45 protein-coding genes, 1 other RNA gene and 1 riboswitch are annotated in these 54,104 nt (G+C 33.7%); of the genes, 18 read left to right on the top strand and 28 right to left on the bottom strand.

The window, feature by feature from the left end; all coding sequences use genetic code 11:
• Nucleotides 1-907: 907 nt before the first annotated feature.
• A complete protein-coding gene (locus BZARG_RS11600; RefSeq protein WP_008638542.1) occupies nt 908-3,319 on the top strand; it encodes an alpha-ketoacid dehydrogenase subunit alpha/beta in 2,412 nt (803 codons plus the stop codon).
• A 212-nt stretch (nt 3,320-3,531) separates the two neighbouring features.
• Entirely contained in the window at nt 3,532-4,008 is a 477-nt protein-coding gene (locus tag BZARG_RS11595) for a hypothetical protein (protein WP_008638571.1), read from the top strand.
• Between the two features lie 147 nt (nt 4,009-4,155).
• Here the strand turns inward: BZARG_RS11595 and BZARG_RS11590 are convergent, their stop codons facing one another.
• Together BZARG_RS11590 and holA are read right to left on the bottom strand one after the other, a co-directional pair.
• Nucleotides 4,156-4,716: a type 1 glutamine amidotransferase domain-containing protein gene (locus BZARG_RS11590; RefSeq protein WP_008638584.1), complete on the bottom strand. Its 561-nt coding sequence runs from the start codon at nt 4,714-4,716 to the stop codon at nt 4,156-4,158.
• 132 nt (nt 4,717-4,848) lie between these two features.
• On the bottom strand, nt 4,849-5,853 hold the full coding sequence (holA, locus tag BZARG_RS11585; RefSeq protein ID WP_008638577.1) for a DNA polymerase III subunit delta: 1,005 nt from the start codon (nt 5,851-5,853) through the stop codon (nt 4,849-4,851).
• Nucleotides 5,854-5,956: 103 nt separating this feature from the next.
• Here holA and BZARG_RS11580 point away from each other — a divergent pair, with 103 nt between their 5' ends.
• The 3 genes from BZARG_RS11580 to BZARG_RS11570 all read left to right on the top strand — a co-directional run bounded on the left by BZARG_RS11580 (nt 5,957) and on the right by BZARG_RS11570 (nt 8,412).
• Nucleotides 5,957-6,403, top strand: coding sequence for a type I restriction enzyme HsdR N-terminal domain-containing protein (locus BZARG_RS11580; protein WP_008638564.1), 447 nt, complete (start codon nt 5,957-5,959; stop codon nt 6,401-6,403).
• Complete coding sequence (locus tag BZARG_RS11575) at nt 6,400-7,380, top strand: glycosyltransferase family 2 protein (protein ID WP_008638572.1); 981 nt, start codon at nt 6,400-6,402, stop codon at nt 7,378-7,380. The genes BZARG_RS11580 and BZARG_RS11575 overlap by 4 nt, the downstream gene beginning before the upstream one ends.
• Before the next feature lie 192 nt (nt 7,381-7,572).
• Nucleotides 7,573-8,412 (top strand): OmpA/MotB family protein, encoded by an 840-nt coding sequence (locus tag BZARG_RS11570; protein WP_040288596.1) that lies wholly within the window; start codon nt 7,573-7,575, stop codon nt 8,410-8,412.
• A 92-nt stretch (nt 8,413-8,504) separates the two neighbouring features.
• On the opposite strand, the gene BZARG_RS11565 is transcribed toward BZARG_RS11570, so the two are convergent.
• The 3 genes from BZARG_RS11565 to BZARG_RS11555 form a co-directional block, all read right to left on the bottom strand.
• On the bottom strand, nt 8,505-9,125 hold the full coding sequence (locus BZARG_RS11565) for an L-threonylcarbamoyladenylate synthase (protein WP_008638580.1): 621 nt from the start codon (nt 9,123-9,125) through the stop codon (nt 8,505-8,507).
• Nucleotides 9,126-9,278: 153 nt separating this feature from the next.
• Complete coding sequence (locus tag BZARG_RS11560; protein ID WP_008638540.1) at nt 9,279-11,612, bottom strand: ATP-dependent helicase; 2,334 nt, start codon at nt 11,610-11,612, stop codon at nt 9,279-9,281.
• Nucleotides 11,613-11,713: 101 nt separating this feature from the next.
• Complete coding sequence (locus BZARG_RS11555; protein WP_008638544.1) at nt 11,714-13,273, bottom strand: AsmA family protein; 1,560 nt, start codon at nt 13,271-13,273, stop codon at nt 11,714-11,716.
• A 61-nt stretch (nt 13,274-13,334) separates the two neighbouring features.
• On the opposite strand from BZARG_RS11555, the gene BZARG_RS11550 reads away from it, so the two are divergent.
• A complete protein-coding gene (locus BZARG_RS11550) occupies nt 13,335-14,897 on the top strand; it encodes an FMN-binding glutamate synthase family protein (protein WP_008638612.1) in 1,563 nt (520 codons plus the stop codon).
• Here BZARG_RS11550 and BZARG_RS11545 read toward each other — a convergent pair.
• The 10 genes from BZARG_RS11545 to BZARG_RS11500 all read right to left on the bottom strand — a co-directional run bounded on the left by BZARG_RS11545 (nt 14,890) and on the right by BZARG_RS11500 (nt 24,666).
• Nucleotides 14,890-15,630, bottom strand: coding sequence for a LytR/AlgR family response regulator transcription factor (locus BZARG_RS11545; protein ID WP_008638601.1), 741 nt, complete (start codon nt 15,628-15,630; stop codon nt 14,890-14,892). The genes BZARG_RS11550 and BZARG_RS11545 overlap by 8 nt on opposite strands.
• Entirely contained in the window at nt 15,627-18,473 is a 2,847-nt protein-coding gene (locus BZARG_RS15325) for a sensor histidine kinase (RefSeq protein WP_123766936.1), read from the bottom strand. The genes BZARG_RS11545 and BZARG_RS15325 overlap by 4 nt, the downstream gene beginning before the upstream one ends.
• Nucleotides 18,474-18,660: 187 nt before the next feature.
• Nucleotides 18,661-18,978 (bottom strand): hypothetical protein, encoded by a 318-nt coding sequence (locus BZARG_RS11535; RefSeq protein WP_008638575.1) that lies wholly within the window; start codon nt 18,976-18,978, stop codon nt 18,661-18,663.
• A 10-nt stretch (nt 18,979-18,988) separates the two neighbouring features.
• Complete coding sequence (locus BZARG_RS11530) at nt 18,989-19,435, bottom strand: hypothetical protein (RefSeq protein ID WP_008638592.1); 447 nt, start codon at nt 19,433-19,435, stop codon at nt 18,989-18,991.
• Nucleotide 19,436: 1 nt separating this feature from the next.
• Nucleotides 19,437-20,882: an LVIVD repeat family protein gene (locus BZARG_RS11525; RefSeq protein WP_008638560.1), complete on the bottom strand. Its 1,446-nt coding sequence runs from the start codon at nt 20,880-20,882 to the stop codon at nt 19,437-19,439.
• A gap of 13 nt (nt 20,883-20,895) precedes the next feature.
• On the bottom strand, nt 20,896-21,585 hold the full coding sequence (locus BZARG_RS11520) for a hypothetical protein (RefSeq protein WP_008638587.1): 690 nt from the start codon (nt 21,583-21,585) through the stop codon (nt 20,896-20,898).
• Between the two features lie 9 nt (nt 21,586-21,594).
• Complete coding sequence (locus BZARG_RS11515) at nt 21,595-22,035, bottom strand: hypothetical protein (protein WP_083823849.1); 441 nt, start codon at nt 22,033-22,035, stop codon at nt 21,595-21,597.
• 47 nt (nt 22,036-22,082) lie between these two features.
• Nucleotides 22,083-23,132, bottom strand: coding sequence for an LVIVD repeat-containing protein (locus BZARG_RS11510; protein ID WP_008638583.1), 1,050 nt, complete (start codon nt 23,130-23,132; stop codon nt 22,083-22,085).
• Between the two features lie 111 nt (nt 23,133-23,243).
• Nucleotides 23,244-23,918, bottom strand: coding sequence for a putative metal-binding motif-containing protein (locus BZARG_RS11505; RefSeq protein ID WP_008638538.1), 675 nt, complete (start codon nt 23,916-23,918; stop codon nt 23,244-23,246).
• 4 nt (nt 23,919-23,922) lie between these two features.
• Nucleotides 23,923-24,666 (bottom strand): prolipoprotein diacylglyceryl transferase, encoded by a 744-nt coding sequence (locus tag BZARG_RS11500; RefSeq protein WP_050807309.1) that lies wholly within the window; start codon nt 24,664-24,666, stop codon nt 23,923-23,925.
• Between the two features lie 312 nt (nt 24,667-24,978).
• On the opposite strand from BZARG_RS11500, the gene BZARG_RS11495 reads away from it, so the two are divergent.
• On the top strand, nt 24,979-25,497 hold the full coding sequence (locus BZARG_RS11495; protein WP_040288598.1) for a DUF7935 family protein: 519 nt from the start codon (nt 24,979-24,981) through the stop codon (nt 25,495-25,497).
• Between the two features lie 22 nt (nt 25,498-25,519).
• On the opposite strand, the gene BZARG_RS11490 is transcribed toward BZARG_RS11495, so the two are convergent.
• Genes BZARG_RS11490 through BZARG_RS11480 form a run of 3 tightly spaced genes read right to left on the bottom strand, consistent with a single transcriptional unit; the run spans nt 25,520 to nt 29,345 of the window.
• The gene (locus tag BZARG_RS11490; protein ID WP_008638532.1) at nt 25,520-26,404 is read right to left on the bottom strand and encodes a patatin-like phospholipase family protein; all 885 of its coding nucleotides are present in this window, start codon (nt 26,402-26,404) and stop codon (nt 25,520-25,522) included.
• Nucleotides 26,401-27,339, bottom strand: coding sequence for a patatin-like phospholipase family protein (locus BZARG_RS11485; protein WP_008638602.1), 939 nt, complete (start codon nt 27,337-27,339; stop codon nt 26,401-26,403). The genes BZARG_RS11490 and BZARG_RS11485 overlap by 4 nt, the downstream gene beginning before the upstream one ends.
• A 2-nt stretch (nt 27,340-27,341) precedes the next feature.
• Nucleotides 27,342-29,345: a M1 family metallopeptidase gene (locus BZARG_RS11480; RefSeq protein WP_008638608.1), complete on the bottom strand. Its 2,004-nt coding sequence runs from the start codon at nt 29,343-29,345 to the stop codon at nt 27,342-27,344.
• A gap of 81 nt (nt 29,346-29,426) precedes the next feature.
• Between BZARG_RS11480 and recG the strand changes: the two genes are divergently transcribed.
• The 3 genes from recG (at nt 29,427) to pheT (ending at nt 34,822) form a co-directional block, all read left to right on the top strand.
• Nucleotides 29,427-31,574 carry an ATP-dependent DNA helicase RecG gene (gene recG, locus BZARG_RS11475; protein WP_008638567.1) on the top strand — a complete coding sequence of 716 codons (2,148 nt, stop codon included), beginning with the start codon at nt 29,427-29,429 and terminating at the stop codon, nt 31,572-31,574.
• A 76-nt stretch (nt 31,575-31,650) separates the two neighbouring features.
• On the top strand, nt 31,651-32,103 hold the full coding sequence (locus BZARG_RS11470) for a tRNA (cytidine(34)-2'-O)-methyltransferase (protein WP_008638536.1): 453 nt from the start codon (nt 31,651-31,653) through the stop codon (nt 32,101-32,103).
• A gap of 292 nt (nt 32,104-32,395) precedes the next feature.
• Complete coding sequence (gene pheT / locus BZARG_RS11465) at nt 32,396-34,822, top strand: phenylalanine--tRNA ligase subunit beta (RefSeq protein ID WP_008638615.1); 2,427 nt, start codon at nt 32,396-32,398, stop codon at nt 34,820-34,822.
• Between the two features lie 78 nt (nt 34,823-34,900).
• Here pheT and BZARG_RS11460 read toward each other — a convergent pair whose 3' ends face one another.
• On the bottom strand, nt 34,901-35,092 hold the full coding sequence (locus tag BZARG_RS11460) for a cold-shock protein (protein WP_008638599.1): 192 nt from the start codon (nt 35,090-35,092) through the stop codon (nt 34,901-34,903).
• 200 nt (nt 35,093-35,292) lie between these two features.
• Here BZARG_RS11460 and BZARG_RS11455 point away from each other — a divergent pair, with 200 nt between their 5' ends.
• Nucleotides 35,293-35,529, top strand: a complete 237-nt coding sequence (locus BZARG_RS11455) for a DUF2007 domain-containing protein (protein WP_008638594.1) — start codon at nt 35,293-35,295, stop codon at nt 35,527-35,529.
• A gap of 75 nt (nt 35,530-35,604) precedes the next feature.
• On the opposite strand, the gene BZARG_RS11450 is transcribed toward BZARG_RS11455, so the two are convergent.
• A complete protein-coding gene (locus BZARG_RS11450; RefSeq protein WP_008638545.1) occupies nt 35,605-37,230 on the bottom strand; it encodes an ABC-F family ATP-binding cassette domain-containing protein in 1,626 nt (541 codons plus the stop codon).
• 153 nt (nt 37,231-37,383) lie between these two features.
• On the opposite strand from BZARG_RS11450, the gene BZARG_RS11445 reads away from it, so the two are divergent.
• Entirely contained in the window at nt 37,384-38,820 is a 1,437-nt protein-coding gene (locus BZARG_RS11445; RefSeq protein WP_008638551.1) for a TlpA family protein disulfide reductase, read from the top strand.
• A gap of 77 nt (nt 38,821-38,897) precedes the next feature.
• On the opposite strand, the gene fsa is transcribed toward BZARG_RS11445, so the two are convergent.
• The 3 genes from fsa to ffs all read right to left on the bottom strand — a co-directional run bounded on the left by fsa (nt 38,898) and on the right by ffs (nt 40,688).
• Entirely contained in the window at nt 38,898-39,551 is a 654-nt protein-coding gene (gene fsa / locus BZARG_RS11440) for a fructose-6-phosphate aldolase (protein ID WP_008638579.1), read from the bottom strand.
• A gap of 86 nt (nt 39,552-39,637) precedes the next feature.
• Nucleotides 39,638-40,441, bottom strand: coding sequence for an SDR family oxidoreductase (locus tag BZARG_RS11435; protein WP_008638566.1), 804 nt, complete (start codon nt 40,439-40,441; stop codon nt 39,638-39,640).
• 148 nt (nt 40,442-40,589) lie between these two features.
• Nucleotides 40,590-40,688: signal recognition particle sRNA small type (ffs, locus tag BZARG_RS15520), an RNA gene on the bottom strand.
• An 88-nt stretch (nt 40,689-40,776) separates the two neighbouring features.
• On the opposite strand from ffs, the gene BZARG_RS11430 reads away from it, so the two are divergent.
• From BZARG_RS11430 to BZARG_RS11420, 3 genes are all read left to right on the top strand, one after another.
• Nucleotides 40,777-41,811 carry a glutaminyl-peptide cyclotransferase gene (locus BZARG_RS11430; protein WP_008638589.1) on the top strand — a complete coding sequence of 345 codons (1,035 nt, stop codon included), beginning with the start codon at nt 40,777-40,779 and terminating at the stop codon, nt 41,809-41,811.
• A gap of 72 nt (nt 41,812-41,883) precedes the next feature.
• The gene (locus tag BZARG_RS11425; protein ID WP_008638606.1) at nt 41,884-42,267 is read left to right on the top strand and encodes an acyl-CoA thioesterase; all 384 of its coding nucleotides are present in this window, start codon (nt 41,884-41,886) and stop codon (nt 42,265-42,267) included.
• 192 nt (nt 42,268-42,459) lie between these two features.
• Nucleotides 42,460-44,007 carry a hypothetical protein gene (locus BZARG_RS11420; protein ID WP_008638534.1) on the top strand — a complete coding sequence of 516 codons (1,548 nt, stop codon included), beginning with the start codon at nt 42,460-42,462 and terminating at the stop codon, nt 44,005-44,007.
• Between the two features lie 78 nt (nt 44,008-44,085).
• Here BZARG_RS11420 and glyA read toward each other — a convergent pair whose 3' ends face one another.
• Nucleotides 44,086-45,357, bottom strand: a complete 1,272-nt coding sequence (gene glyA / locus BZARG_RS11415; protein WP_008638556.1) for a serine hydroxymethyltransferase — start codon at nt 45,355-45,357, stop codon at nt 44,086-44,088.
• A gap of 200 nt (nt 45,358-45,557) precedes the next feature.
• Between glyA and fahA the strand changes: the two genes are divergently transcribed.
• Nucleotides 45,558-46,847, top strand: coding sequence for a fumarylacetoacetase (gene fahA / locus BZARG_RS11410; protein ID WP_008638569.1), 1,290 nt, complete (start codon nt 45,558-45,560; stop codon nt 46,845-46,847).
• Between the two features lie 73 nt (nt 46,848-46,920).
• On the opposite strand, the gene BZARG_RS11405 is transcribed toward fahA, so the two are convergent.
• From BZARG_RS11405 to ytxJ, 4 genes are all read right to left on the bottom strand, one after another.
• Nucleotides 46,921-47,895, bottom strand: a complete 975-nt coding sequence (locus BZARG_RS11405) for a bile acid:sodium symporter family protein (protein ID WP_008638604.1) — start codon at nt 47,893-47,895, stop codon at nt 46,921-46,923.
• Nucleotides 47,896-48,197: 302 nt separating this feature from the next.
• A complete protein-coding gene (locus BZARG_RS11400) occupies nt 48,198-48,539 on the bottom strand; it encodes a DUF190 domain-containing protein (protein ID WP_008638555.1) in 342 nt (113 codons plus the stop codon).
• Nucleotides 48,536-49,840 carry a voltage-gated chloride channel family protein gene (locus tag BZARG_RS11395; protein WP_040288593.1) on the bottom strand — a complete coding sequence of 435 codons (1,305 nt, stop codon included), beginning with the start codon at nt 49,838-49,840 and terminating at the stop codon, nt 48,536-48,538. The genes BZARG_RS11400 and BZARG_RS11395 overlap by 4 nt, the downstream gene beginning before the upstream one ends.
• Before the next feature lie 37 nt (nt 49,841-49,877).
• Nucleotides 49,878-49,942, bottom strand: a riboswitch (Fluoride riboswitch).
• 83 nt (nt 49,943-50,025) lie between these two features.
• A complete protein-coding gene (gene ytxJ, locus BZARG_RS11390; protein ID WP_008638586.1) occupies nt 50,026-50,412 on the bottom strand; it encodes a bacillithiol system redox-active protein YtxJ in 387 nt (128 codons plus the stop codon).
• A 212-nt stretch (nt 50,413-50,624) separates the two neighbouring features.
• Between ytxJ and clpB the strand changes: the two genes are divergently transcribed.
• Together clpB and BZARG_RS11380 are read left to right on the top strand one after the other, a co-directional pair.
• Nucleotides 50,625-53,228 (top strand): ATP-dependent chaperone ClpB, encoded by a 2,604-nt coding sequence (gene clpB / locus BZARG_RS11385; RefSeq protein WP_008638558.1) that lies wholly within the window; start codon nt 50,625-50,627, stop codon nt 53,226-53,228.
• 425 nt (nt 53,229-53,653) lie between these two features.
• The gene (locus tag BZARG_RS11380) at nt 53,654-54,037 is read left to right on the top strand and encodes a hypothetical protein (protein ID WP_008638597.1); all 384 of its coding nucleotides are present in this window, start codon (nt 53,654-53,656) and stop codon (nt 54,035-54,037) included.
• Nucleotides 54,038-54,104: the final 67 nt, after the last annotated feature.

The following is a 54,104-nucleotide window of genomic DNA, read 5'->3' as shown; positions in this document are numbered from 1 at the left end:
GGGATTAACTCTTGGAGTTCTTTCATTTTTGCGTCATTGACTAATTCCATTAGCAATAAAATATCTAAATTATTAAGTATAACATCATGAGATACTTATGTTCTTTGCAGTTTTACAGTTGTATTGCTATAATATAATTGTTCGTTTAAGACACTCTTAATTGCTGAAATAATAATTTCATTATTTAAATCACTTTTTACTAGAATACCTAAAGGATTCAGTCTTTATAAAATATTAATTAACCTAATTCCGTCGGTTAATCCTATAATGATTAAAATTTTAACATCAGATATTTTAGACTCTATGTAAAAACCCAAATCTTCCCCAGAATGCAGATTATTTCTAGTACTTCTCGGCAACCTTATATCCAAAAGAAGTAAATCCAAGTTATAATGAAAGAATTTAATATCAATCAAATCAACCGCCTCATCAATTTCAGTGGCTTGATATATACAAAAAGAAAATTCGGGATTACTTTTTGTAATTGATTCTAAAGCTAGCGTGTAAGCACCGATAATTAAAGGGTGATCATCAAGAATAAAACATTATAAATTTTATTCATTAGACTGTCTATTAGAGTAAAAAATCTATATGTTAACAACACGATAAAAAAAATAATTATTCGACAAATAGCAAGTTGCTATACAGCTAATAACAATAATTCTGTTAGGAGAATATAGGCAATAAAATTTTTACTTACTTAACGGCTCTTTGGTATTAAGATCATTTTATTCGAATCATTTTATTTTCGCTACACTATCTGTAACAGATCTCGTATATATGTCATTTTTTTATCTTATTAATAACAAATTGAGCATTTTACCTATAATTTATCAATTTTATAACAGTTCCACTCATTGCAAACATTACTTATAATACCTACCTTTGCAAAAATAATTAGTTACGTATGAAAGCAAATCCTGAAGTAAATAAAGACCTTTCTTTTGAAGATTTTAAAACCGAAGTTTTATCCGATTATAACCTTGCCGTAACCTCACGCGAATGTAGCTTGCTAGGTCGTCGTGAAGTGCTTACTGGTAAAGCAAAATTTGGAATTTTTGGCGATGGTAAAGAAGTACCACAATTAGCCATGGCAAAAGCCTTTAAAAATGGCGATTTTCGTTCAGGATACTACCGTGATCAAACGTTTATGATGGCCATTGGCGCTTTAAATATCGAGCAGTTTTTTGCTGGATTATATGCCAATACTGATATTAAAGAAGAGCCTATGTCTGGAGGACGCCAAATGGGAGGTCATTTTGCTACTCAAAGTTTAGACGAAAACGGGAACTGGAATAACCTTTTAGAACAAAAGAATTCTAGTGCCGATATTTCACCAACAGCTGGGCAAATGCCCCGCTTATTAGGTTTGGCACAAGCATCAAAAATATACAGACATGTAAAAGGTATTGATACAACCAATTTTTCCAACGAAGGTAACGAAATCGCTTGGGGAACTATTGGAAATGCCAGTACCAGTGAAGGTTTGTTTTTTGAAACTATTAATGCTGCTGGTGTTTTACAAGTACCAATGGTTATGAGTGTTTGGGATGACGAATATGGTATTTCAGTTCATGCTAAACATCAAACGACTAAAGAAAATATATCTGAAATATTAAAAGGGTTCCAACGTGAAAAAGACGTAAAAGGTTACGAAATTTTACGTGTTATAGGTTGGGATTATCCGGCTTTAATTGAAACATATCAACAAGCTGCAAAGGTAGCCCGTGAGGAACATGTTCCGGTTTTAATTCACGTTCAAGAATTAACACAACCACAAGGACATTCTACTTCTGGTTCACATGAGCGTTATAAAGATGAAGACCGTTTAGCTTGGGAAGCAGAACGCGATTGCAACGTAAAACTACGTGAATGGATTATTGCAAATGGTATTGCAACAGATGACGATTTATCTGCTGTAGAAAAAACCATTAAAAAACAAGTACGCGATGGTAAAAAAGCGGCTTGGACAGCATTTACTCAACCTTTAAAACAAGAGCAAAACGAATTGGTTGCTTTATTAGAAGAGGTCGCTAATGCTAGCCCAAACAAAGTATTTATTGAAAAACTTAAAAACGATTTAGCTGATATTTCAGAGCCAATTCGTAAAGATATTATTTCGACAGCACGAAAAGTACTGCGATTTGTAGTGAGTGAATCATCTGAAACTAAAAATAAATTAGCGACCTGGATTAACGATTATATAGACGTTGTACAACCAAAGTATAGTTCTCACTTATATTCTCATTCAAGTAAATCGGCTTTAAAGATTCAAGAAGTTAAGCCTACTTATAATGATGATAGCGAAGAAGTAGATGCGCGTTTAGTGATTCGTGATAACTTTGATGCAATTTTCAGCAAATACCCAGAAGCATTAGTTTTTGGTGAAGATGCTGGACATATTGGTGATGTAAACCAAGGTCTGGAAGGTATGCAAGAAAAGTATGGTGAATTACGTGTTTCCGATGTTGGAATTCGTGAAGCTACCATTCTAGGTCAAGGAATTGGTATGGCTATGCGTGGTTTACGCCCGATTGCTGAAATCCAATATTTGGATTATATTCTGTACGCTTTACAAATAATGAGTGACGATTTAGCAACCTTACAGTACAGAACTAAAGGTCGACAAAAAGCACCATTAATTATCAGAACGCGTGGTCATAGACTAGAAGGTATTTGGCATTCAGGTTCTCAAATGGGAGGAATCATGCATTTAATCCGTGGAATTCACGTATTAGTACCAAGAAACATGACTAAAGCTGCAGGGTTTTATAATACTCTTTTAGAAAGTGATGATCCTGCATTGATTGTGGAATGTTTAAACGGTTACCGCTTAAAAGAAATGATGCCAACTAACATTGGTGAATTCAAAACGCCGCTAGGTGTTGTGGAAACTATTCGTGACGGTAGCGATATTACATTAGTATCTTACGGATCAACACTTCGTATAATTGAGCAAGCAGCTAAAGAATTACAAGAAGTAGGTATTAGTGCTGAAATTATTGATATCCAGTCGTTATTACCTTTCGATATAAACCACGACATTGTAAAGAGTGTTGCGAAAACAAATCGTTTAATGGTAATTGATGAAGATGTTCCTGGAGGTGCTTCAGCATTTATTCTAAACGAAGTTTTAAACAATCAAAATGCGTACAAGCATTTAGACAGCAAGCCAGAAACCTTAACTGCTAAAGCACACAGACCTGCTTACGGAACGGATGGCGATTATTTCTCTAAACCATCTGTAGAAGATGTTTTTGAAGCTGTTTACAACGTAATTCATGAATCTAATCCAACGGATTTTCCGAAATTGAGATAAATTTTAAAGTGTTATTTATTTAAAAAGGCCTGTTTGTTATTTTAACATCAGGTCTTTTACTTTTAGTATATTTAACATCTGAACAAAAGTGGTCAATTATCTAAAAAGACTTCATTTAGAGTCAATAATACTTTTAGGATAATCGATAATGAAATAATAATTAAAAGATCCCCGTTCCTGCTTGTCGGCAGACAGGTTCACGGGAACAAAAGATGAAAGCAGTATCCGTAGTTACCATAAAAAAAGAATTATACCATAAATCTGATCAGGAATTAATGGAGCTGGTGTTACGTTTGTCCAAATTCAAAAAAGAAAATAAAGAGCTTCTCACTTATTTATTATTTGAATTACATGATGAAACCGGTTATATTGATTCAGTTAAAAGCGAGATCGATTTGCAGTTTTCAACCATAAATACCAACAGTTATTTTTATATAAAAAAGAGTGTTCGCAAAATACTGCGACTTATTAAAAAATATGCGCGCTATTCATTAAAGAAAGAAACGGAAGTAGAACTCCTACTCTATTTTTGTGAATGTTTGAAAGATATGTCGCCTTCTATAAAAAGAAATGTCACGTTATCAAACATATACGATCGACAGATATTAGCGATTGAAAAGATTGTAAAAACCTTGCATGAGGATTTACAATATGATTACAATTTGGTTTTGGAAGAATTGAAAGAATAGGTAAGTAAAAAGACCTCACAGTCCCGACATTTCGGGATTTGAAACCTGTGAGGTCCGAAATTAAAGTCTTGTAAAAGCGCAGTTAAAAACATAAAAAAACGCAAACCGTAAAGTTTGCGTTTTTCATTAATCAGATCACCGTTTAAATTATGCCATCTGTTTTTTATGCTTACCTTCATAAACCTCTTCTACTAATTTAGCGTTAAAGGCTGGTAAATCTTTTGGTGAACGACTCGTTACTAAACCTTGATCAACTACAACTTCTTCATCCACCCAATTAGCACCGGCGTTTATAATGTCTGTTTTAATAGAGTCGTAAGATGTTACTTTTCTACCTTTTAAAACATCTGCTTCTGCTAATAACCATGGTGCATGACAGATTGCTCCCACAGGTTTATGATTTTCGAAAAATGATTTCACAAAACTTACCGCTTTTTTATTCTTTCGAAGTAAATCTGGATTTATCACACCACCTGGTAACATTAAGGCGTTATAATCACTTTGGGAAACATCATCCAAAGTTTTATCAACTTTATAAGCTTCTCCCCAGTTTCCATCTGTCCAAGATTTAATTGTTCCTGATTCTAATGAAACTATATCAACGTGTGCTCCCGCTTTCTCTAATGCTTTCTTTGGTTCTCTTAATTCACTTTCCTCAAAACCATTTGTAGCTAATATTGCTACTCTCTTATTATCTAAATTTTCCATTATAAGTACTTTTAAGATTATTAATTCGTCTACCTTAATATACTAGATATAAAGGCTTTAAACGAATTAGCCAATATGTTTAACGGAATTTTAATAGAAAGTGTTAATAAATCTGGGTAAGATGTTAAAACATTAATACATAATCCGCACTAACAGCTCTTTAAGCAAGTCACCTTGAGGAACCGCATTGGCACCAACACCTTTTCCTTTCACATCAAAAATGCGCAAATCGGCAATAATACCACTCACCTTTTTCATTGGGTAATTTTTAGCGGCAACAATATACTCTTCCGTAAAATAGGGTGATATTTTTAAAGCAGCGGCTACACTTCTTGACGACTTATCACTTAAACCATGCAAATGTAAAACTTTGGTAAAGTAAGTGTGTAAAAAGCCAACCGTTAAAACCATCGGGTTGTCTTTTGGGTTTTCACCAAAATATTTAATAATCTTATTTGCTTTTAGTACATCACGGTACCCAATAGCTTTATGTAATTCAAAATTATTATAATCTTTACTGATTCCAATATTCTCTTCAATCAGTTCTGGTGTTATTTGAGTGCCTGCTGGTAATACAATTTTCAGCTTATCAAGTTCATTGCTGATTTTACTTAAATCCGTACCCAAAAACTCGGTTAACATTTGTGCGCCTTTTGGTGTAATACTATAATTCTGACCTGCTAAAACACGATTAATCCAAGTTGGTATTTGGTTATCGTACATTTTTTTACTCTCATGAATAATAGCCGTTTTCTTTAACTCTTTATAAAGTGCTTTACGTTTATCCAGTGATTTATACTTATAATTGAAAACTAAAATGGTAGACGGTTGCGGATTTTTAGCATAGGCTAAAAAGTTTTCTATAGTTCGAGATAAATCTTGAGCTTCCTTAACAATGATCACCTGATACTCGGCCATCATTGGAAAACGTTTGGCGTGTCCAACAACATCATCAACTGTAACATCACGACCATAAAGCACCATTTGATTGAATCCGCGTTCTTCTTCTGTAAGAACGTTTTCTTGTATATAATCGGATATCTTATCTATATAATAAGGTTCCTCACCCATTAAAAAATAAATAGGTTTAAACTTTCGGTTTTTTATATCGCTAACTAATTGTTTGACTTCCTCCAAAATGGTTGACTTTCGAATTTTAAAATACCCAAACTAAAAAAGCTTTAGGCATTTGGTTTTTGATTATTGTACGTTAACTTTGGCAAAACCGTTAGTGGCAACTATGCAAGCACTCAATTTTCCCAAGTTTTCGTTCCGTTTCAAAAATAGCGAAAATAAAGTATCTATATTCGATCCTATTCGGAAAAAATTTGTGATTTTACAACCTGAAGAATGGGTGCGTCAGCATTGTCTGCAGGTTTTAATGACAGATAAAAAATACCCGAAATCGCTAATAAATGTCGAAAAAGAATTACGCGTCAATGATTTAAAAAAACGCTATGATATTGTGGTTTTCAATCCCGACGGTAGCATACATATTATAGTAGAATGTAAAGCACCTAGTATTCCTGTAAATCAGAAAACATTCGACCAAATTGCACAGTATAATTTAACGTTGAAAGCCACCTATTTAATGGTGACCAATGGTTTGGATCATTACTATTGTCAAATGGATTTTGAAGCGGAACGTTACAATTTTTTAAAAGATATCCCCGATTATAACTTATGAAAATAGCCGTTGTTATATTAAACTGGAATGGAAAACCGCTTCTAGAACAATTTTTACCGTCTGTTGTTGCTTTTTCGGAAGAAGCGACTATTTATGTTGCTGATAATGCATCTACCGATGATTCTATTACTTTTATTAAACAAAATTTCCCTTCAATAAAAACAATCCGAAATTCTGAAAATGGTGGTTATGCCAAGGGATACAATGATGCTTTAAGGCATGTTGAGGAAGACATTTACTGTTTATTAAATAGTGATGTAGAAGTAACGGAAAATTGGCTAAAACCGATTCTTTCGGAGTTTGACTTACATCCTGATACGGCCATTATTCAGCCTAAGATTTTAGATTACAAAAACAAAGATTATTTTGAATATGCTGGAGCAGCTGGTGGTTTTATCGATAAATATGGCTATCCATTTTGTCGGGGTCGTGTATTTGATTCTATAGAAAAAGACGAACAACAATATCAAGAAAAAGCAGACATATTTTGGGCTTCTGGTGCCTGTTTTTTCATCAGGAAATCTGTTTTTGAAACATTAAATGGTTTTGATGAATCGTTTTTTGCTCACATGGAAGAAATTGACATGTGCTGGCGTGCATTTAATTTGGATTATAAATGTGTGTATCTAGGAACTTCGACTGTTTATCATGTTGGTGGCGCCACATTACAAAACACCAATCCAAAAAAAACGTATTTGAATTTTAGGAACAGTCTATTCACATTAACAAAAAATGCGCCTGAAAATCTCTTTTCACTCGTTTTAACACGCTTAATTCTAGATGGAATTGCATGCATTAAATTCCTGGTAGGCTTTAAGTTCTCACATATTCTATCGGTTTTAAAAGCACATTTTAGTTATTATAAAAACATAGCTCACTTATTACAAAAACGGCGAAAATTGACTCAAAAATCAAATTATTTCCAAACAAAATCTATTATTTGGGATTACTTTATTTTAGGTAAAAAGAGCTTGTGAAAAATAACCATTATTAATAAAGCACATTTGTTTATTAATACAGTTAAAAATAGTTGAATTTAAACGTTACTTTTCTGAAAACGAATTGTTTATAAATTTGTTAAAATTTTTGTTAATCATTACCGAATGAACTAATCTTTTCTATAATTTTGGTATGTTAATAAATAACATCTTAAAATCACATTTAATATTATGAAAAAACTAATTTTATTAAGTATTTCCGCCATGTTTATCTTGGGATCTTGCGTTTCTAAAAAAGAATATGCAGCTCTTGAATCTAAGCAAAAGGAAACACAAGACTTATTAAATACCGCAACGATAAAGTTAAACTCCTGCTTATCTAAAGCACAAGGTTTAGAAGATCGAGTTGCTGATTTAAGAAGAACTAACGACAACCTTATATCAAGTAATGAATCATTAACAATGTTAACTTCTAAAGGAGCTAGCAATGTTGAAAAAACATTAGAAAGCTTAAAGGAAAAAGATTTAAGAATTACACGTTTGCAAGATGCTGTTAGTAAAAAAGACAGTGTTATGTTAGCACTTGTTACCAGTTTGAAGAAAGAAGTAGGCATGAACGATCCTGACATTGAAGTAAATGTTGAAAAAGGTGTTGTATTCATCTCTATTGCTGATAAACTATTATTCCAAAGTGGTAGCTACAATGTTACAACTAGAGCTAAAGAAGTTTTAGGTAAAGTTGCTATTGTTGTTAATAGTAAGCCAACATTTGAATGTATGGTGGAAGCTCATACAGATCCTGTACCTTATAACAAGCCACCATTAATTGACAACTGGGATTTAAGTGTTAAGCGTGCAACTTCTGTTGTTCGTGTATTAGAAGATTTAGGCGTATCGTCTAAACAACTTATCGCTGCTGGTCGTGGTGAATACCAACCTTTAGTTGATAATGATACTGCAGATAACAGATCAAAAAACAGACGTACAAGAATTGTTATTTTACCAAAAATTGACGAATTCTACGATATGATTGACAAGGAAATGAAAAACCTTGAAGCTGACGGTAAATAATCGTTTAAGCATATTAAATTAAAAAGCTCAATCTTAACGATTGAGCTTTTTTATGTCTTAAAATTAATAGAAATAATTGTTTATTTTTAGCCTTAAAAAATTTCTAAACTACCTTTTCCTTCACGGACGATAATAGGCGTTTCTTCAGATAGATCAATAACCGTTGATGCTACATTATCACCATAACCAGCATCGATAACTAAATCGACTAGGTTATTCCACTTCTCAAGGATTAATTCAGGATCTGTGGTATATTCTAATACCGAGTCATCATCACGAATAGATGTGGAGATTATTGGATTCCCTAATTGTTTTACAATTTCTAATGCAATATTGTTGCTCGGCACACGGATTCCGACTGTTTTTTTCTTTTTGAAAACTGAAGGTAATGATTTCGCTCCCGGTAAAATAAACGTATAAGGTCCGGGTAAAGCTCGTTTTAATATCTTAAATGTCGCAGAATCAATTTGTTTTACATAGTCACTTAAATTACTTAAATCGTGACAAATAAATGAAAAGTTGGATTTTTCCAGCTTCACACCTTTAATCCGAGCTATCTTCTCTAAAGCTTTAACATTGGTAATATCGCAACCTAAACCATAAACTGTATCGGTTGGATAAATAATTAACCCGCCTCTTTTTAAAACATCAACAACCCGTTTAATCTCTTTCGGATTAGGGTTTTCCTCATAAATCCTTATAAACTCTGCCATACTATTATTTAAAAATATCGTTAACTTAAGCAAAAATACACAATTCTAACTTTATAATACAGTATCACAATTGAGTCTCGGTAAAACCAAATAAATTACTAGAGCAGCAAAACTTTCAGAAAAATCGTCAGAAAATTATTCGAATTAAAAAAACTACCCAATAATCTCTAATTTCGCAAAGCGCAATAAAAGTTTTTTAACACCACCATTGTGAAATTTAATTTCCGCTTTCACATCGGCTCCAGCACCTTCAATTGTTAAAACTTCACCTTTACCAAAACGTAAATGCTCTACCATATTTCCAACAACTAATTTACCATCAAACAAGTTTGTATTTCCACCAGTTTTACTAACAGGTTTTAAGTTTTTTGAAGTCGGTAATTGCTTTTTCTCCACTTTTGAAACAGGTGGACCTTTTTTCTTAAATGTCGGTTGTACTGGTTTTTTAAATCGAACTTTATTGGGTTCAGGATCGCCAAAAATATCAGAATCTAACATTGGATTAAAACGACGCTCTTCAGCCGGGGTTAAAATATCCAAATACTTCTCGTCAATTTCTTCAATAAAACGACTTGGATCAGAATCTATCAGTTTTCCCCAACGGTATCGCGACAAGGCATAGGTTAAATACGCTTGTTTTTCTGCACGTGTTAATGCCACATAAAATAAACGACGCTCCTCCTCTAGTTCGCTCCGGGTTCCCATACTCATTGCCGACGGAAATAAATCCTCTTCCAAACCTACAATATACACATACGGAAACTCCAACCCTTTAGCTAAGTGAATGGTCATTAAAGCTACGTGATCGGCATCACCTTTATCGGCATCTAAATCTGTAGCTAAAGCCACATCTTCTAAAAACTCGGCTAAGGATGCAGTAGCATCTACAATTTCCTTCTGACCTTCAACGAAATCTTTTATACCGTTTAAAAGCTCTTCAATATTCTCTAATTTAGCAACACCTTCTGGCGTACTGTCTTTATTCAACTCGCGAATCATTCCACTAGCTTTGGCCACATGATCTGCCAATTCGAAAGCATTAGCATTTTGGTTCATGACTTGGAAACTTTCAATTAGCGTGGTGAAATCTCGTAATTTATTACGTGCTCCAGAATTAACATTAATATCTACTTTATCGATGTTTTGAAGAACTTCAAAAATAGTTTTACCGTAACCATTGGCTGAAACTACCAGCCTATCCATAGTTGTTTGACCAATACCACGAGCGGGGTAATTAATTACACGCTTTAAAGCTTCCTCGTCAGCGGGATTAATTATTAAGCGTAAATAAGATAAAACATCTTTAATTTCTTTACGCTGATAAAACGATAGTCCACCATAAATCTGGTAGGGAATTCCACGTTTTCTCAAAGCATCTTCAATAGAACGCGATTGTGCATTGGTGCGGTATAAAACGGCAAAATCACTATTTAGTAATTGATTTTGCATTTTATTATCCAAAATAGAACTGGCAACAAAACGACCTTCATCACTATCAGTTAAAGAACGATTAACTTTTATTTTAGGACCTTCGTCATTAGCTGTCCAAACAATTTTATCTAATTTAGTTTCGTTTTTTTCGATTATGGAGTTGGCAGCATTAACTATATTCTTTGTAGAACGGTAATTCTGCTCTAATCGAAATAGCTTTACATCGTCATAGTCCTTCTGGAAGTTTAGAATATTATTAATATTTGCACCACGGAAGGCATAAATACTTTGAGCATCATCCCCTACCACGCAGATATTTTGAAATCTATCCGATAAAGCACGAACAATTAAATACTGTGAATGGTTGGTATCCTGATACTCATCCACCAAAATATAGCGGAATTTATCTTGATATTTGGCGAGCACCTCTGGGAAACGCGTTAAAAGTTCGTTGGTTTTCAATAATAAATCATCAAAATCCATAACACCAGCTTTAAAACAGCGATCTACATAATTTTTATAAATATCACCCAATCGCGGGCGTCTTGCCATTTTATCAGCTTCCATTAATTCTGGATTCTGAAAATAAGCTTTAACCGTAATCAAGCTGTTTTTGTAAGAGGAAATTCGAGAACGAACCTGTTTGGTTTTATAAATCTCCTTATCTAAATTCATTTCCTTGATAATCGAAGCGATTAATCGATCGGAATCTTGAGTGTCATATATAGTAAAGTTACTGGGGTATCCCAATTTATCAGCTTCAAAACGCAAAATCTTGGCAAAAACCGAGTGAAAGGTTCCCATCCATAAGTTTTTCGCTTCACTATCTCCAACAATTGTAGCAATACGCTCTTTCATTTCGCGTGCTGCTTTGTTGGTAAATGTTAATGATAAAATATTAAAAGCATCAACACCTTGATTCATTAAATACGCAATACGATACGTTAGCACACGTGTTTTTCCAGAACCAGCGCCTGCAATAACAATCATCGGCCCATCTTTCTGTAACGTTGGCGCGAGTTGCGCTTCATTTAACTGACTTAAATACTTCTCCAAACTATAACGATTTTAAAAGTGTAAAATTAGCCATTGTTAGCCGCTTATGCAGCCAGAATTGCGAATAATTATAAACAATTTAAAGTGGTAGTTAAACCATCCTATTCAAAAGTCATTGCTTTTAATAAGCCAGCACGCGTATTGATCCAGATATAATTAAAAACTGATTGATTTTTGCTTCTTTCAATACCCTCTTTGGAGACTTCTATAAACTGAGAATTGTTTTTATTACTATCTTTAGAAACAAAAATATTGGCAATACTAGAAAGGAACTTATTATCCTCTTTACCATCCTCTCTCAAGATAATCACATCAAAAGCCTGATATTTAATTTTAAAATCAATTCGAGATAAATCATCAGTACCACCTATAGTTAAGTACGTTTTATCTAATTCTCCCTCTAAACGAACATTTAAATTGGGAACCAGAAATTTATTTAAATAAGATGCTTCTAATAAGTCTATTTCTGCTTTAAATAAAAACAAATCGGTTACGTCATTCACATCAAACTCCCAACTAGCATGTAGTGGCGCATGATTCATAAACTGCGTATTAATATCCAACGTTGTTTTGGTTGGTGACATATAAGTATTACTTACATTCTTTATCGTGGCTTGAAAATCATTAAAGTTAACCGTGCCAGCTTGACGATCGGCTTTTACTTTTTCAGAATAGCTAATGTTGGCATCTGCAATTATTAATTCATCTATGGATAAATCAAAATTTAATTCACGCAGCATTTTACTATACAAAGGTTTAATACTTTCATCATCTGTTACCAATTTATCGCGGTATATTTTCGCATTAGGTTCGGCAAACGTCACCTTCGGAGTTTTAAATTGAAAAATAGAATCTTGTCGAAAACCGTATTCAAAATCTTCTAATTTCACTGATTTTATTTTAACATTATAATGATCGCGCTCTACAGAAATAATGCGCGATAATTCTTGTTTTGAATACTTCGTTTTTAAAGTCAATTCTTGGAAATTAATTTGCTGATTCTTTATTTCTGATTTGCCTAAAGTAAGGTCTTCATAATCGCCCATTCTAAAAAAAAGCGTATCAAAAATTAAGTTTAAATCGGTATAGGATATCGGAATTTTCTGTTCGCTTGTATTTTTATCAAAACGAATATCTTTCAAAGAAAAATTTGTATTTTCAACCTGCAACATTAATGAGTCAGCTTCCACATCCATAATTTTGATATTTCCATTATTTATTTTGAAACCATCAACTTTAATAATTTTATCAAACGATTTATTGGAATCAGGTTTATAAGCCGCTTTTTGAATTTTAGCATTATGATTATATAAAACATCAGGATTGTCCAATTGAATATTTGAAACACGAATAGTATTATTGACTAAATAATTCCAATAGCCCACATTTTTAACCCGTAATTGATCGAGTTTCAAAGTTGCTAGCGTTTCTTTCGTAGTTTCGCCAATTTTTGACAATTCTATTTTATTTACCTCTAAACTACCAGAAAAAATATTCAAGCTTAAATCGGAATACGTAACAATTAACGTGTCTGGAAGCTCATTTTCAATATAATCTTCTAGCTTACTTTTCATAATCCACTGAAAAGCAAACAGCAGTACAACAAAACTAACAATAATTCCCGCAGCAATTTTTAGCCAAAACTTTTTAGATTTCCCCATTTAATAAAGATATCCAAAATTTCAAGTAATTTTTAAATATCTTTACATAAAAATAAATTATATGAATACTTTTCTCGAATTTTTAGGTGAAATATCTTGGTGGATGTGGATACTTATTGCTCTTGTTTTGGTTGCTATTCGTGATGTTTTTTTTCAAAGACGCCATACTATTAGTCATAACTTTCCTATCGTTGGTCACTTTAGGTATATGTTAGAAAAAATTGGCCCAGAATTGCGGCAGTATTTAGTGGCCAATAACCGCGAAGAATTACCTTTTAACCGTATTGAGCGCAGTTGGATTTACGCATCGGCAAAGTCGCAAAACAACTATGAAGGTTTCGGTACCGATCGTGATATTTACGCACATCAGCATATTTTTATTAATAATGCTATGATGCCTTACAAAATTGCAGAAAATCATCCGAACACTATAGATCCAACATTTTTGCCTTGTGCTAAAGTTATGGGACTATATAATAACAGAAGAAAACCATATAGACCAGCTTCTGTAATTAATGTCAGTGCCATGAGTTTTGGTTCCTTATCAGCACGAGCGGTAGAGTCCTTAAATAAAGGTGTTAAAATGGCGGATGCTTATCACAATACTGGTGAAGGAGGTTTATCACCATATCATTCACATGGTGGCGACGTTATTTTTCATTTTGGAACTGGCTATTTTGGTATTCGAGGAGAAGACGGCACGTTTTCGATGGAAAAACTTATAGATTTAGTTAATAAAAATCCATTTGTTCGTGCTATTGAAATTAAATTATCTCAAGGTGCAAAACCAGGAAAAGGTGGTGTGTTACCAGCAGCAAAAATTACCCAAGAAATATCCGATATTAGACACGTACCTTTAGGTAAAGACGTATTGTCTCCTCCAAATCATTCGGCATTTTCAAATGTACCTGAATTAATGATACTTATTGAACAGATAGCAGAAAAAACCGGCTTACCTGTTGGTATTAAAGCAGCCATTGGAAAAATGGAGCAGTGGGAAGAATTAGCCGATATTATGGTTAAAACTGGAAAAGGCCCGGATTTTATTACTGTGGATGGTGGTGAAGGCGGTACAGGTGCTGCACCCCCGAGTTTTGCTGATCACGTTTCATTGCCTTGGGTATTTGGATTTAGCGATTTGTACAAAGTGTTTAAAAATAGAAACCTAACAGAGCGCATCGTTTTTATTGGAAGTGGAAAATTAGGCTTTCCTGCTAAAGCTGCGATGGCTTTTGCTATGGGTGCCGATTGTTTAAATGTTGCTCGTGAAGCTATGATGAGTATTGGTTGTATACAAGCACAAATTTGCCATACTAATCGCTGTCCTAGTGGCGTGGCAACACAAAGTAAATGGTTACAAAGCGGTTTAGATCCAACTTTAAAATCAGTTAGATTAGCGCAATATTTTAAAACTTTTAGAAAAGAGTTTATTGAAATTACGCATGCTTCAGGTTACGAGCATCCGTGTCAGTTTAAAATGAACGATGTTGCGGTAAATGTTGATGATCAAAATTTAACAAAAGAATTGGATCGCACCTATATGTATAATAAAACTGTTGTTCCATTTACAAGTGTTCAAGATTTAAAAGATTGTAAATATTTAGGTGGGTTTAAACCTAATTAAATAAGTTAAGAAAGGCTTTTTTGTTTGTTTTAGATATGGGTACACGGTAGTCATTATCTAAAACAACATAGCCTTCATTTTCAAAATGTCTTACTTTTTCTAGATTAATAATATGCGATTTATGGCATTTAAAAAATTTAGAACTCAATAGCTTTTCAAACTTCCCTAAATTGTAGGAGCTTATTATGGTCTCACCAGTAATTACATGTATTTTGGTATAACCTTCATACCCCTCCAAATGAAAAACCTCATCTTGAGGTATAAAAGAAATCCCCTTTTGCGTTGGGATAATAATTTTATTGTTTTTTGAAATACTCGCTTCTAAAAGATTTACTAACTTTAAATTACTAGCACTTTCATGTTTTAACTTAACAACATCCAATGCTTTATTTACTGCAATAACTAAATCGTTATTATCTATTGGTTTTAAAACATAATCGATGGCCGATTTTTTAAAAGCTTCAATTGCATATTCACTGTAAGCAGTTACAAAAATGACTTGGAAATTAATGCATTTTAGTTTTGAAAGTAATTCGAAACCATTTATTCTGGGCATTTGAATATCTAGAAACAATATGTTTACAGCTTCTTTTTCCAATGCAGAAATAGCGTCTTCCGGTTTCTGATAAGCACCTAAAATCTGAATTTCCGGAAATAAACTTTGAATCTTTTTCTGTAAACCTTTTAAGTTTGAATCCTCATCGTCTACCAAAATGGCGGTTATATTTTTCATTTTAGATTTTTCTTAATTAAAAATACAGATTTATTGCCTTTGTCTGGTTTCTCTGGATGTAATTCTTGATTCTTATAACCTATTTCCCACTTATTGGATTGATTTAAAAAATGCAATCTATCTTTTAAAACATTTGATGACTTCACTTTTCCTGTTACTCGCTTTTTAGTATTTACAAAGCCCACACCATCATCAATTACTTCAACCATAAAAGTCTGTTCATCTATATATTTGAAGTTTATTGTTATCAATCCATTTTCCATTTTATTAAAAACACCATGATTTACGGCATTTTCAACTATAGGTTGCAACAACATAGTGGGGATTTCAGTAGTTTTTAAATCCATGTCTGGTTCTACTTGAATTACAAAGTTTAGTTTTTCTTTAAATCGCAATTTTTCAATTTCTAAATAGTTTTTAAGTAGCTCCACTTCTCTCTCCAATGATATTTCGTTTTCTTTTGAAAGCTCGAAAAATTGGCGGATCAGTTTAGAAAATTTTACGAGATACAATTCAGAGGTTGCAAAGTTATTTTCACCAATATAATATTGAATAGCCGACAAGGAATTGAAAACAAAATGCGGATTCATTTGAGACCGTAACGCTTTTAGCTGAAGTTCCGATAAACGTTGGTCTTCAAATATTTTCTGATTTTTTTTAAGTTGTGAGCGTTTAACGAAATAACGAGATATTAAAGCCACAATATAAATAGCTAATAGTATAGCTAAGCCTTTAAACCATAATTTTTGCCACCATAGTGGCTCTATTACAAACACTAATTGTTTTTTAATACCGTTAGCCTCTATGAGTAAGTTATAGGTTTCTGGTTGAAGATTATTGAAATTTAAATTAATAGTAGTAGAACTGATCCATTCTTTCTGAATCGGTTCCAGTTTATAATTATAAGAAACATCCTTTCTATTTTCAGAAAAGTCAATACTCGAAATTTTTATGTTTATATTATTGTTACTTTCATATTTAAATGCCGAATTACTACTAACAATAGGTTCACTATTGTAAAAAGCGTCTTCTATGTAAATATCCAATAACTGCGTAGAAACATTCTGATTTTTAGGTAAAATGGCTATTCCATTATTTGTGCCCGCTATGAGCTTATTTCCCTGAATAAAAACATCTGTAATGTTGTTAGAGGGCAAACCATTATTAATGGTAATATACATTTGCAAGGTATATTTTTCATCGAGCTTTGTATATTTTACAATACCAGACTCGGTTGCCAGCCAGATGGTATTTCCTTCAATGAAAGCTTTGTTTACTATTAAAAAATCCGAGTCTGGCAGTAACTCAATGGTCTCTAAATTTGAGACATAGGCTCCGAAACCATCGGTATTTATTAAAATTTCAGAATTAGAAAGTTTTGCTATACTTAAAACAGGTTTATTAAAAGGTTGCTTATTAAAAGCAATAGTATTAAATTTTTCATCTTTAAAATACATTAATCCATTGGTTGTTGCGACAAGAAAGTGATTATTAAAAATGAATAATTGGTTGATAGCACTTTGCTGATAATGCGCTTCAATTTCAAAGTTGGATGCGTTTATTTTATTAATACCTAATGAATAAGCCCCGTACAAATCATTATTAAAGAACACTAATTGACGTGCTTTATCGTTGACAGAAAATTTTCGATCTAAAAAACTAAAATACTTTGCTTTATTATTTTTAAAAGCCGTAATATTTGAAACAGATAGGTAGTATTCTGTTTGCAGTGCTTCAATATAAGTTGAACCGTAAACATATTCATCCTCATTTATAAAGGGCGAAAATGTGCTGGTAGAATCATTATACTTATAGAATCCTTTATTAAAAACATTAGCAATAATTTTATTATTAACGTTGCTGATACTGGTTATTTTCTGGGAAGGGAGGCAATAGGTGACATTTTGCTTTTCTATTGGCAAATAATATATGCCATTTGTAAAAGTAGTTAACCAAATAGCGCCAGAACTATCAATAAAACCAAAATGCGCCTCAAAATACTCTGGAATGTAGAAGGTTTTAGAAATATTAAAGTCTGAATCCAAGACACCAATAAATCCTTCTCCAGAAATCTGCAACTCATTATTCACTAAATTAATCCGCGCATGCTTAACTTCAGCTAGTCCTATTTCATCACTAAAATTTCGTTTATGTAGTTGCAGCGTATTTAGGTTTAAAATTGCATATTTTTTAGTGTCTACCCAAAAAAATAAGCTGTCGGTAATTTGGCCCCTTTTGTGAATTTTATCTAATCTATCAGTAAAATCAAAAGTTTTAACGGGCTTATTATTAATATCAAGCACCGTTATGGAGTCGTATTTTGCTGTTGTTTTAAAGTTTGATACAGAATGGTGCTGGATGTAGCTATGCGGAACCGTACCTTTAATTGGATAGTTTTCAAGAGTCTTCCAAATATTATCTTTAAAAACATGAAATCTTAAAGAGCTGGTTAATAAAATGTCATTCCCTATCTGGCTGGTAAAAATTGGATTAAAAACCTCCCCTTTCTGTTCACTTTCAAAAGCAAAAACACTGTCATTTTCAATATAACCTAGTTTAGAAGCTTTGGATAGATACCACAATTTACCATCTGGTGTTGGGTACATGTCCCAGACATCATTAACAGCTAAACCATCTTTGGTAGTAAAGGTTTTCATGGTATTACCATTGTACTTTACCAAACCTTTGTCCGTAGCAAACCATAAAAAGCCTTTCACATCTTGCGCTATTTTATACACATGGTTACTAGGCAAACCGTCTTTTGTGGAGTAATTGATATATTGTTGCGAGAAAGCAACAGAGCATATAAAAATAACAAAAAATAGCGGTGACTTATGTTTCACTGTTATTTCTGGTTTTACAGTTAAACCCAAAAAAAAACGCCAGATCAAATTAGTTAAGAATATGATATAGCGTTTTATATTTTGCAATAGATTGATTTTAAAGATTCATTACAAAAGTAATAGTTTTGATATTCTATTTAAATTAAGTTTTTAACAATTGCCATTCTTGTCCTCTAAAGTAGAATTTTTATTTTTTATTAGCATTATAAAAATTTAATGCTTTAGAAAATTTAAAACTAAAAAAAGCGTCTTTTCCTTCATAGTGAATGACTTTTACAGAATCTGAAATATCATTTAAAAAAATGATCTCATGAAAATCTTTTTCGCGTAATTGTCTTCCGTTAATAAGATAATATGAAACGATTTTAGTTTTTTCGACTTCACTTAGGTGTTCGATCTCTTCAAGCTCGATATTGCTATTTACACCTTGTTTATTGCTTTCGTTTTTACAATTGAAAACAAGTAAACTAATAAAAATAACGAAATATCTTAATTTTATTTTCATATTAAATTATTTATAAAACCTCGTCTATAATTACGCAAAACTCAACTTCCACACCGCCATAAGTAACATCTAATCTTACCTCATCTCCAACAGCTGTTCCTGCGCGTTGACACATGACATTTACTATAATTTCGTCTCCTCCGTCCAATGTAAGTCTTCCTGTTCCCGTTTCATTTAATTCTATAACGTTCGTTGTAAAAAACAAGGATGGCGAACTTGTGTATGATGCAATTTCTATTCCTGGTTCACCATACGGCCCGTTACTTGCATTTGGAAAATACTGCGTATTCAGTTCGCTTTCCGGAATTACCGTTTGATCGTTATTTGCATTATCGAGATATGAAAAACCTTGATAGTTACATTGCGTTTCATTAGTTGCATCGTTGTTAACATCATCATCATTGTTGCATGATGTAACTGTGCAAAGTAAAATAATTAAAAAGTATATGTTTTTCATCTTAATAGTTTAAAAGGGATATATAATTACCATATCCTTGGTTGAATGTTGATATTAAATCCAAATTTCCTGCACTAATATCATAAATGTGCAAACCGTTTCCATCGGTTACATAGGCGTAAATTCCTTTAACAACTATACCACTTGCGTTCGTTAGCACAACACTATCAATAACCTGCATGGTGTTTAAATCAATCATTTTAATACCATCAAAACCGGCATTATATGGCGCTGTTAAGGTTGGAGACATCGTTATAAATGCATAATTATTATAGATTTCTAAAGCAGATGGATGCCCGCCAATATTTAACACGCTTAATTGATTAATAGCTGAAGCATTGACTTCTAACTTTACAAGTTTTTGACCTTCCACGTTTGCTAAATAAGCATACTGCCCATCATTTTCAATTCTATCAAACCTATTTCCTACTAAAGATGTCCAAAGAACAGAAACGTTGCTTGGTAAAAAAGGAAATGTAAGATTAAAATTATAACCAATCTTATAAGCGGACGCGCCTAAACCGTCTAATAAAACTAAATAATCGTTATTCATGTTTGTAACACAAAAACCACCATGAGCGTCACCAATTTCTTCCATATCATTAGAAGCCGTTACAAACAATTTATTTCTAGAATGTTGGTCTGTTAACACCACTTTATTATCTAACTTAATAGCCTCTGTTAAAATAGTATTGGAGGTACTTTTTGATGTTGTAGCCGCTACATAACTACTTTCAGGATTAGTTATATTTATGGTGTTTAAATAAGGTTCTGTAGCATCTGTTTGTCCTACTATAGCAACACTCTTGTTGATAACTTTAACATAATGACTTGAAGGTAAACTTACGTTTGTCGCTAAAGAAGGAGATAAAGGATTTGTAACATTTACAACTTTAAGGTTTGCACCATCTGTAATATAAACAAACTCATTATAACTAACAACCTCATCTATAGTTACACACATCTCTCCGCTCATTTTAGTGGGATCGAAAGGAGCTCCAGGAATATAATCCCCTGAAAATTCGATTTTAACCGCATCGCCAACTTGTGATCCACCAATAATGGTATTTGTTACAACATTGTTATTTTGAGGATAAGGTGTGCCGTCCATTACTAAATAACTTCCAGCCGTACTATTGAAATTTTGATCTAAAGTAGAAGTATCGCCCGGTTGGATAGCAAAAGTGTAAAAATCCATTGTTGGTGTAGATTGCACACTATACATATGATAATAATCACCATCTGGATGTCCTGTTACATATTGAACAACTACTAGAGAATTATCAAAATGTAAATTAAGATCATTTGTCCCATTGGTTTCGTTTAAATACATACCTTGCTCCCCTACTTCACAAGGATTATCTGGATAAGAACCCTCTCCATTTTGATTACTACAGCCAAGAAAGGTTGCAATAATTAGAAATAATACTATTTGTATATTTTTCATATTTTATATATTATTAATCTTCAATTACGCCTAAAGTACCTTGATAATGTCCTGAAATTAATTCACCTGCAGCGTTTACAAACGTGTAATCTACATCTATCGTGCTATTTGTAGGGTTTACGGTATCTAAATTCATAGCGTTTATAGTAACAGAATGGCCCATTGAAGCTGGTTGAAATACCGTACTATTTTGCTCATTCCCTTCTCCAAATTCTATATTAGAACCGCCTACATTTAGAAATGTTTGTGGTATAGATGAATCTACTTGTAAGTCTATAACTACATTAGAATCGTTAGCAGAAGCTATATATGTATTTCCCGCCGATGGCGGAAGCCCAGTATTTAAACTAGAGTTAACGGAAACCTCAATACTAAGGGCAACAAATTGTGTTGTATTTACCGATAGTAAAACCTCATCGGTGGTACCATTTATGTTTGTATCGTTGTCATACATTCTTCCGTTTAAAAAAAAGAATGTGTAATAATCTGGAACACTTGGATAGGCATCATTATCGTCGATATCAATCTCTATGTAAGCATTGGAGGTTTCATAAAAAGTAGGGTTCGTATTGTCTTGATGATATGTAAATCCATCTTGAGTAATTGTTGGATCTACAGGATCAGGCGTAACAGCATCATCGTTACTATCACAACTATAAGCTGTTATTGCTAATAGTATTAAAAGTGTTTTTATTTTTTTCATGAGTTGTTTTTAATGGTATTCATTAATTTTTACACAAAATTCAGCTTCAAGACCGTTAGCAGTTACGTCAAAGCGCATTTCTTCATTAACAGCACTTCCAGTGCGTTGACAAGTAACGTTAACATTGTGAATGGTACCGCCAATACTTAAACGGCCAACTCCAGATGCATTTGCATCAACGACTTCTGTAACAAACCAGAAATCTCCAGGGTTAGCTGTATCATAAATTTCAACTTCGGGTCCATTGGACGATGTGTGGAAAAAATCAGTGGTTAATTCCGAATCAGGAATTAATGTTTGAGTATTGTCATTGGTATCTAAAAAAGTAAAGCCTTGATAATTACATACGTCTATATTTGGTGCTGCATCATCATCATTATCGCAATTAAAAAGTACGAGTGTAAAAGCTAGTAGTATTAGAGTTTTCATTGTTGTTTTTAAAGTTTTCATAGTTTTCATTTTTAAAAATTTATTTATTTATTTATTTATTTATTTATTTATTGACCGAGCGCTATAAAGTTTCCAAATCCAGCAGCTAAAGTTGCCTGTAAAAGAAAATTATTTCCGCTAACATCATAAATATGCAATCCATCAGCATCGGTTACATAGGCTTGATTATTATTTAAGGCAATACCGCTGGCTTGGTTTAAGGGTTTCATATCCACCAATGATAAAGTTGCTAAATCGTACATTTTAACACCATCATAACTTGCTTGTAAAGGCGCGTTGCTACTAGCTTTCATCGTTACAAAAGCGTGACCATCATGAAGGGCAAACGCCGTAGGGTAACCATTTATTAAAACTTCGTTTACCAACGTTAAAGTAGCCGCATCAAATTGCTTTATTTTTTTATCAATTGTATTTGCCACATATAGATAGGTGCCATCTGTTTCAACCCAACTATGGTATTGACCAAAAGGTGAATCGGCGTAAGAAGCAGCATCAATATCTGAAGTATTTGATGTTCCAGTTAGTACCGGATTTCCTGGTGTGCTAACGTTATAAGAATGTAAACCACTTGCTTGATCAATAACGAATAGTTCATTTTGAATTTTTGTTAAACTCATAGCGTCTGCGCCTAAATTAACTTGTAAATTAAAGTTGGAATTAGCTAAATCTATAACGTAAAAGCCGCCATAGGTGTCCGTTAAATAACCAATATTATTAATCGTATACATATCGCTTAATAACCTAAAAACAAGTCCACTATTTTTAGGAACCGTTTGTGAAACTACTGGTGCATTAGCATTACTTAAATCTATTAAACTTAAATAAGGAGCGGTAGCATCATATTGCGCTACATAGGCAACATTTGGAGATACACTTACAAAATATGATGTATTAACTGCTAGGCTACTTACAAATGTTGGTGCGGTCGGTACAGCCACATCAATAATTTTTAAGTCATTCCCATCAGTTATATAAGCATACTGTGGTGTGGTTGTACTTCCTGAAGGATCAGAAGAGCTATTGTCACTACAGCTAAATAGTAATGAAAACACTAGTGTGAAAAATATTGGAATTTGAATTTTCTGGGCTGTTTTCATAATCATTTGTTTTAAGATATTTTTTTGTTTGACATGTTTGTCATCCTTATATCCAATAAGCTGAAAATTGTTACCCTAGAATTACATATTTATTTTTAATTTGATGATTTTTTATATTTTTTCATCAGTTATGCCATCACAATCATCATCAATACCGTTTTTAAAATCTATAGCATACGGATGAATAGCGCTATTGGTATCATCACAATCTAAAGAATTAAAAACCCCATCAGCTGGCGATTGCACTTGAGAACCATAGCCATCTCCATCGGCATCAATATATTTTATATCATCAATATCTATTTCGCCATTACAGTTATCATCTATACCATTCCCAACAATTTCATCAGCTAACGGGTTTATCATATCACTTCTATCATTGCAATCAGCATTATTATACACCATGCCGTCTGGAGCAGGATCACCAAAGTTTATTTCATAAACAGCACCAGAATTTGGGTCTCCAAAACCATCATTATCATAATCTTTATAAAAAGTAATCCCGAAAAGTCCGTTGCAGTTTTCATCTATTTCATTATCGGGAATTTCTGTGGCTCCTGGATTAATGTCTGCGTCTTTGTCATCACAGTCTGATCTATTACCTACGTAGTTTGAAGGCGCATCATTTATAGTAAATCTTTCAGAAACATTAGGGTTTCCATATCCGTCTCCATCATTATCGAAATAGGAAGTCTCAAATCCATCACTGCAGCCTGAACCAATAACAAATACCGCTCCTACTAATAACAGGGCTGGTAAAATTGTTTTAAACATGTGCTTTTTCATAGTTTTAAAAATTAATTATTTGTAATTTATTTTGCTTGTAAAACTTATAATAGAAATATACCGCAATCACAATCAGACAAACCCCTATAAATTGTGAATGTGAGAGTCTATTCTCAATAATAAATCCGCGGTCGTCACCTCTAAAAAGCTCTAAAACTCCTCTTCCAAATGCATACAGCATTAAATAGGTAAGAAATACTTGACCTTTAAATTGTTGTTTTCTTTTAACAAAAAATAGAAATAACATAATGGCGATGAGCAGGCTTACTTCATACAATTGTGTGGGATGGACAGATATGTTATGTGTTGTGGGAAACACCAAGCCAAAACCACTTTCTGATGGTGAACCATAACAGCAACCGGCAGCAAAACAACCTAAGCGACCTATTGCATGAACTATAGTTGTAGTTATCGCAAAAATGTCTAGCATGGGTAATACGGGAATTTTATGTGTTTTTAAATACCAAATTATATATGGTATGATGACCACAAATGAGCCATAAAAAACGAAACCACCAGAAAAATTATCTGTTAGCATACTTGGATTTTGTATATATAATAAAGGATCCTGTAAATAGAAAAATAACTTCCCACCTACAAAGCCAGCCATAAAAATAAAATAGAAAAATGAGTTTGGTAGGTTTCTAACGCCTAATTCTCGTTTGGCTCTCCATTTTGTGTAAAGCGCTGCAATTAAAGACCCTAATGCGATTAAAAAGGCATAAGAAAATACAGTAATTTCCTGCATACCAAAAAGGTTTGATAGAAATTCGGGTAGTGAAAAATGAAATAATTCGGGGTACATTTATATATTATCTTGTATGATCGTCTTCCTAAACCCTAGTCAAAATAAAAAAAATCGTCAATCATAAAGTTGTCATGACGATTTACAAGTTTCCGACTAATAGAACATACAAAGTAGCTTGTAATGCAAAGCTTACAATTTGTTATTAAAGGAACAGAAGTTTTCATATAACAAAAATGCGCTTTCATTCTACGAAGTGATAATTTGTGCTGTAATAAAAAACAACTTATGTTTGTGCAACTTTTAAATAGCACCATGGAACAACAGATAATAAACCTTTTAATGTACACCATTCCAGCAGTTATTACTGGACTGGTTACTTTCTATTTTTTTAAAGAACACACTAAAAATGAAGATGGCCGTCGTCGGTTTTTACTTCATAAAGACATGCAGGCTAACGCCATGCCTATCCGGCTACAAGCTTATGAGCGTATGGCACTTTTTCTTGAACGTATCGCGCCATCCAAATTATTAATTCGCGTAACGCCACTCTCGGCAAATAAGGAGGATTATGAATCTCTACTCATTCAAAATATAGAACAAGAATTTGAGCACAATTTATCGCAGCAAATTTATGTAACAGATGAGTGCTGGAATATTATTACTGCTGCCAAAAACGCGACAATTCAATTAATAAGAAAAGCAACGTTGTTAGAACAAACTGATACGGCAAACAAATTACGCGAAGTGGTATTGACAGAAATGATGGGAAAACTCCCACCTAGTGATGCCGCTTTATCATTTATAAAAAAAGAAGTTGGTGAAATGTGGTAATCTAATCCTATTAAACTAAAATTTATTTTTGATGTCTTTCTTCTGCATAATCATAGCCTTGCTGCCACCATTTTGTCATTAAACGTTTACTGAAAATTAATGAGTTTTCCGTTAAGCTTGACGGTGTATAGTACAAATTAAGCTTTACACCTCTATTCTTTGCTGCTAATTTCCCGATAATAATATCATTACGTTCTACTTGGTTTAATAAGTGCCCGAATAAGTTAATCATTAATGAAAACGGGTTTTTTCCAAGCACCTTTTGATGCTCAATATTTTCTGCTTCTAAAATTATAGCATCAACTTCCGTGGCTCCGCGGTTTATAGCTTCCCGAATAGGAACCACACAGCCCAAACCACCATCAGCATATTCAAAACCATTTACTTTTGCTATAGACATAAATGGAATATAATTACAGGAAATCCATATCCAATTACAAAACTCGTCGTAGCTATAATCTTTAATCGACTTATATTCTACCGAGTTTTTAGATAGGTTTGAAACCGTTACAACCACTTCAATATCATCCTTTCGAATTTTATCATATTCTTCTTTAGTGAAATTGCGTTTAATATGTCGCTTTAAAGCTTTACTTTCCCCAAACGTGCGTTTTCTACGAATAAATTGCCAAAGTGAATTAACAAAATCGATAGACACATACTCCCGATCACCTTTTTTTCGTTGTATAAAGGGACTAACACTAAAAATATCATGTTGCTGCACGTTGGTATACATATCGTAGAGCTTCGGAATATTATTAACCGCGAGATGCGGAATTAATAAACTGCCAGTAGATGTTCCCAGATACATATCGTAGGTCCGACCTTCGTTTTCCTTTAAATATTTTGCTACGCCGCCAGCATAGGCACCTTTACTGCCGCCGCCGGATATAACTAATGCTCTCATTCTTGATTTGGTGTTGGTGTTGGTGTTTCTACTTCCAGTCCTAATGGACTCGTTTCTTGATTTTTATACTTTGCGAAATCAAAACCACTTTGCCACCATTTGGTCATTTTTTGCTTATCGAAAACTAAAGAATTCGTTGTTAAGACTGTTGGCGTATAGTAAAAATTAATTATCACATTTTGATTGGTAGCCACAAACTTACCAATTCTAACATTCTGACGCTCTATTCTGTCCAACATAAATGCAAACATGTTCGTTAATAAAGAAAAGGCATTTAGAGATGGCATTCTATTAAACGAAGTTACTTCGGTTTTCAATATAACAGCATCAATGGTTGTGGCACCGCGCTTAATAGCCTCCTCAATAGGCACCATGGAACCTAAACCACCATCTGCATACTCGCATCCATTCTTTTTAACTAATGTCATAAATGGCGTGTAATTACAGGAAATCCAAATCCATTCGCAAAATTCATCATATGTAAAATCTTTAATGGATTTATATTCTACTTGATTTAAAGATAAATTAGAAACCGTAACCACAACATCTCTGTTCGAAGCTTTTAATTTTTCAAATTCACTTTCCGATAGTGTTTTCCGAATCAACTTTTTTAAATTATAGCTTTCACCAAAAGTGTTACTGCCACGCAATAAGTTAAGAAGTACATTGAAGTGATTAATACTAATAGTTTCAACACCCTTTTTCTTTTTAATGTAAAACGGACGTCTATTAAAAATAGCTTTCTGATCTACATTTGTGTAGATTGTTTTTATTTTATCTACATTTTTTAATGCCAAGTGCGACACCAATAAACTCCCTGTTGATGTACCTATGAATAAATCATAATCATGCTTTTTCTCCTCAATCAAATATTGCGCTACACCGCCTGCAAACGCACCTTTACTTCCTCCTCCTGATATTACTAATGCTCGCATATTTATTGATTTTTTAAAGTTAAACGCTGAATAATAGCGTCGTATTTTTCATTATTCGATAAAACTTCTAATACGTTTTTGGCAAACGATTTAAAGCGCCAATTATGATGATGGGTGGCAGCAATTAAATTACGCAAGGCTGGCTCTGTAAAAAGATTCAACGAACTTAAATACGAAAACGCGCCTTGCCGAACTTCAAAATTATAATCAGCTGACGTGTATAACACCAATTCATCAAAATATTTTTGCTTATTCACATCCTCATAGTCAGGTGTAGAAAGTGCTAAAACCAGCCAAAGTAAACGAACATTTTTATCATTTAATCCTTGAATCGTTTTTGTTTTATTTAAGTAAGTGGAACGGTTTTCAGGAAAATTAACCCATAAATTATACAGGGCAGCTTCAATGGTTAGATAAGATTTGTCCATTAATAAAGATTCATAATTCGTTTTGAGCGATTCTGGAATTTTTGCTAAGTTTTGCGCAATAGCCTGACGCACTTTTAAACCATCACTAAAAACGTCCGCAGTTAAACGTTCGGGAACTTGAGCTACTATTTTCGCTTTTGCATCTTCGGATAAAGGTGCCGATAAATAATAATCGCATTTTGCGTTTTTGGCTTGGCAATCTGCCATTAAAAACTCCTGAATATACATAGATTTCTCTAAACTCCCTAAAGCTTTATTATACGGAAACGTATCTGATTTTATCCATAATGCCACAAAGGTATCGAGCTTATTACCGTAAGCTTTTTCAGCTTCGCGAATAAAATCAATAGTTTCTACATTTTTAAATTGATGCGTCTCTAAATATGCTTTTATAGCTGCCTGAAAGGCAACATCACCAATTTTTTCTCGCAGCGCATGTAAAACCCAAGCACCCTTTTTATAAAAAGTGGCACTACTCGATTTCGGATTTAATACCGATGTTCCTGCTCCACCCAAATCCTGCTCCAATAACTCCTGTGCATACTCATATAATCGTGCGTAATAATAGTTTTCGCCAAAAACGTTTTGTTCTGCTAATAATGCATAATAAGTAGCAAAACCTTCCTGCAACCAATGATGCGTTCCAGATGTTTCCGTAACCAAATTACCAAACCACTGGTGCGCCAACTCATGGGCATTAACATTCACATAGTTTCTATCATTAAATGCTATAGAATCTATTACAAACGTATCAGCAAAAATAGTTAAACTCGTGTTTTCCATACCAGAATACAGAAAATCGTGAACCGGTACTTGCTTGTAATTCTGCCATGGATAAGGCACACCTATTTCGGTTTCTAAAAAATCGAATAGTTGTTTCGTATACCGATAAGTTGGTTCAATTTTTAAAGAGTCTTTAGCATAGTAATACATTTCTAGAGGAATACCACTTTTAGCTATTTCTACTTTTTTATCATATTTCCCAATAGCCAAAGCCACTAAATAGCTCGCCATAGGTTGATTCATATTAAAATTCCAAGTCGTATTATTATCATGAATCTCTTTGTTAACTAACTTCCCATTTGCTATAACTTCATAATTGGAATCAAAATCGATGGATAAATCAAATTCAATTTTATCATTCATATCATCAATACTCGGCAGCCAATTACTGGTATATTTTCCTTGACCTTGACTCCAAACTTGATTAGGCGCTTCAGAATCCCAACCTACAAAGTAGAGTGCTTTTTTAGGTGTTGCTTGATATTGAAATGTTAAGGTATTAGCGTCATTAGCATTAAAAGACGCCATTAAAATCAATCTTTTACCATCATTTTTATATGTAATTTTTTTTCCATTCAGAAAAACATTTGAAAACGTCATATTTTGAGCATCTAGAAAAATAGAGTCTGTTTGCTTTAAAATATCAAAAGTACAGGTAACACGTCCGGAGATACTTTTAGTAGAAACATTAGGAACAATAAACGCTTTAATTTTATTAAAATCCACATAATCCGACTGTTGCGCGCTAACAAAAGATATAAAGAAAGAAAAACAGAATAAGAAAAGGAGTTTCATAAAGTTATTTGGGTCAAAGACTGCTCCAAAATACAAAAAATGCATTTTATCAATTGCTTAAAATAACTTAAATTCGCCTTTATGACTACCAATCTACAAACCCCCATCGATTATTTAAAAGGCGTTGGTCCTAATCGTGCCGATTTACTGCGGAAGGAACTTGGTATTCATACCTATCAGGATTTAATTAACTTATTCCCAAATCGCTATTTAGACCGCACGCAATACTTCAAAATTAACGGCTTACAAAGTAATAATGCCGAAGTTCAAGTTGTTGGTAAAGTTATAAAATTTGAAGAAATAGCTCAAAAACGTGGCAAGCGTTTAGTTGCCACTTTTCAAGATGAAACAGGTACTATGGAATTGGTTTGGTTTCGTGGTCAAAAGTGGATTCGGGACAATTTAAAACTCCAAACACCTTATGTCATTTTTGGAAAAACCAATAGTTACAATGGCAGGTTTAGTATGCCGCATCCCGAAATGGAACTTCAGGAAGAACATGAGGCCAGTTTGCGCTCCGCCATGCAACCCATTTATCCATCCACTGAAAAGTTAAACAATAAAGGAATAACGAACCGGATGGTTAATAAAATCATGCAACAATTGTTTGTAGAAACAAAAGGCCGATTTATTGAAACACTCTCTCCAGAAATTTTGGAAAGCGAGAAATTAATATCTAAAAGTGAAGCGCTTTTCAATATTCATTTCCCCAAAAACCAAGAACTTTTGGCGCGTGCACAATACCGATTAAAGTTCGAAGAATTGTTCTATATACAATTACAATTAATTCTTAAGAACCTCATTCACAAGTCGAAAATAAAAGGTCTTCCATTTGATAAGGTTGGCGAGTATTTTAATAGCTTTTATAAAGAGCATTTACCCTTTGAATTAACCAATGCCCAGAAGCGCGTATTAAAAGAAATCCGTCAAGACTTAGGTAGCAAAGCACAAATGAATCGTCTTTTACAAGGCGATGTTGGCTCTGGGAAGACTATTGTCGCCTTCATGGCAATGTTAATAGCACTTGACAGCGGTTTTCAAGCCTGCTTAATTGCACCAACTGAAATTCTGTCAGTACAGCACTACAACGGACTACTAGAGTGGTGTAACAAATTAAATATCAGCATTAAAATACTCACTGGATCAAGTAAGACTTCAAGTCGACGAGAAATTCATGAATCGCTTGAAAATGGCGAATTACAGATACTAATTGGCACACATGCTGTACTGGAAGACAAGGTGAAATTTAAAAACTTAGGCCTTGCCATCATCGATGAGCAACATAGATTTGGTGTGGAACAACGTAGCAAATTGTGGCGAAAAGGACCTCAAAGCTCTCCTCAATCCACCGAAAATGAAGCTTCACAAAACATCATTCCACCCCACATTTTAGTTATGACCGCTACGCCAATTCCGCGCACATTAGCCATGTCTGTTTATGGCGATTTAGACATCTCGGTTATCGATGAATTACCTCCGGGAAGGCAAGCCATAAAAACAGTACATAGATATGATAACAACCGATTAAATGTATTTGGATTTATCCGTGATGAAATAGAAAAAGGGAGACAAATTTATATCGTTTATCCACTTATTCAAGAGAATGAAACAATGGATTACAAGGATTTAATGGATGGGTATGAAAGTGTTTCTCGCGATTTCCCTCAGCCTAAATATCAGATTTCAATCGTTCATGGAAAAATGAAAGCAGCCGATAAAGATTACGAAATGCAACGTTTTATTAAAGGTGAAACACAAATAATGGTTGCAACAACTGTAATTGAAGTCGGCGTAAATGTACCAAATGCCTCCGTTATGATTATTGAAAGTGCAGAGCGCTTTGGGCTGTCTCAACTACATCAATTACGAGGCCGTGTAGGTCGTGGCGCCGAGCAAAGTTACTGTATTCTCATGACGAGTCGGAAATTAAGCATCAACAGCAAAACACGTTTAGCAACAATGACTCGGACCAATGACGGTTTTGATATTGCTGAAGTAGATTTAAAACTCCGTGGACCTGGTGATATTATGGGAAAACAACAAAGTGGCGTCCTCAATTTAAGAATAGCCGACCTCATCAAAGATGGTGATATTCTAAAAACGGCGCGTTACTGCGCCAAACAGCTTTTGGATAGCGACCCAACCCTATCCAGACCCAACAATAATGCTATACTGTTTACTTATCAACAAATGAGTAAATACAAAAACATCTGGAATTATATATCTTAATTCTATCCTAGAAATAACCAGCCTTAAAAAAAAAAAATATCACAATTAATAATACCTTTCCTTAAACTAAATTAATATGCCATTAAACATTGTACTTATAGAACCCGAGATACCCAACAATACTGGAAATATTGGTAGATTAGCTTTAGCATCTGGGTCCAATCTTCATTTGGTAAAACCCTTTGGTTTTGAAATTAGTGATAAACGCTTAAAACGTGCTGGCTTGGATTATTGGCAACATCTAAATATTTTTTATTACGATAATTTAGAAGATTTTTTTAGCAAAAATAAAGATGCTAACATGGCTTTTCTATCAAGCCACGGTCAAAAGAATTATTGGGACATCCCGTATCAGGACCATCTATTTTTAATATTTGGTAAAGAATCTGTGGGCTTATCAAAAAAAATATTGGAAAACCATGAAGATAAACTATTTAAAATACCTTTATACAGTAATCATGTTAGAAGTTTAAATTTAGCAAATGCCGTTAGCATTGTTGTTTACGAAGGAATTAAGCAGCTCCATTAATATATTATAATCTTAATTTCTGGAGTTTACCCTATGCCATGACTCATTAACAAAGTTATATTTTAGATTTATTCATAAAAAACTAATACTAATCCACACAAAACATTAGTAATCAAAGTGATGACATTCTGATTAAGATATTTTTTCATTGAGATTCTAAAGATTTACGTCAAAAAATGCACGCCTTCAACCAACTTCACTTCTATTTGCAATTTAATACACAAATTCACTAGCATTGTTTGAATGCTAGTTCCAATATTTTATCTTTGCAAACTTAATTAACCCATGATTCATGAAGATTTCTTACAACTGGCTTAAACAATTCATAAAAACGGATTGGAATCCAGAACAAATTAGTGAACTTTTAACCGATTTAGGACTTGAAGTAGAAGGTCTAACCCCTTATCAATCCGTAAAAGGCGGTTTGGAAGGTATTTTAATTGGCGAAGTACTGACTTGCGAACAACATCCAAATGCAGACAGGCTAAAGATTACAACCGTTAATATTGGTAGCGACGCACCATTACAAATTGTTTGTGGCGCACCAAACGTTGCTGCAGGACAGAAAGTACCTGTTGCCACTATTGGAACCACGTTATACACGGAAGAAGGCGAAGCATGGACCATCAAGAAAGGCAAAATTCGCGGTGAGGAAAGTCACGGGATGATTTGTGCTGAAGATGAACTTGGTTTAGGAAAATCCCATGACGGTATTATGGTATTGGATTCAAAAACCATAGTTGGCTCTTTAGTTTCCGAATTATTTAAAATAGAAAATGATCATGTTTTTGAAATTGGGTTAACGCCAAACCGTTCAGACGCCATGAGTCATTTTGGTGTCGCTCGTGATTTACGTGCTGGATTTACCCAAAAAGACATCAATACTGCTATTATAACCCCATCTATTAGCGCCTTTCAAGTAGATAATCGTTCTCTAAAAATAGATGTTGATGTTTTAGATAAAAATTTAGCACCTCGCTACTGTGGCCTAACCATATCTAATATAAAAGTTACAGATTCACCAGCATGGATACAAAATCGTTTAAAAGCCATAGGCATTACACCAATTAATAATGTGGTAGATGCTACCAATTACGTGCTTCATGAACTTGGCCAACCTTTACACGCCTTCGATGCTAATAAAATTACAGGTAATAAAATAGAGGTTAAAACACTACCTACAGGAACAAAATTTATTACTCTGGATGGTGTTGAGCGTGAATTACATGAGGAAGATTTAATGATTTGTAATGCCGACAAACCCATGTGCATCGCTGGTGTTTACGGCGGTATAGATTCTGGTGTTAATGAAAACACATCAAGTATATTTCTTGAAAGCGCCTATTTTAATCCTATAAGCGTAAGAAAAACAGCCAAGCGACATGGTTTAAACACCGACGCTTCGTTTCGTTTTGAACGTGGTATTGACCCTAACATTACAGAGTATGCTTTAAAACGTGCCGCGCTATTAATTACAGAAATTGCAGGTGGGTTGATCACAAGTGAAGTTATAGATTTTTACCCAAATAAGTTTGAGGATTTTCAAGTCCGTTTAAGTTTTGAGAATACTAAAAAAATAATTGGACAAGAAATCCCTCAAGATACCATCAAGAGTATTTTAATTTCTTTAGATATAAAAATTAATAACGTTACCGAAACGGGATTAGGCCTAACTGTTCCGGCATACAGAAACGATGTACAACGAGAGGCAGATATTATTGAAGAAATCTTGCGCGTTTACGGATACAATAATATAAAAACCACAGAAAAATTAAATGCATCAATTTCAAACACCTCCAAGTTTGAAGATTATAAATTACAAAATATTATCAGTAATCAGTTGGTTTCACAAGGTTTTTATGAAACGCTAAACAACTCATTAACCAACCCAGAGTATATTGCGTTGAATACTGATTTAAAGGCCGAAAAAAGCGTAGTAATGCTAAACCCTTTAAGCACTGACTTGAGTGTTTTAAGACAATCTATGTTGTTTTCTGGGCTGGAAAGCATTAGTCATAATGTAAATCGTCGTCAAGACGATTTAAAGTTATTCGAGTTTGGAAAAACATATCATAATTACGCAGATAAGCGTGAAGAAAAGAAGCATTTATCCATATTAATAACAGGAAATCGTCATGATAACCGTTGGAATACAGAAAGTAAACCAAGTGACTTTTTCTATTTAAAAGGAACCATTGAAACGATTTTTGCACGTTTGGGCATAAAACGGTTAAAAGCAACACCAGCAAAATCTGATGCCTTTAGTGAAGGTGTTATATTATCATTTGGCAAAACGAAATTAGTGGAATTCGGAATGGTTAAAAAATCCATTCTGAAACATTTTGGTATTTCGCAGCCGGTACTGTTTGCTGATTTTAATTGGGATGATGTTTTTGAAACTGCTAAGTATAACCGTATTTCTTTTACAGCTATCTCCAAATACCCAGAAATTCGTCGTGATTTCGCTTTACTAATTGATGATTCTGTTACCTTTGAAAGTATTCATACACTAGCCAAACAAGTAGAAAAGCAGTTATTAAAAAACGTGAATTTATTTGATGTTTATCAAGGTAGTAATCTGCCTGAAGGTAAAAAGAGTTACGCGGTGAGTTTTACTTTTCAAGACGAAAACAAAACATTAACGGATAAGCAAATAGATAAGATTATGGCCAAACTACAAGCCAGTTTTGAAAATCAGTTAGGTGCAGAGCTGCGCTAAATAAACAAAACATAAATGCAATAAAAAAGCCTCGAATAAATTCGAGGCTTTTTTGTCTTTCAATAAGTTAAAAATATTTTATAATACTTTAACGTTTATTGCATTCAATCCTTTTCTACCTTCCTCTAAATCGAATTCAACTGCATCACCTTCGCGCACTTCATCAATTAATCCAGAAATGTGAACAAAATGTTCTTTGTTTGTGTCATCTTCTACGATAAATCCAAATCCTTTAGAATCGTTGAAGAATTTTACTGTTCCTTTACTCATTGTAATAGTTTAAAAATTTTAATAATACACAAATATAATTATATAATTGAAGTAAAGGACTTATTACGACTATTTTTTATTTAACGGAAAAATAACGTGATGGAATGAGTAAGATTTTTAGCTCTTAAATATAGCTGAAAGCTAGATTTTAGAACTGTTATTTCATACCTTTAAAAGTATAAATAAATACTCACATTACTATGGATTCAGATTATAAGAAAATTTATACCGGCAGTTTTATTATTGCTCAACTAATTGTAAATAAGCTTGATGCTTTGGGCATTTCGGCTATAGTAAAAGACGAAACAGAATCTGGTAGATTGGCTGGTTTCGGACCTACTATTGCTGGGTCCCAAGATATTTATGTGAATATTGAAGAGCTACCCGAAGCAATAAAAGTTGTGGATAATGTGAATTCAGAACTCAATGCAAATTAAATGTTTTATTAAAATATAAAACTCAAAAAAAAATCTCTAGCAACGCTAGAGATTTTATTATTATTATTATTATTATTATGCTGTAACAGTATACATTTTCTCTCGCATTTCCTTAATCTTCGGATCCTGCATATATTCATCAAAGGTTGTATATCTATCTATAATACCATTTGGTGTTAGCTCCACGACTCTATTTGCAACAGTTTGCGCAAATTCATGATCATGGGTTGTAAATAATATTGTACCCTTAAAATTTGTTAGCGAATTATTAAACGCCGTAATACTCTCCAAATCCAAGTGGTTTGTTGGTTCATCTAACTGCAATACATTTGCACGCATCATCATCATACGACTTAACATACAACGTACTTTTTCTCCTCCAGACAATACATTAGATTTTTTCAGAGCTTCTTCGCCACTAAAAATCATCTTCCCAAGGAATCCACGAATATGAACTTCTTCGCGCTCTTCTTCAGTTTTAGCCCATTGACGTAACCAATCAACTAATGTTAAATCATTTTCAAAAAACTCACTGTTGTCAAGTGGTAAATAAGATTGTATGGTTGTTATTCCCCAATCAAATTTCCCTGCATCCGCTTGATCTTTATTATTTAATATTTGATAAAACGCTGTTGTTGCCCTAGAATCTTTAGAATAGATAACAACTTTATCACCTTTATTCAAATTCAAATCGATGTTACTAAATAACACGTCACCATCTAGAGAAGCTGAAAGACCTTGAACATTTAAAATCTGATCGCCAGCTTCACGCTCACGTTCAAAAATAATAGCTGGATAACGACGACTAGTTCTTCTAATTTCAGAAATATCTAGCTTATCAATCATTTTCTTTCTACTTGTTGCTTGCTTACTCTTAGCAACGTTAGCAGAAAATCGACGAATAAACTCCTCTAATTCTTTCTTCTTATCTTCAGCTTTCTTATTTTGTTGTGCATGCTGTCTGGCCGCTAATTGCGATGATTCGTACCAAAATGTATAACTTCCAGAAAAGTGCGTTATTTTACCAAAATCAATGTCGGAAATATGTGTACAAACTGAATCTAAAAAGTGTCTATCGTGAGAAACGACAATGACACAGTTTTCATAATTTGCTAAAAAATGCTCCAACCACGAAATAGTTTCATAATCCAAATCGTTGGTAGGCTCATCCATAATTAGCACATCTGGATTACCAAACAAAGCTTGGGCTAAAAGCACACGCACTTTTTGCTTCCCGTCTAAATCCTTCATCAAGGTGTAATGATGTTCCTCCGATATACCTAAATTAGATAGCATAGCTGCCGCATCACTATCGGCATTCCAACCGCTCATTTCCTCAAATAAGACCTGAAGTTCACCAATTTTCTCGGCGTTCTCATCCGTATAGTCTGCGTAAAGTGCATCTATTTGGGATTTTAATTTATATAACGGCTTGTTTCCAATAATTACGGTTTCCAAAACCGTATTCTCATCATGCAAGTTGTGATCCTGCTCTAAAACCGACATACGTTTGCCTGGCTCTAAATGAACGTGACCCGATGTGGGGTCTTGTTTTCCAGAGATAATTTTTAAAAAGGTAGATTTCCCAGAACCATTGGCTCCAATAATTCCATAGCAATTACCATTATTAAACGTGGTACTTACTTCATCAAAAAGGACACGCTTGCCAAATTGAACCGATAAATTTGAAACTGATAACATTTATTACTTTTTAATTTTTGCAAAAGTACTAAAAAGCCTCCATAAGCCGAAACAAAACCAACTATATTAATATTTAACAAGGTATTAACAAGATGTGGGTAGTACAACTTTTACATTTGTGAACTAAGACCGCTTTTTTAGATTACCCCAACTATGAGAGAATTCAAACTTGTTTTTACTTTAATTGCATCTACTTTAATTTTGATATCTTGTGAGAAAGATTCAAAAATTGAAGAAGGCGCAGCTTATTTTGGAGGAGAAGTTGTAAATCCAAGAGAAAATTTTGTTATTCTTTCAAAATCTAAAAAAGTATTAGATACCGTTTTTCTTGATGAAAGTAACCGTTTTTTATATAAGGTAGCAAATATGGAAGAAGGGCTTTACACCTTTCGTCTATGGGCAGCTGAGGGTTTAGAGTATCAAATGGTTTTATTAGAACCTAATGATAGTATCATATTTAGATTAAACACCCTGGAGTTTGATGAATCTTTAGTTTATACAGGTCGTGGCGCCAGAAAAAACAATTATTTAATAAACCTTTTTCTAGATGGCGAGGCGGAGGATAAAGTAGTACTTGGTTACAGTCAATTGGCACCCCATGAATTTGAGCGCCGTTTAGACTCTATTCGAAATCATAAGTTTAACAAGCTTAAGAAGTTTAATGTAAAAAATCCCACATCTGATATTTTTAATAATTTAGTTGAAGGTAGTATTAATTACGATTACTATTTAAGCAAAGAAGTCTATCCTTTTGTAAATTATGCTAATTCTGAACGCGCCAATTTTGAGGCACTTCCAAGTAATTTTTATGACTTCAGATCGGAGATAGATTACGACTATAGCGAATTGATGGATTTTTTTCCATACTACTCCTTTTTAAAACATCATTTTGAAAACATGGCGTTATCCGAGCATTTTAAAAAATCGGATGATACAGTACTTGACGTTAAATCCAAGAACTATAACCTTATCAAACTCGATTTAATTGATAGGTTAATGATCAATGATTCCATTAAAAATAGATTATTAGCGCAGACTGCTTTTGAGTTTATTAGTAAAAGTAAAAATACGGATGAATACGACGAAGTTCTAAACTCTTACACGGCTAAAAATACGCATGTGGAAAATGGCACGTATATTACCGAAATGGTTAGTTCATTAAAAGCATTAAAAACAGGAAGTTTTCTACCAGAAATCAGTATTTTAGATTATAACAACAGAGAGTTAAATTTAAAAGATGTTATAAATAAGCCTACTGTGCTTTATTTTTGGTCAAATACATATAGCTCTCACAATGATAGCCATAAAAAAGCAGAGGAATTAAAAGTGAAGTATCCTGAAGTTAATTTTATTGCTATCCATGCTACTACTAATAAACAGCAGGAATGGAAGAGTCTTATTTTGAAATATAACTATTCTAAAGACAACGAATTTATTTTTAAAAATCCAGAATTAGCCAAACAAAAATTAGCTATTTCACCTATTAATAAAGTTATGATTATTGATAAAAAAGGCAAAATCGTTAATGCGCATACTAATATGTTTTCTATTATGTTTGAAGAGGAACTTTTAGGCTTACTCAATCAATAGAAATTGCAAAATATTAACAACAAAAAAGCCTTAACAAATATAATGTTAAGGCTTTTTTATTCTATAAATTCTTTAGCTTAATTACCTTTCTTAAAATCTTCAAGAAACTTCGCTAAACCAATATCCGTCAATGGATGTTTTAACAACCCTTCAATAGCACTTAAAGGTCCTGTCATGACATCGGCTCCTAATTTAGCACAATCGATAATGTGCATAGTGTGGCGCACAGAAGCAGCTAAAATTTGAGTTTCAAAGCCATAGTTATCATAAATATGACGAATTTCAGAAACAAGATTTAAACCATCTGTAGAAATATCATCTAAACGACCAATAAAAGGCGACACATAGGTTGCTCCTGCTTTAGCCGCTAATAACGCTTGCCCAGCTGAAAAAACCAATGTTACATTCGTTTTAACACCCTTATCAGAAAAATACTTACAAGCCTTAATACCATCTTTAATCATTGGTAATTTAACCACAATCTGCTCGTGTAAATCAGCTAACGCTTCACCTTCACGAACCATCCCGTCATAATCTGTAGCAATAACTTCAGCACTCACATCGCCATCTACAATATTGCAAATATCCACATAATGCTTCATAATATTATCGTGTCCGGTAATGCCTTCTTTAGCCATTAAAGATGGATTTGTTGTTACACCATCCAAAACTCCTAAATCTTGGGCTTCGCGAATCTGATCTAAATTTGCTGTGTCAATAAAAAATTTCATAAGTAATAGTTTGTGTCACTTCTGCAAAAACAGAAATTATTAATAAATATTAGTGTCCTAAATCCTTTGAATAAAGGATTGTAAAATTACAATTTATAATGATTCATAAGTAATTTTTCATAAATTTTATCCGGCAGAATACGTTTGAGAACAATGGAAAATTTCTGCATAAACTCGCCTACTTTATAATGTACTTTAGGATTTGGCGAATTTATAATTTGATGAATTGCCTTCGCCATTTCTAACGGATTTTTCCCCGCATCAACATGCGAATCCATTAACTTTAACGACGTTCCATATTGATTTTTGTAAGGCGAATTTTCTAAAACAGGTGCATGATATCGTCCCGAAGCAATATTGGTAGCAAAATCTCCAGGCGCCACATTAGTCATTTGAATATTAAATGCCTTCACTTCCATTCGGAATGCCTCTGTAACGAGTTCCAAGGCGCCTTTGCTAGCGCTATAAATACCACGATAAGGCAATCCCATATAGCCAGCAATAGATGTGACATTGATTATTAAACCCGATTGTTGCTTACGCATTTGTGGCAATACCGCTTTTATAACATTGATAGGTCCGAAAAAATTGGTTTCAAAATTATTTTTTATTTCTTGTTCTGGAATTTCTTCTATTGGCCCCGTAATACCAACGCCTGCATTATTAATAACCACATCCAACCTACCAGTTTTTTCAATAACTATTTTTACTGCTTCCAATATGGTTTCAGTCTTAGTAACATCCAACCCTATTAGAGGAAAATTATTAGCAGTATATTTTTCTGGAGAACGACTCGTGCCGTAAACAGTAAATCCTTTTTGAGTTAAATAATCGCCAACCGATTTTCCGATTCCCGATGAACCGCCTGTAATCAAAACAACTTTAGACATACGTTTTTCGTGTGAAATTTAAGATCGTAAAATTAAGAATGAAATATGGAATATGCTATAAAATGAAAAAGATTTGTAAACTAACCGTCTACAAATCTCATTTATATAAATCCTTTCATATTTGGAAAGGAAAAGTAAAGGCATAAAAAAAGGGCAAGCTACCTACATCACACCGCTACGACCATTTACCTTTGCTGCGTTCCCGCCCTGGAGGATTCAACAGGAGCTGGTTGTGTAGGACTTGCCCGCGGCAAATATACAATCTTTTAAAATGTTCACAATGATTTTTTAAACTGAATTTTAATAAATATCTTGCCTTAAATAAATAACTCCTCATGAAGCTTTATAAGTCTCTTACTATCATAATTTTATGCCTTACTTTATCATCTTGTGGCACCAATATTAATGAAGCAAAAAAAGATATTTCTATCAAAACCAACGTCTCCAATGATGCTTTTACCCTTGGTGATGAGCTAAAGCTCTCTATTTCCAACCCGAAAAACCATGAAATGAGCGAGGTTGACTATACATTGGATGGAAAAAAGATTAAAACAACTGAAATACTTCAGAATATAAAATTAGGTATTCATGAAGTAATCGCCTCTTTTAGCTTGAATGGTGAAGCGACAAGCGTAACCAAAAACATTACCATACTAAATAACCAAACACCTAAAATATACAGTTATAAAATTATAAATGAATACCCACACGATCCTTCATCCTACACACAAGGCTTGGAGTTTTATAAGGGTGAATTATATGAAGGAACTGGGCAATATGGGGGATCTAAATTGCGGAAAGTAGATTATAAAACTGGTGATGTTTTAAAGAACATCGATTTATCTAATGAATATTTCGGCGAAGGCATATCTATTCTTAATGATAAAATTTATCAGTTGACTTGGAAAAAAGGAACTGGTTTTGTTTACGATGTGGATTCATTTGAAAAAATCGGAAGTTTTAAATATGGCGAAAGCCTTGAAGGTTGGGGAATTTGTAATGACGGCTCTAAACTTTATAAAAGTGATGGCACAGAAAAAATATGGACACTTAACCCTGAAACCTTAACGGAAGAAAGTTATATTCAAGCTTATCATAACAAAGGAAAAGTGGTTGAATTAAATGAATTAGAATGGGTAAATGGAAAAATATACGCCAACCGCTGGAATAAAAATGGTGTGGCAATTATAAACCCAGAAAACGGTGCAGTTGAAGGCGTGATTGATTTTTCACCCTTACAGAATAATGTAACAAAACACCCGAAATTAGATGTTTTAAACGGAATTGCTTATAATCCAGAAACCAAAACCATTTTTGTAACTGGTAAATATTGGGATAAATTATTTGAGATTGAAGTAGTTGAAAAGTAGATTTTAATTACTCCCTTTCTTCACATAAATAAGAACCATTTAGAAATAAAGTCAAACGGTAAAAGAGTTAGTATGCAAACATTTCAAACCACAATACAAGTTACTACTGATGATTTAGACGACCTCAACCATGTTAATAACGTTCGTTATGTAAAATGGGTTGAGGACGTTGCCAAACTGCATTGGTTTACAAATGCACCAAAAGAGATAACAGATAGTTTTTTATGGATCATGTTATCACATCATATCACCTACAAAAAACCCGCTTTTTTGGACGATCTGATTACGCTAAAAACCTATGTACCAAATTCGGAAGGCGTCAAGTGCACACGTATTGTTGAAATACTAAATGGGGAAACACTTCTCGCTAAATCGGAAACTAAATGGGTTTATATGGATAGTAACCGTATGCGACCAACTAGAATTACCGAGGATATTAAAAACATATTTCTCTAATTATTATAGGTTTCATAAGAAATCATCAGTCCAAAAGTTATATTTTTGAGCAAATTGATATCATTTTATGAAGCGAGTATGCTAAAAGTGTTATTATCCATGAGAACTGCTAAATTGCATGCCAAACAAGTATATACCAAACAGTCCCAATAGCTATCGGGATGCCATTTAAAAAACAATAAAAATAAGCACATGAAACGTATTATTTATTTTCTTTTTTGCGTTGGCTTTTTAATGCTTTGGAGTTCTTGTCGTAAGGACTTAGAGTTCGCACCGAGTTCTGGAAACCTAGAGTTTTCAAAAGATACGGTTTATTTAGATACCGTTTTTACCAACATCGGATCCAGCACTTATAATTTAATTGTTTATAACCGGAGTAAGGATGACATTAGTATTCCAACCATTAAACTAGCCTCTGGAATCAGTTCTGAATACCGCTTAAATGTAGATGGCATGTCTGGAAACTCGTTTGAAAACGTAGAAATTCTTGCCAAAGACAGCATGTATGTTTTTATTGAAACTACCATAGATATTAATAACCTGCCAAACACCGGCGCGTTTTTATATACCGATAAAATTGAATTTGATACAGGCTCCAAAATGCAAGCTGTCAATTTAGTTACACTTGTTAAAGACGCTGTTTTTATATATCCTAATAAGGATCAATCCACAGGAATTATTGAAACCTTAACATTAAATATTGGTGGCGAAATATTAGAAACCGAAATTGAAGGTCGTTATTTAGAACCAAGTGAATTTAATTTTACCAACCAAAAACCCTATGTTATTTATGGTTATGCCGCTGTTCCTAATGGTGAAACTTTAATCATTGATGCCGGTGCGCGCGTTCATTTTCATTCTAATTCAGGCATATTGGTTGCCGATGGCGCTTCTATTAACGTTAATGGCACATTCAGTACAGATCAAGATCTTTTGGAGAATGAAGTTATTTTCCAAGGTAATCGTCTGGAACCTAATTTTAGTGATATTCCTGGCCAATGGGGAACTATTTGGCTCTTTCAGGGAAGTGTAAATAATACTATTAAATACGCGACTATTAAAAATGCGGGTGTTGGAATAATAAGTGATAGCAATGCAAATGAACCAAATGCCAAATTAACGATTACCAATTCTCAAATATATAACAGTAGTAACTTCGGAATTTTAGGAAGAAACACCTCTATTACGGCAGAAAATGTTGTGATTAATAATTCAGGACAATCCTCTTTTGCAGGAACAGAAGGTGGAAAATATAATTTCACACATTGTACTATTGCGAATTATTGGAATAATAGTTTCCGTCAGTTCCCTGCCCTACTCTTAAATAATTTCCGTGAAACAGCCGATGCTGTATATTTATTCGATTTAACAGAAGCCAATTTCAACAACTGTATTATTTATGGAAATGATAATCCTGAATTTATTTTAGATGAAGTGGCTGACCCTGGAAATATTTTCAACTTTAAATTCACAAATTCATTGGTGCGTTTTCAAGATTCCAACAATAATTTTTCTGGTGCTAATTACGATTTTGATGACACTACACGCTATGAGGCTATGCGTTTTAACAGCGACCCTGACTTCAAAAACACCCATAAAAACAAATTGATAATTGGAGATAATTCGGGTGCCATTGATATTGGCACGAATCCGTTTTCTAATCAAGTAGGTAATGATATTCTAAATGTAAACAGAACATCTACTCCAGATGCTGGCGCTTATCAGCATACGTCCTTTTAGAAAATTCCTACAAAATACTTCATAAAAAAACCTGCTTGAATTAACAAGCAGGTTTTATGTTTTATAAAGCATTTGTAATTATACAAACAAAGGTAAACCGCTCATCATAGCATTAACTTTTTCGCTAATTGCTTCTAATTTCGCATCATCTTCATAATTCATAATTACTTCATCCACTAAAGCTACAATAGCTTCCATGTCTTTTTCTTTTAAACCACGTGTTGTAATAGCTGGTGTTCCAATTCGGATACCAGAAGTTACAAATGGGCTTTTATCATCGAAAGGAACCATGTTTTTATTAACAGTAATATCAGCTTTTACCAAAGCATTTTCAGCTTCTTTTCCAGTGATATTTTTGTTACGTAAGTCAATTAACATCATGTGGTTATCCGTTCCGCCAGAAATAATATGGTAATCTCTATCCACAAATGCTTTTGCCATAGCAGCTGCATTTTTCTTCACTTGCAACATATAGTGCATAAAATCCTCGGATAAGGCTTCTCCAAAAGCAATTGCTTTAGCCGCAATAATATGTTCTAATGGCCCACCTTGATTACCTGGGAATACACCAGAATCTAATAAAGAAGACATTTTACGTAAGTTGCCATTTTTCAGTTTTAAACCGAATGGGTTATCAAAATCTTTACCCATCATAATCATTCCACCACGAGGACCACGCAACGTTTTATGTGTTGTAGTTGTTACAATATGGCAATGATGTAAAGGATCGTTTAAAATACCCTTCGCTATTAAACCTGCAGGATGAGAAATATCTCCCAATAACAAAGCACCAACACTGTCAGCAATTTCACGGAAACGTTTAAAATCCATATCACGAGAATAAGCAGATGCTCCACAAATAATCATTTTTGGCTTTTCACGTTCAGCTACTTCAGCAACATGATCATAATCAATAAGACCCGTTTCTTTCTTTACACCGTAAAAAACAGGATTGTATAATTTTCCCGAAAAGTTTACAGGCGATCCATGCGTTAAATGCCCACCATGCGATAAGTCGAAACCAAGAATTTTATCTCCAGGTTTTAAGCACGCTGAATAAACAGCTGTATTTGCCTGACTACCCGAGTGCGGTTGTACGTTTGCATAAGCTGCTCCAAATAATGTTTTTGCACGATCTATTGCTAACTGCTCTACCTCATCCACCACTTCGCAACCGCCATAATAGCGTTTACCAGGATAACCTTCAGCATATTTATTAGTTAAAACAGAACCTGCAGCTTCCATGACCTGGTCACTAACAAAGTTTTCTGATGCAATTAATTCAAGACCATTAAGCTGGCGTTGTTTTTCAGCTTCTATTAATTCAAAAATCTGTTCGTCGCGTTCCATAAATTTTAGTTATAGTTGAATAAAGTGCAAAAATAAGGAATACATTAGTTTAAAGCACCAAAAAACATATATTTACTATACCTATTTAAATTTTCTCAAAGGTTAAAGTATTGCTATATTTTTTGCCTTAAATTAGTATTAAAAAGAAAAGTTATGTAGGTTTGAGTAGAATTTTTACAAACATTAAACCACTTTTAGTTATGCCACTTACAGCTAATGATCCAGATAGAAAATCTTGGTTACACGTCGATAAAAACTCCGATTTTCCAATACAAAACATTCCCTTCGGTGTGTTTTTAACACGTGATGATATCATTACCATCGGAACACGAATTGGTGATACTGCCATAGATTTAGGTGCGTTGCATCAATTAGGGTATTTTGAAGGAATTCCTTTAACAGATGATATTTTTCTTCAAGACACGCTTAACGATTTCATCGCTGATGGTAGAAAAACCTGGCGTTTAGTTAGAGATCGAATTGCTGAAATATTTGATGCCGAAAATAGTAGTTTAAAAGACAATAAAAAACACAAAGAAGTTGTGCTTTTTCGTTTGGATGAAATTGAAATGCAACTGCCAGTTCAAATTGGCGATTATACCGATTTCTATTCTAGTATAGAACACGCTACCAATGTTGGAACTATGTTCCGTGGCGCAGACAATGCATTAATGCCAAACTGGTTGCATATTCCAGTTGGATATCATGGTAGAAGCTCTTCTATTATTCCTTCGGGAATCCCTATTCACAGACCACAAGGACAAACGTTACCTGCTGATAGCGATACGCCTGTTTTCGGCCCGAGTAAGCTAATTGATTTCGAATTAGAGATGGCGTTTATTACTACCGCTGCTAACGATTTAGGCGAACCAATTCCGATTGATGAAGCAGAAGAATATATTTTCGGTCTGGTTTTATTTAATGACTGGTCTGCTCGCGATATTCAAAAATGGGAATATGTTCCATTAGGACCATTCTTGGCTAAAAGCTTTGCTTCTTCCATTTCACCATGGATTGTAACACTTGATGCTCTAGAACCATACCGCGTGGAAAGTCCGAAGCCATTAAAACCGCAGTTACCATATTTACAATATACAGGAAAAAAGAGCTACGATATTAAATTAGAAGTAGCTATTAAACCAAAAACAGCTAAAGAAACGGTTGTTAGTAAATCGAATTTCAAATATATGTATTGGAATATGGTTCAGCAATTAGCGCATCATACCGTTAATGGTTGTCCAGTAAACTCTGGTGATATGATGGGAAGTGGAACCATTTCAGGGTCTACTCCAGACTCACTTGGATCTATGTTAGAGTTAACATGGCGTGGTGAAAAACCGATTACATTAAAAGATGGTACGGAACGTAAGTTTATCAACGATCATGACACCGTTATTATGCGTGGTCATTGTGAAAAAGATGGAACACGTATTGGTTTTGGTGAAGTATCTACCGAGCTTTTACCTATTTTTGTACCGAAAAAAAAGTAATCTAAAAAACAACATTTCAAAATATAGAAAGCCCTCAAGATTTATTCTTTGTGGGCTTTTTTATACTTTGTAATTACAAATTAGACGCTGGCCTTTTAGATAATCTGCTGGCAACTATACTAATTATTAAAATTTGTATGGCATGAAATAACATTAGCGGCAATAAGATGACACCGATAATCGCCATATTCCCGAATAATATTTTCGAAAAAACCGTACCGTGTACTAATGATTTTTTTGTCCCGCAAAACTGCGCCGTTATTTGATCTTCTTTGTTAAGTTTTAACTTTCTAGAAATAAAACCTGTTAAAGAAAAAGCGATAACAAACAATACAATTACTCCTACAAAAATTGCGAGTAAATCTAAAAGTGATACAGAACTAAAAATCTCATTATTAAAAGACTCTGCGAAGCTTTTATATATTATTAATAAGATTATAGACTTATCAAATATTGTTAATTTACGACTGTGTTTACGCGCAAATTCATCCAAAAAGCGTTGTAATAAAAGTCCTAAAATTACGGGCAAAATTATTTGAACAATAAGCTTGATGTAAATGTCTGTGAAATCAAAATCTGTTTGTGTATCATTAATAAACAAACCCATCCAAAGCGGTGTAATAGCAATACCAATAATTCCAGAGATACTAGCGTTAAAAATAGCTGCTGGAATATTTCCTTTAGCCATAGACACCATAACAACCGATGATGATACGGTTGATGGTAATGCCGCCAAGAAAAAGAAGGCTAACCAAATGGTTTCTTGTCCTTCATTTTGAATCCATGGGCGAAACAATAAAACCAATAACGGAAACATTAAAAATGTGGCTCCCTGAACTAAAAGATGCAATTTCCAGTTTTTGAGTCCCGCTTTTAATTGTGTTGGATTTAATTTAAGCCCATAGAAAAAGAAAATAAGCGAAATTCCAATCGCACTGATCGTATCGATAGGGATATCACTTTCTTCCGATCCCCATTGCGGAAAAAAATAAGCTAATAATATGATTCCAATAATAAAGAGAACAAACTTATCAATCTTTATTTTCATGTATAGTTTCTTTGTTTGTATATACTAAATTAAATATTTGCAACAACCCTATAAAATAATTTTCCTCTTTAGAACAACAAAACTTCCACAATCAGAATAGCTGATAGCTTTTGAGTTTAAAAACCAATTCCAGAAGATAATTCTGCTTGAAACTCAAGCGTGTTTGTATAAACTCTTCTTTTTATTAAGTTCTTTTTGTAGAATGGAAAGGATAGGGTTTTTCAAACATAATAAACCTTAATTTATTATAAGGGTTCTTAATTCATAATATTTAAGGAAATCACTTAAACCTTTAAAAAACATTATTTTAGAACCACTTCATTTTTAACTATTACAATTTTAGTTTCATCTAATAAGTGCTTTTGCTCTTTCAAAAATTGATTTATTTTAAGTTCTGAATCCATTATCTCAATAAGATGTGGGTGTTTATGATGCCGTATTTCGTTTGTTCCCCAATTCATTTTCTGATTACTCAAATAACCTTTATTAACATTTAGATGCAGAACCTGATGTAAGCCAAATGCTTTTGCACTTTTCATTAATTCTGTTGAAAAATCGGAAGCAAATAATTTTTTCCAAAGGGATTGATTTTTAATTTTCTGACCATATTCAAAATAAATCCGAATCGTTATTAAGTCTTTCATTTTTGAGATCTTTTATTTTTAATTTCAGATAAAGGAAGACCTTTCTCGCGCATAAATAAGTTGTGTTTTGGGCTTCCTATAATTTGTGAAGAATAAACGCCCGAATGTCCAGAAAACAAATAAGCCGTGCAACAAGCCAGACCAATAAAAACACCCGATTCAATTCCAAAAAGCTCTATCCCCATTATAGTACATGCAATTGGTGTATTTGTTGCTCCCGCAAAAACTGCAACAAACCCCATTCCAGCCAGCAATGGCATTGGTAGCGGTATAAACCAGATTAATACATTACCTAAAGCCGCACCTATAAAGAATAAAGGCGTTACTTCACCGCCCTTAAAACCTGCGCCAAGTGTAAATGATGTAAATAAGAGTTTTAATATAAAATCATACGAATTCAGGTTTATGTTGAATGCATCCACAATTGTTGGTATTCCAAGGCCAATATATTTTGTGGTTTCCATAAAATATATAGCGATTGCTAATATTGTTCCGCCAATAACCGGTCTTAATGGTGGATATTTTACATTGTTTTTAAAAAGACTGGAAAACAAATGGGTAGATTTAGAAAAAAGCATAGCAACAAGACCAAAAATAATCCCTGCCAACAAGCACCATAAAAGGTTTACAGGCGTCATTTCCGCTACTGTACTTATCGTATATTGCGTATGAGAAACACCCCAAATTGTACAAAAATAATCAGCAAAAACGGCTGCCATAAAACTAGGAACAATAGCATCTAATCTTATTCTTCCAAGAATTAAAACCTCCAAAGCAAAAACACCACCTGCTAACGGCGTTCCAAATACAGAAGCAAATCCAGCACTAATTCCTGCAATTAATACAATTTGTCTATCGCGTTTTGATAATTTTAAACTTTTTGTAAATCGATCTGCAATTGCGCCTCCAATTTGTACTGCTGTTCCCTCTCTACCTGCTGAACCACCAAAGAGATGCGTTACAATAGTTCCAAACAACACCAATGGCGCCATTCTAAACGGAATTATTTTTTTTGGACTATGAAATTCCTCAAGCAATAAGTTATTGCCTTTTACAACGCTACTCCCAAAATAATGATAAGATAAGCCAATTAATAGTCCACCAAGAGGCAGGAAGCCTATAATCCAGAGGTGAGATTCTCGCCAATTTGTTGCCCATTCTAAACTGATCAGAAAAAAAGCCGAAATACTTCCTGTTATGACACCCAATGTCAAACAGATTAAAATCCATTTTAAAAGATATAATAATGTGGGAATTTGTTCATATGAGAGTAAAAACTTCTTAATTCTATTATTTTTCATATTGCCTTAAATACATGATTCTACATTGGCATAAGCCATTAAAGTAGATGTCATTAGCTCTAGATAGAACGGTTTAAGGCAGACCTCATTGCCAAATATTTGAAATACAAAGGTAAATTAAAAATAACAGATCAATAGAAAAACGCTCAAATAATTTCGAGAGCACCCATCACAAGATATAAATACTATACGTAACGCTGTAAATCCATACTATTAATAGCACCATGACTAGCATGTGCCACAGAAACACCATTTTTTATAATTAATAATTGCGGTGATTCATGAAGCACTTGAAACTTGTAACCCGTTTCACTACTAACGTCTCGGAAATTTAATAAGTCGAGATAATATAAATCTACATTTAAATCAACATCATAATCATCCACAAATTGATTCATAGCCATTTTACTAATACCGCAACGTGTAGAATGCTTAAAAATAATCTGTGTTTTTGTTTTAGACTTTTCAGCAATTTCATCTAATTGTGCCACAGTTGTTAAGGCTTTCCAAGGTAAGACCTTTTCTTCTTTAGGCTCATTAGAACCTCCAAATAATTTATTTATAAAACTCATTTTTTATCTCTTCTTAAATAGTGTACCTTAAAGGTAGTCGAAACAACTTTAACAATCTTACAAACTGACGAAACGTCACGCCCAATAAGGCTTACGCAGACATTTTGTCGTTCAAAATAAGATGGTGAGGTTATTGATTATTATACATAGAAAATAAGGATTACTAAATATAAAACTATCCGCTTTGGCGGAAAACACAACACCATATACATATGAATTTCAACAACTATACAATTAAATCACAGGAAGCCATCCAGCAAGCACAGCAGCTTGCGCAAAGCTTTGGACATCAACAAATAGAAAATGAACACATTTTTAAAGCGCTTTTTAATGTCGATGAAAACGTTTTACCTTTTATTTTAAAGAAATTAAATGTAAACATTTCAATTTTACAACAGACATTAGATAAGCAATTAGAAAGCTTTCCTAAAGTTTCTGGTGGCGAAATCATGCTTTCTCGAGAGGCGAATAAATCTTTAAACGAAGCGGCGATTATTGCAAAAAAAATGACGGATGAATACGTATCTATCGAACATTTAATACTCGCTATCTTTAAATCGAATAGCAAGATTTCACAAATGTTAAAAGATCAAGGCGTAACTGAAAAACATTTAAAAGCAGCTATTGATGAATTACGTCAAGGCGATCGTGTAACCTCTCAAAGCCAAGAGGAAACTTATAACTCACTTAATAAGTATGCGAAAAACCTCAACCAATTAGCTAAAGACGGAAAATTAGACCCTGTTATTGGTCGGGATGAAGAAATTAGAAGAATCCTTCAAATTTTATCTCGAAGAACCAAAAACAACCCGATTTTAGTAGGAGAGCCAGGAACTGGTAAAACCGCTATTGCTGAAGGCTTAGCGCATAGAATTGTAGATGGCGATATCCCAGAGAATTTAATCGATAAACAAATTTTTGCTTTAGATATGGGTGCTCTAATTGCAGGCGCAAAATATAAAGGGGAGTTTGAAGAGCGCTTAAAAGCCGTAATCAAAGAGGTAACAGAAAGTGATGGAGACATTGTACTTTTTATTGATGAAATCCACACTTTGGTTGGTGCTGGTGGCGGACAAGGTGCAATGGATGCAGCCAACATTTTAAAACCTGCATTGGCTCGTGGTGAACTTCGTGCTATTGGAGCAACAACCCTAGATGAATATCAAAAATACTTTGAACAGGATAAAGCATTAGAGCGTCGTTTTCAAAAAGTAATGGTCGACGAACCTGATACAGAAAGTGCTATTTCTATTCTACGAGGTATTAAAGAAAAGTATGAAACACACCATAAGGTTCGTATAAAAGATGAAGCTATTATTGGTGCTGTGGAATTATCGGAACGCTATATTACTAACCGTTTTTTACCGGATAAAGCCATTGACTTAATGGATGAAGCGGCAGCAAAATTACGAATGGAAATCAATTCCAAACCAGAAGAGCTTGACGTTTTAGACAGAAAAGTGATGCAATTGGAAATTGAAATTGAAGCTATAAAACGTGAGAAAGATGAATCAAAATTAAAATCCTTACGTGCTGATTTAGCGAATTTAAAAGAAGATCGTAACGAACTAAATGCGAAATGGAAAAGTGAAAAAGAAGTCGTTGATAATATTCAAAATGCAAAATCAAATATTGAAGAATTTAAACTAGAAGCCGAACGTGCTGAGCGCGATGGGGACTATGGAAAAGTAGCTGAAATTCGTTACGGAAAAATTCAAGAAGCGCAAGAACGTTTAGAAAACCTTCAAAAGGAACTAGCAGCTAATCAAAGTGAAAGCTCTTTAATTAAGGAAGAAGTAACTTATGAAGATATTGCCGATGTGGTTGCCAAATGGACGGGGATTCCAATATCAAAAATGCTACAAACCGACCGTGAAAAGCTATTAAAATTAGAAGACGAATTACACAAACGTGTTGTTGGACAAAATGAAGCTATTATTGCCGTCAGTGATGCCGTAAGACGATCGCGCGCAGGATTACAAAATCCGCAAAAACCTATTGGAAGCTTCCTGTTTTTAGGAACAACTGGTGTTGGTAAAACAGAATTAGCGAAAGCATTAGCTGAATATCTATTTGATGATGAAGCAGCAATGACTCGAATTGATATGAGCGAATACCAGGAACGTCACGCTGTGAGCAGATTAATTGGTGCGCCTCCAGGATATGTAGGTTATGATGAAGGTGGACAGTTAACAGAAGCTGTAAGACGTAAACCATATTCGGTTGTCTTACTGGATGAAATTGAGAAAGCACATCCAGATACTTTCAATATTTTATTACAAGTATTGGATGAAGGACATTTAACAGACAACAAAGGTCGTTTAGCGGATTTCAAAAACACGATTATCATTATGACTTCCAATATGGGAAGTCAGATAATTCAAGAGAAATTTGAAGCCACAAAAGATGTAGATGCCGCCATGGAATTGGCAAAAATAGAAGTACTTGGTTTATTAAAACAAACGGTTAGACCGGAGTTTTTAAACCGTATTGACGACACGATTATGTTTACACCTTTAACCAAGGATAACATTACTGAAATTGTTGGTTTACAGTTAAAGAGTATCACGAAAATGATAGGAAAACAAGGCATCACCTTTGACGCGACACCAGAAGCAGTATCCTATTTAGCACAAAAAGGTTACAATCCAGAATATGGTGCAAGACCAGTTAAACGGGTAATCCAGAAAGAAGTACTGAACGAATTGAGTAAAGAAATTCTCTCGGGTAACGTTTCTACGGATAGTATTATTTTACTAGATGCTTTCGATGATCATTTAGTATTTAGAAATCAAGGCGACTTGGTTAAGGAATAATGCTAAAGTTTCGTTAATGCCATAATAATTAATATAAACGACCGTTTTCATTAATAGGTTGGTTAGTTAGTTTAAAAGCAATGAGATCTTGAATTCAAGACTCTCATTGCTTCTTTATTTTATGGTAAACACCCTGTAGTACCGAAAAACTCTTCATCCTGATACTTTATTGAATATTTTTAATCGCTCCTTGTTTTAGTTAAAAATATCAGTCTTTACAGATTTATAGGATATTATACGGGAAATATATGAGGCATTATTTTTAATGGGAAATATGTTCGCGTATACTTTTTATTTCGAATAAATAAATCACCTTATATAATTTAAATTCAGTACTTTAAATATCTATTTAAACTGAAACTAAAAAAACACGCAATAAAGAAACGACTCATTCATTCATATATCACTTTAATTCACGTCCCATTATGAGCTTATTTCAATACTACGATTTACCAGGAGCAGAATTTTTTGTTTTTGACGACTTCCTAATTTGTCAAATAAAGGAAGGTATGGAAGTAAATAAAGAACATAACAAAAGCTTAAAGGAAGTCATTGAAAAGCATTTTTCTGGTAAAAATATTGGTTACATTTCCAACCGTGTTAAATCCTATTCTGTAGATCCGTTAACCTATGTAGAAACAGAAAAAATACCAAACTTACTTGCTATTGCCATGATTCCTGAAACAGAAATTATGCGTAATAACGCAGAATATGAACGTAATTTTTATGATAAACCCTACGAGATTTTCGATAACTTAAGTGACGCCATTGCATGGGTTCACAATATTGTAAAAAATGCTAGCCAATAATATTATTATCTAAAACACAAAAAAGCCGCAAAATTAGCGGCTTTTTTGTTATCTAAAGCTTTTCAAT

Origin of the sequence: Bizionia argentinensis JUB59 (assembly GCF_000224335.1) — a bacterium.
GTDB lineage: Bacteria > Bacteroidota > Bacteroidia > Flavobacteriales > Flavobacteriaceae > Algorimicrobium > Algorimicrobium argentinense.
This window is presented reverse-complemented; position numbering and strand designations above follow the sequence as displayed.

Bases quoted from the DNA above. Each gene is read 5' to 3' on its own strand.
- BZARG_RS11450 (WP_008638545.1), bottom strand. From the start codon at position 37,230: ATGTTATCAGTTTCAAATTTATCGGTTCAATTTGGCAAGCGTGTCCTT.
- BZARG_RS11575 (WP_008638572.1), top strand. From the start codon at position 6,400: ATGAAAATAGCCGTTGTTATATTAAACTGGAATGGAAAACCGCTTCTA.
- BZARG_RS11565 (WP_008638580.1), bottom strand. From the start codon at position 9,125: ATGGCAGAGTTTATAAGGATTTATGAGGAAAACCCTAATCCGAAAGAG.
- BZARG_RS11495 (WP_040288598.1), top strand. From the start codon at position 24,979: ATGGAACAACAGATAATAAACCTTTTAATGTACACCATTCCAGCAGTT.
- BZARG_RS11395 (WP_040288593.1), bottom strand. From the start codon at position 49,840: ATGAAAAATAATAGAATTAAGAAGTTTTTACTCTCATATGAACAAATT.
- BZARG_RS11425 (WP_008638606.1), top strand. From the start codon at position 41,884: ATGCAAACATTTCAAACCACAATACAAGTTACTACTGATGATTTAGAC.
- glyA (WP_008638556.1), bottom strand. From the start codon at position 45,357: ATGGAACGCGACGAACAGATTTTTGAATTAATAGAAGCTGAAAAACAA.
- BZARG_RS11515 (WP_083823849.1), bottom strand. From the start codon at position 22,035: ATGAAAACTTTAAAAACAACAATGAAAACTCTAATACTACTAGCTTTT.
- BZARG_RS11500 (WP_050807309.1), bottom strand. From the start codon at position 24,666: ATGCAGGAAATTACTGTATTTTCTTATGCCTTTTTAATCGCATTAGGG.
- BZARG_RS11545 (WP_008638601.1), bottom strand. From the start codon at position 15,630: ATGAAAAATATAACCGCCATTTTGGTAGACGATGAGGATTCAAACTTA.
- BZARG_RS11490 (WP_008638532.1), bottom strand. From the start codon at position 26,404: ATGAGAGCATTAGTTATATCCGGCGGCGGCAGTAAAGGTGCCTATGCT.
- BZARG_RS11505 (WP_008638538.1), bottom strand. From the start codon at position 23,918: ATGAAAAAGCACATGTTTAAAACAATTTTACCAGCCCTGTTATTAGTA.
- BZARG_RS11600 (WP_008638542.1), top strand. From the start codon at position 908: ATGAAAGCAAATCCTGAAGTAAATAAAGACCTTTCTTTTGAAGATTTT.
- fahA (WP_008638569.1), top strand. From the start codon at position 45,558: ATGCCACTTACAGCTAATGATCCAGATAGAAAATCTTGGTTACACGTC.
- BZARG_RS11485 (WP_008638602.1), bottom strand. From the start codon at position 27,339: ATGCGAGCATTAGTAATATCAGGAGGAGGAAGTAAAGGTGCGTTTGCA.
- BZARG_RS11380 (WP_008638597.1), top strand. From the start codon at position 53,654: ATGAGCTTATTTCAATACTACGATTTACCAGGAGCAGAATTTTTTGTT.
- clpB (WP_008638558.1), top strand. From the start codon at position 50,625: ATGAATTTCAACAACTATACAATTAAATCACAGGAAGCCATCCAGCAA.
- BZARG_RS11550 (WP_008638612.1), top strand. From the start codon at position 13,335: ATGAATACTTTTCTCGAATTTTTAGGTGAAATATCTTGGTGGATGTGG.
- recG (WP_008638567.1), top strand. From the start codon at position 29,427: ATGACTACCAATCTACAAACCCCCATCGATTATTTAAAAGGCGTTGGT.
- BZARG_RS11430 (WP_008638589.1), top strand. From the start codon at position 40,777: ATGAAGCTTTATAAGTCTCTTACTATCATAATTTTATGCCTTACTTTA.
- BZARG_RS11535 (WP_008638575.1), bottom strand. From the start codon at position 18,978: ATGAAAATAAAATTAAGATATTTCGTTATTTTTATTAGTTTACTTGTT.
- BZARG_RS11555 (WP_008638544.1), bottom strand. From the start codon at position 13,273: ATGGGGAAATCTAAAAAGTTTTGGCTAAAAATTGCTGCGGGAATTATT.
- BZARG_RS11580 (WP_008638564.1), top strand. From the start codon at position 5,957: ATGCAAGCACTCAATTTTCCCAAGTTTTCGTTCCGTTTCAAAAATAGC.
- BZARG_RS11590 (WP_008638584.1), bottom strand. From the start codon at position 4,716: ATGGAAAATTTAGATAATAAGAGAGTAGCAATATTAGCTACAAATGGT.
- BZARG_RS11570 (WP_040288596.1), top strand. From the start codon at position 7,573: ATGAAAAAACTAATTTTATTAAGTATTTCCGCCATGTTTATCTTGGGA.
- fsa (WP_008638579.1), bottom strand. From the start codon at position 39,551: ATGAAATTTTTTATTGACACAGCAAATTTAGATCAGATTCGCGAAGCC.
- BZARG_RS11510 (WP_008638583.1), bottom strand. From the start codon at position 23,132: ATGAAAACAGCCCAGAAAATTCAAATTCCAATATTTTTCACACTAGTG.
- BZARG_RS11445 (WP_008638551.1), top strand. From the start codon at position 37,384: ATGAGAGAATTCAAACTTGTTTTTACTTTAATTGCATCTACTTTAATT.
- BZARG_RS11480 (WP_008638608.1), bottom strand. From the start codon at position 29,345: ATGAAACTCCTTTTCTTATTCTGTTTTTCTTTCTTTATATCTTTTGTT.
- BZARG_RS11595 (WP_008638571.1), top strand. From the start codon at position 3,532: ATGAAAGCAGTATCCGTAGTTACCATAAAAAAAGAATTATACCATAAA.
- BZARG_RS11405 (WP_008638604.1), bottom strand. From the start codon at position 47,895: ATGAAAATAAAGATTGATAAGTTTGTTCTCTTTATTATTGGAATCATA.
- BZARG_RS11420 (WP_008638534.1), top strand. From the start codon at position 42,460: ATGAAACGTATTATTTATTTTCTTTTTTGCGTTGGCTTTTTAATGCTT.
- BZARG_RS11530 (WP_008638592.1), bottom strand. From the start codon at position 19,435: ATGAAAAACATATACTTTTTAATTATTTTACTTTGCACAGTTACATCA.
- BZARG_RS11470 (WP_008638536.1), top strand. From the start codon at position 31,651: ATGCCATTAAACATTGTACTTATAGAACCCGAGATACCCAACAATACT.
- BZARG_RS11460 (WP_008638599.1), bottom strand. From the start codon at position 35,092: ATGAGTAAAGGAACAGTAAAATTCTTCAACGATTCTAAAGGATTTGGA.
- pheT (WP_008638615.1), top strand. From the start codon at position 32,396: ATGAAGATTTCTTACAACTGGCTTAAACAATTCATAAAAACGGATTGG.
- BZARG_RS11525 (WP_008638560.1), bottom strand. From the start codon at position 20,882: ATGAAAAATATACAAATAGTATTATTTCTAATTATTGCAACCTTTCTT.
- ytxJ (WP_008638586.1), bottom strand. From the start codon at position 50,412: ATGAGTTTTATAAATAAATTATTTGGAGGTTCTAATGAGCCTAAAGAA.
- BZARG_RS11520 (WP_008638587.1), bottom strand. From the start codon at position 21,585: ATGAAAAAAATAAAAACACTTTTAATACTATTAGCAATAACAGCTTAT.
- BZARG_RS11435 (WP_008638566.1), bottom strand. From the start codon at position 40,441: ATGTCTAAAGTTGTTTTGATTACAGGCGGTTCATCGGGAATCGGAAAA.
- BZARG_RS11400 (WP_008638555.1), bottom strand. From the start codon at position 48,539: ATGAAAGACTTAATAACGATTCGGATTTATTTTGAATATGGTCAGAAA.
- BZARG_RS11455 (WP_008638594.1), top strand. From the start codon at position 35,293: ATGGATTCAGATTATAAGAAAATTTATACCGGCAGTTTTATTATTGCT.